At 33.5% G+C, this 40,867-nt stretch carries 38 protein-coding genes; 22 read left to right on the forward strand and 16 right to left on the reverse strand.

Annotated features, from left to right (window positions below):
• Positions 1-204 precede the first annotated feature (204 nt).
• Both ACVC43_RS02280 and ACVC43_RS02285 read right to left on the reverse strand, forming a co-directional pair.
• The gene (locus ACVC43_RS02280; protein ID WP_452222947.1) at positions 205-1,227 is read right to left on the reverse strand and encodes an SRPBCC family protein; all 1,023 of its coding nucleotides are present in this window, start codon (positions 1,225-1,227) and stop codon (positions 205-207) included.
• A 77-nt stretch (positions 1,228-1,304) separates the two neighbouring features.
• Positions 1,305-1,490, reverse strand: a complete 186-nt coding sequence (locus ACVC43_RS02285) for a hypothetical protein (RefSeq protein ID WP_452222948.1) — start codon at positions 1,488-1,490, stop codon at positions 1,305-1,307.
• 52 nt (positions 1,491-1,542) lie between these two features.
• Between ACVC43_RS02285 and ACVC43_RS02290 the strand changes: the two genes are divergently transcribed.
• Entirely contained in the window at positions 1,543-1,932 is a 390-nt protein-coding gene (locus tag ACVC43_RS02290) for a pyrophosphohydrolase domain-containing protein (RefSeq protein WP_452222949.1), read from the forward strand.
• Between the two features lie 70 nt (positions 1,933-2,002).
• On the opposite strand, the gene ACVC43_RS02295 is transcribed toward ACVC43_RS02290, so the two are convergent.
• Positions 2,003-3,061 (reverse strand): branched-chain amino acid aminotransferase, encoded by a 1,059-nt coding sequence (locus ACVC43_RS02295; RefSeq protein ID WP_452222950.1) that lies wholly within the window; start codon positions 3,059-3,061, stop codon positions 2,003-2,005.
• Positions 3,062-3,165: 104 nt separating this feature from the next.
• Between ACVC43_RS02295 and ACVC43_RS02300 the strand changes: the two genes are divergently transcribed.
• The 3 genes from ACVC43_RS02300 (at position 3,166) to ACVC43_RS02310 (ending at position 5,477) form a co-directional block, all read left to right on the forward strand.
• Entirely contained in the window at positions 3,166-3,687 is a 522-nt protein-coding gene (locus ACVC43_RS02300; protein ID WP_452222951.1) for a DUF4920 domain-containing protein, read from the forward strand.
• Positions 3,688-3,749: 62 nt separating this feature from the next.
• Positions 3,750-4,421 (forward strand): tRNA (5-methylaminomethyl-2-thiouridine)(34)-methyltransferase MnmD, encoded by a 672-nt coding sequence (mnmD, locus tag ACVC43_RS02305; RefSeq protein WP_452222952.1) that lies wholly within the window; start codon positions 3,750-3,752, stop codon positions 4,419-4,421.
• Between the two features lie 153 nt (positions 4,422-4,574).
• Entirely contained in the window at positions 4,575-5,477 is a 903-nt protein-coding gene (locus ACVC43_RS02310) for a TIGR01777 family oxidoreductase (RefSeq protein WP_452222953.1), read from the forward strand.
• A 4-nt stretch (positions 5,478-5,481) separates the two neighbouring features.
• On the opposite strand, the gene ACVC43_RS02315 is transcribed toward ACVC43_RS02310, so the two are convergent.
• Together ACVC43_RS02315 and ACVC43_RS02320 are read right to left on the reverse strand one after the other, a co-directional pair.
• Positions 5,482-6,192, reverse strand: coding sequence for a YqjF family protein (locus ACVC43_RS02315; RefSeq protein WP_452222954.1), 711 nt, complete (start codon positions 6,190-6,192; stop codon positions 5,482-5,484).
• A gap of 170 nt (positions 6,193-6,362) precedes the next feature.
• The gene (locus tag ACVC43_RS02320; RefSeq protein WP_452222955.1) at positions 6,363-6,998 is read right to left on the reverse strand and encodes a YceI family protein; all 636 of its coding nucleotides are present in this window, start codon (positions 6,996-6,998) and stop codon (positions 6,363-6,365) included.
• A gap of 221 nt (positions 6,999-7,219) precedes the next feature.
• On the opposite strand from ACVC43_RS02320, the gene ACVC43_RS02325 reads away from it, so the two are divergent.
• The 13 genes from ACVC43_RS02325 (at position 7,220) to ACVC43_RS02385 (ending at position 19,204) form a co-directional block, all read left to right on the forward strand.
• Positions 7,220-7,762, forward strand: coding sequence for a nucleotide exchange factor GrpE (locus ACVC43_RS02325; protein ID WP_452222956.1), 543 nt, complete (start codon positions 7,220-7,222; stop codon positions 7,760-7,762).
• A gap of 50 nt (positions 7,763-7,812) precedes the next feature.
• On the forward strand, positions 7,813-8,940 hold the full coding sequence (dnaJ, locus tag ACVC43_RS02330) for a molecular chaperone DnaJ (protein WP_452222957.1): 1,128 nt from the start codon (positions 7,813-7,815) through the stop codon (positions 8,938-8,940).
• 378 nt (positions 8,941-9,318) lie between these two features.
• On the forward strand, positions 9,319-10,245 hold the full coding sequence (locus tag ACVC43_RS02335) for an ABC transporter ATP-binding protein (RefSeq protein WP_452222958.1): 927 nt from the start codon (positions 9,319-9,321) through the stop codon (positions 10,243-10,245).
• A 7-nt stretch (positions 10,246-10,252) separates the two neighbouring features.
• Positions 10,253-11,584 carry an ABC transporter permease gene (locus ACVC43_RS02340; RefSeq protein WP_452222959.1) on the forward strand — a complete coding sequence of 444 codons (1,332 nt, stop codon included), beginning with the start codon at positions 10,253-10,255 and terminating at the stop codon, positions 11,582-11,584.
• A gap of 1 nt (position 11,585) precedes the next feature.
• Positions 11,586-12,578: a mechanosensitive ion channel family protein gene (locus tag ACVC43_RS02345; RefSeq protein ID WP_452222960.1), complete on the forward strand. Its 993-nt coding sequence runs from the start codon at positions 11,586-11,588 to the stop codon at positions 12,576-12,578.
• The gene (locus ACVC43_RS02350; RefSeq protein ID WP_452222961.1) at positions 12,575-13,459 is read left to right on the forward strand and encodes a DUF6268 family outer membrane beta-barrel protein; all 885 of its coding nucleotides are present in this window, start codon (positions 12,575-12,577) and stop codon (positions 13,457-13,459) included. Before ACVC43_RS02345 ends, ACVC43_RS02350 begins: the two co-directional genes overlap by 4 nt.
• The gene (locus ACVC43_RS02355) at positions 13,459-14,622 is read left to right on the forward strand and encodes a sigma-54-dependent transcriptional regulator (RefSeq protein ID WP_452222962.1); all 1,164 of its coding nucleotides are present in this window, start codon (positions 13,459-13,461) and stop codon (positions 14,620-14,622) included. The genes ACVC43_RS02350 and ACVC43_RS02355 overlap by 1 nt, the downstream gene beginning before the upstream one ends.
• A 21-nt stretch (positions 14,623-14,643) precedes the next feature.
• On the forward strand, positions 14,644-15,207 hold the full coding sequence (locus ACVC43_RS02360; RefSeq protein ID WP_452222963.1) for a hypothetical protein: 564 nt from the start codon (positions 14,644-14,646) through the stop codon (positions 15,205-15,207).
• Between the two features lie 7 nt (positions 15,208-15,214).
• Complete coding sequence (locus tag ACVC43_RS02365; protein ID WP_452222964.1) at positions 15,215-16,093, forward strand: PPK2 family polyphosphate kinase; 879 nt, start codon at positions 15,215-15,217, stop codon at positions 16,091-16,093.
• 30 nt (positions 16,094-16,123) lie between these two features.
• Positions 16,124-17,521, forward strand: coding sequence for a M20/M25/M40 family metallo-hydrolase (locus ACVC43_RS02370; RefSeq protein ID WP_452222965.1), 1,398 nt, complete (start codon positions 16,124-16,126; stop codon positions 17,519-17,521).
• A gap of 12 nt (positions 17,522-17,533) precedes the next feature.
• Positions 17,534-18,241 carry a T9SS type A sorting domain-containing protein gene (locus ACVC43_RS02375; protein ID WP_452222966.1) on the forward strand — a complete coding sequence of 236 codons (708 nt, stop codon included), beginning with the start codon at positions 17,534-17,536 and terminating at the stop codon, positions 18,239-18,241.
• Between the two features lie 28 nt (positions 18,242-18,269).
• Positions 18,270-18,827, forward strand: a complete 558-nt coding sequence (locus ACVC43_RS02380; RefSeq protein ID WP_452222967.1) for a hypothetical protein — start codon at positions 18,270-18,272, stop codon at positions 18,825-18,827.
• Positions 18,827-19,204, forward strand: coding sequence for a VOC family protein (locus tag ACVC43_RS02385; RefSeq protein WP_452222968.1), 378 nt, complete (start codon positions 18,827-18,829; stop codon positions 19,202-19,204). Before ACVC43_RS02380 ends, ACVC43_RS02385 begins: the two co-directional genes overlap by 1 nt.
• Here the strand turns inward: ACVC43_RS02385 and ACVC43_RS02390 are convergent.
• From ACVC43_RS02390 to lysA, 3 genes are all read right to left on the reverse strand, one after another.
• Positions 19,199-20,236 carry an AI-2E family transporter gene (locus tag ACVC43_RS02390; protein WP_452222969.1) on the reverse strand — a complete coding sequence of 346 codons (1,038 nt, stop codon included), beginning with the start codon at positions 20,234-20,236 and terminating at the stop codon, positions 19,199-19,201. The genes ACVC43_RS02385 and ACVC43_RS02390 overlap by 6 nt on opposite strands.
• 122 nt (positions 20,237-20,358) lie before the next feature.
• Positions 20,359-20,886 (reverse strand): nuclear transport factor 2 family protein, encoded by a 528-nt coding sequence (locus tag ACVC43_RS02395; protein ID WP_452222970.1) that lies wholly within the window; start codon positions 20,884-20,886, stop codon positions 20,359-20,361.
• A 248-nt stretch (positions 20,887-21,134) separates the two neighbouring features.
• Positions 21,135-22,361: a diaminopimelate decarboxylase gene (gene lysA, locus ACVC43_RS02400; protein WP_452222971.1), complete on the reverse strand. Its 1,227-nt coding sequence runs from the start codon at positions 22,359-22,361 to the stop codon at positions 21,135-21,137.
• A gap of 108 nt (positions 22,362-22,469) precedes the next feature.
• On the opposite strand from lysA, the gene ACVC43_RS02405 reads away from it, so the two are divergent.
• From ACVC43_RS02405 to ACVC43_RS02415, 3 genes are all read left to right on the forward strand, one after another.
• Positions 22,470-23,126 carry a hypothetical protein gene (locus ACVC43_RS02405; protein WP_452222972.1) on the forward strand — a complete coding sequence of 219 codons (657 nt, stop codon included), beginning with the start codon at positions 22,470-22,472 and terminating at the stop codon, positions 23,124-23,126.
• A 148-nt stretch (positions 23,127-23,274) separates the two neighbouring features.
• On the forward strand, positions 23,275-24,468 hold the full coding sequence (gene sucC, locus ACVC43_RS02410; protein WP_452222973.1) for an ADP-forming succinate--CoA ligase subunit beta: 1,194 nt from the start codon (positions 23,275-23,277) through the stop codon (positions 24,466-24,468).
• 112 nt (positions 24,469-24,580) lie between these two features.
• Positions 24,581-25,582: a T9SS type A sorting domain-containing protein gene (locus tag ACVC43_RS02415; protein ID WP_452222974.1), complete on the forward strand. Its 1,002-nt coding sequence runs from the start codon at positions 24,581-24,583 to the stop codon at positions 25,580-25,582.
• Positions 25,583-25,612: 30 nt separating this feature from the next.
• Here the strand turns inward: ACVC43_RS02415 and ACVC43_RS02420 are convergent, their stop codons facing one another.
• On the reverse strand, positions 25,613-25,933 hold the full coding sequence (locus ACVC43_RS02420) for a DUF1456 family protein (RefSeq protein WP_452222975.1): 321 nt from the start codon (positions 25,931-25,933) through the stop codon (positions 25,613-25,615).
• A gap of 186 nt (positions 25,934-26,119) precedes the next feature.
• Between ACVC43_RS02420 and ACVC43_RS02425 the strand changes: the two genes are divergently transcribed.
• Positions 26,120-26,521 (forward strand): TerB family tellurite resistance protein, encoded by a 402-nt coding sequence (locus ACVC43_RS02425; protein WP_452222976.1) that lies wholly within the window; start codon positions 26,120-26,122, stop codon positions 26,519-26,521.
• Positions 26,522-26,543: 22 nt separating this feature from the next.
• Here the strand turns inward: ACVC43_RS02425 and ACVC43_RS02430 are convergent, their stop codons facing one another.
• Positions 26,544-26,978 (reverse strand): SRPBCC family protein, encoded by a 435-nt coding sequence (locus tag ACVC43_RS02430; protein ID WP_452222977.1) that lies wholly within the window; start codon positions 26,976-26,978, stop codon positions 26,544-26,546.
• A gap of 3 nt (positions 26,979-26,981) precedes the next feature.
• Positions 26,982-28,985: an excinuclease ABC subunit UvrB gene (gene uvrB, locus ACVC43_RS02435; RefSeq protein ID WP_452222978.1), complete on the reverse strand. Its 2,004-nt coding sequence runs from the start codon at positions 28,983-28,985 to the stop codon at positions 26,982-26,984.
• Positions 28,986-29,152: 167 nt separating this feature from the next.
• On the opposite strand from uvrB, the gene ACVC43_RS02440 reads away from it, so the two are divergent.
• The gene (locus tag ACVC43_RS02440; protein ID WP_452222979.1) at positions 29,153-29,764 is read left to right on the forward strand and encodes an MjaI family restriction endonuclease; all 612 of its coding nucleotides are present in this window, start codon (positions 29,153-29,155) and stop codon (positions 29,762-29,764) included.
• A 1-nt stretch (position 29,765) separates the two neighbouring features.
• Here the strand turns inward: ACVC43_RS02440 and ACVC43_RS02445 are convergent, their stop codons facing one another.
• The 5 genes from ACVC43_RS02445 to ACVC43_RS02465 form a co-directional block, all read right to left on the reverse strand.
• The gene (locus tag ACVC43_RS02445) at positions 29,766-30,881 is read right to left on the reverse strand and encodes a DNA-methyltransferase (RefSeq protein ID WP_452222980.1); all 1,116 of its coding nucleotides are present in this window, start codon (positions 30,879-30,881) and stop codon (positions 29,766-29,768) included.
• Positions 30,882-30,947: 66 nt separating this feature from the next.
• Complete coding sequence (locus tag ACVC43_RS02450) at positions 30,948-31,460, reverse strand: DUF3124 domain-containing protein (RefSeq protein ID WP_452222981.1); 513 nt, start codon at positions 31,458-31,460, stop codon at positions 30,948-30,950.
• Between the two features lie 41 nt (positions 31,461-31,501).
• On the reverse strand, positions 31,502-33,838 hold the full coding sequence (locus ACVC43_RS02455; RefSeq protein WP_452222982.1) for a choice-of-anchor L domain-containing protein: 2,337 nt from the start codon (positions 33,836-33,838) through the stop codon (positions 31,502-31,504).
• Between the two features lie 82 nt (positions 33,839-33,920).
• Positions 33,921-38,738 (reverse strand): choice-of-anchor L domain-containing protein, encoded by a 4,818-nt coding sequence (locus ACVC43_RS02460; protein WP_452222983.1) that lies wholly within the window; start codon positions 38,736-38,738, stop codon positions 33,921-33,923.
• Positions 38,739-38,858: 120 nt separating this feature from the next.
• Positions 38,859-40,679, reverse strand: a complete 1,821-nt coding sequence (locus ACVC43_RS02465; protein WP_452222984.1) for a T9SS type B sorting domain-containing protein — start codon at positions 40,677-40,679, stop codon at positions 38,859-38,861.
• Positions 40,680-40,867: the final 188 nt, after the last annotated feature.

Here is a 40,867-nt window from a genome sequence, read left to right on the forward strand (position 1 = left end):
TGACCTGATTCTATTTCTCCAACAACTTGAAGCTTAAAAGAAATTGAATAATCTTTTTGGGTACGCTTTACATACCCAGTGTTTTCTGATGGTTTCATTACACTAATGTTTTAGTGTATCGCTATTTCAGGACGGGACATATAGTGAACTAAAAAAAACAGCCTTAAATAGTTAGGGCTGCTTTTTTATTTAGATGTATTGCTTTTATTTAACAGCAATAAAAATTTCAGTTTTTAAATCTGCCGGATTGGGCGTATTCATTGGTGAATTTAAATAAGCTTCTAATGTTGGACCGTTTTCGTCTTGTTCTAAGCCACTTTCAGCAATAGTTTTCATAGCTGTTTCCCAAGCTTCTTTTAAATTATCGTAATCACCAGTTAATGTTGTTTTTACGGCTTTAAAAGGTTCTAATTTACCAGTTAAGATTGTGCTTCCTGTGGTAATTACTCTTGCCGTTGTTGGCACACAACATGAAAACATAACTGCATTATTTTCTTCATCCCATTTATGATATAAAATAAAAGGAGCTCCAGCCATGGTGATGTTATTATTTTGAGCATAAGTTATAACCTCAGGTAACATACTAGCCATTTTTGTTTGAAAATCTTCGAACGTGGTTGCTGTAGTGTTGTAAATATAAAAACCACCACTGTGTTGTGTGGTTTCTTTATCGACTACAATACTGTATTTTTTCATATCAGAAATCACGATACTATCTAACTTTTCTAAACTGCGTTCGTATTCCGGACCAATTTGTTTTTCCATACCACCCATAAAAGCAGTATAGGCTTTAAAACCAAAAGGTAAATCCTTTCCTGCAATGTCCCAAGTAACATCTGTAGAACCGTCCGCATTAGGTTTAAATTTCCATGATACATTCGATGGAGGAAAATCGCCAAATTGCATCATCTGATCTATGGATTTATTGGTATTGGTTTCTACCGTTTTCATGGTTCCAACACCATCTTCATCTTCCCAGGTGTACATGGCACCTTCTCCAACAGTTTGCTCTGGTAAAGTAATTTTCATGTCAGGATTTTTCTCTGCCCATGAAGACCAGGATTCCCAGTTTTTAAAATCGTTAACCTCGTTGTAAATAACAGCTGCAGGAGCATTTATTGTACGTGTTCTGGTAACGTTAAATTCGCTAGGTTGCACAGCAATGTAAATTGCTAAGGCGATTATAGCAATTAGAATAAGAAAGAATATGTATTTTAAGGCTTTCATGTGTATAATGGTTTGTTATGGTAAATCAAATTTACAAAATAAATAGAACTACTATTGTTTTCGGTGTATTAAAGTGATTACTTAAAAATAAATTTAATAGCAGCTATTAAACCTATAAAAGAGATAAAGGCAATAAGTACCCAAATAGTACCTTTATAGTATTGCTTATGTAATTTTAAATCTTTTCTGTAAGTATAAATTATTGCCAAAATAAATACAATTGCAAAACTTATGGCAAAAATTAATTGTCCTGTACTAAACATATTGTTATTTTTATGCAAAAATAATGATTACCAGCAGTAAAAACCGATTTCAATGAAAAATAAAATAGAAGCCGTTAAGGCATTTCATAATGCATTTAAAATAGGGCATTTAGAAACTCCAAAAGCCGATTTAGGTAACCTTAAAAATACGTTGCGCTATAATTTAATGAAAGAGGAAAACGAAGAGTATTTAGAAGCAGCGAATGATAATGATTTAGTTGAGGTTGCAGATGCGCTTGGAGACATGCTCTACATTTTATGTGGAACCATTATTGAACATGGTATGCAGTATAAAATTGAAGAGGTTTTTAACGAAATTCAACGCAGTAATATGAGTAAATTAGGTGAAGACGGACAGCCAATTTACAGAGAGGATGGTAAGGTGCTAAAAGGACCAAACTATTTTAAACCCAATATTGCAGCCATTTTAGAAAAGGAATAGTGAAAAGAAATATTGAAGTCTATAAAATAAAAAAGCAGTCGAAAGACTGCTTTTTTATTTTATAAGTGTATTATACTTTATAACGCCATCCATGCGTGTCTTTATCTAAATTATATTGAATAGCTGTAAGTTTTTCTTTAAAAAATGAAGCATAAGAGTTTTCTAATTTTGCAATCTCATGCTTTAAATCGCCATGTTTAAATCCTAAAATAGGAGTAATAACAGCCGCAGTTCCAGCGCCAAATATTTCTTTTAGGCTTCCGTCTTTAGCGGCATCTTTAATCTCCTTTACGCTTATGGGTCTAACATCAACCTTTATATTATTATCCTCGGCAAGTTGTATAATACTTTTTCTTGTGATACCATCTAAAATTCTATCGTTAGTAGGCGTTGTAATTAGTGTATCGTCTATTCTAAAGAATATATTCATCGTACCAGCTTCTTCTAAAAATTCGTGAGTATTGGCATCTGTCCATATTATTTGCTGGTATCCTTCTTTGTGTGCTAAACTTGTTGGGTAAAACTGAGCAGCATAATTTCCGGCAGCTTTGGCAAACCCAACGCCACCATTTGCTGCACGACTAAATTTTTCGGCAAATACTACACGTACCTCACCTGCATAATAGGCTTGTGCTGGAGACATAATAATTATAAATTTATAGCTATTTGCAGGAGAAGCAGAAATTGCAGGTTCTGTAGCAATAACAAAAGGCCTAATATACATAGAGCTGCCTTTGGTGTTTTTAATCCAGTCGCTATCTAAATGCAATAATTGTGTTAAGCCTTCAAAAAATAATGTTTTTGGAAATTCTGGCATAGCCAAACGTGCTGCCGATTTATTAATACGAGACCAATTATCTTCTGGCCTAAAAAGCCATACTTGGTTATCTGCATCTTTAAAAGCTTTCATGCCTTCAAAAACGGCTTGACCATAATGAAAAACACGAGCACTTGGATCAAATTGCATTGGGCCATATGGCTCAATAGTGGCATTTTGCCATTCGCCATCAATAAAATCACATGAAAACATATGGTCTGTAAACGTTTTTCCAAATGTTAAATTATTGAAATCAACACTATCAATTTTAGAAGTTTTAGCTTTTTTTACGGTAACGTTAGATGCAATCATTTTGGTTTATTAGGTTTTTACAAAAATACAGAATAAAGCGCTTAAAAATGAAATTTTATCCTTAAAATACTATCTTTGCTAAAGGAAAATTAAATTTTAAAATTATGAAAAAAATTATAGTGGCATTCGCCTTCGGAGCAGTACTTTTTGCATGTAAAAACGAAACGAAAACGACTACTGAAACAGATACAGAAATGATATCTGAAGAAATAGTAGAAGTAAATTATAAGTCTTTTGGAGAGGAAATAATTCCAGACGATGCTATTGCTGCTTCATCAATGGCAGAACATTACAAAGGAATGAATGTTGGTGACAGTATTAATACTAAAATGATTGCAAAAGTAAACGAAGTTTGCCAGGCAAAAGGCTGTTGGATGAAGTTAGATCTTGAAAATGGAGAAGAGGTTATGGTTAAATTTAAGGACTACGGTTTTTTTATGCCTAAAGATATTGCTGGCAAAGAGGTTATATTAAATGGTAAGGCATATGTTAATGAAGTACCTGTAGACGAGCAACGTCATTATGCTGAAGATGCAGGGAAATCTGCCGAAGAAATTGCGAAAATTACAGAACCTAAAAAAACATTCTCTTTCGAGGCAGATGGTGTTTTATTAGTCGAGGAATAGAAAGTTTATATTCAGCTATTACTAAGTCAATTACCAGAAATTTTTAATTAATTAGTTTTTGTTTGAAGCGTAAAATAATAACGACTAACGATGGTTCTAAAACCATTCATATTCCAGAGTGGAACGAGCAATATCATTCTACTCATGGCGCGATACAAGAGGCTAAACATGTTTATTTAAAACAGGGTTTAGCCTTTTTTTGTGCTTCTGAAGGTTTTGAAAAAAACAAACCAATTTCAATTTTAGAACTCGGGTTTGGTACGGGATTAAATACGTTTTTAACAGCGATTGAAACTGAAAGATTAAAACTACAGTGTCATTATGTAGGCGTAGAGGCTTTTCCTGTTATAGCCGAAGAATTAAAGCAATTAAATTATACTGAAACATTAAACAACGAAATAATTTTCAAAACAATCCATGATTGTAAATGGGACAAAGACTGTGAAATTACCCCAACTTTTCAGTTAAAAAAACTACAAATAGATTTTTTTAGAATAACAGATATTAATAAATACAATATTATCTATTTCGATGCTTTTGGTCCAAGAGTACAACCAGAATTATGGACAGAAACTATTTTTAGTATACTTTACAAGGCATTAAAACCTAAAGGAGTTTTAGTTACTTATTGTGCGCAAGGCGATGCCAGAAGAGCAATGCTTTCGGTTGGATTTTCTGTATCTAAAATTGAAGGGCCTCCTGGAAAACGGCACATGCTACGTGCTATTAAATAGCCTTGTACTCATTTATCAACTTATTTATTTTCACTTCACTATTAAGTTGAAACCCGAAGTTATTTCGTTAAAATTATTAAGTAAAATAATTGTGTTAAATCCAACTTAAACCTAAGGCTAAGCTTGCGGTTATATTGTATTTTTATAAAAAAAATGCGAGTACTAATTACAGGAGCGACTGGATTAATAGGAAGTGAGATTGTAAAACAATGTCAAGCAAAACATATTAAAATTAACTATTTAACCACCAGCAAAGATAAAATTGCTAACAAACCCGATTATCAAGGGTTTTATTGGAATCCGCGAGAAGCCAAAATAGATGTAAATTGCCTAAACGATGTAGATGCGATTATTCACTTAGTTGGTGCGAGTATCTCCAAACGTTGGACAGAAAAACAAAAACAGGCTATTATTAATAGCAGATTGCAAACAACCGCATTGCTTCACGAAACCGTAAAAAACAATCCAAACAACATAAAACAAATAGTGTCAGCCAGTGCTGTTGGTTATTATCCAGACTCTGAAACCAAATACTATAGTGAAGATGAACCTGAAATTAGCACCTCGTTCTTAGGGAAAGTAGTACAGGAGTGGGAGCAAGCTGTAGATACGTTTTCTACTTTAGATATAACAGTTTCTAAGGTGCGTATTGGTGTTGTATTTTCTAATAAAGGAGGTGGCTTTCCACAACTTTCGAAACCTATAAAATATGGTATTGGAGCTGCAATGGGAAGCGGTAACCAGTGGATGTCCTGGATTCATCTTGAAGATTTAGCAGGCATTTTTATTCACGTTTTAGAAAACGAATTAGAAGGTGTTTACAATGGTGTGGCACCTAATCCAGCCACCAATAAAACCATCACAAAGGCCATTGCCAAAAAGGTACAAATGCCTTTAGTATTGCCAAATATTCCAGAAGCCGTAATGAAATTTCTTTTAGGCGAAATGCACATTATATTATTTGAGAGCCAGCGTGTTAGTTCTAAAAAAATCGAGCAATCTGGTTTTAATTTTCGATATGTAAACCTGGATGCGGCTTTAGAGGAGTTAGTATAGAAATTTACTTTATAGTTTTCTTATTTTCAACAGTTATTTCAGAGCCTTCGGCAAGCATGACTGTTTCTGGTGACATGTTATTTAAACATTCAAAACCTTTTCCATAGTTAATTCCAAAATCAACGTCTATAACAAAATCTTCTACTTTATACTGTCTCCATTTAGGATGTGTCACTTCATATTCATTAGTAATGCTATTGTTCACCTTAGCATATCCCCAATAATGCTCTGTAATAAATTCTGTCACGCTATGCTCAGCAATTTTAGAAGATTCTAAATCGGCAACGACCTTAATAGAGTGCCATTTTTTATTCTTTTTCCAACTATACTCGACAACTCTATTCTTTTCATTTTCTTTCCATTGATGCCGCATTGGTAACGTTACGTAATGTTCTTTATAGATTGAATTTGCAACAAAAGTTAAAGCGGGTTTAGGCACTATTTCTTTAATAAAAACAACACCACGCTTCCAAGTGTTGTTTTCAAACCGTTTGACATAAAATCTTAAGTTAACTTCTTCGAAGTTAGTATGAAATGGAATTTTTACGCTAAGTAATTTGGTGTTTTTAAACATAAAACCAACTAAGCTAACGTAGCATTTACCTTTCCACAGATCCAGTTCTGTGCCTTTGGGAACATATTTAGAAAGCCTGTTTGGATCGATGGGATAGTTTGCAATTGCTAATTTTCTCCACTCCGCATTTAAAAAACTCATTATCTTTTTGTTTTGAAGTATTAATTTTTTCTAAAATAAAAACAGTTTAGTTAATAATAAGCCTAAACTGAAGAAAAGATTATTTATCATCTTGTCATTAGTAAACAATACAAATAAAAAAAGCCACATCTCTCGATGTGGCTTTTAAATAGAATATTTTAAACTCTAATTTAAGCTTTTTTAGCTTTAACAGATATTTTTAATTTTACATCATCTAAAATCATTTTATCTCCTAAATTTTCAGCAAATTTTCCAGAGTTGTACTTGATGTCAAATTCTGTTCTGTCAATGGTGAATTCATCACTGGTAAGAGTTATCATATCGCCATTCATTCCAACCATTACAGGTATAGTAATGTTTCTTTTAATATCTTTAATAGTTAAATTTCCACTTACATTATTACCTTCAACACTTGTAATTTCGAATGCAGCATTCGGAAATTTTTCGGCATTAAAAAAGTCAGCAGACTTAAGATGACCTTCAAGATCTGCTTTCTTTTTAGCATCTTCAAGATCTGTGTTATCTAATGTCGAAATATCGAAAATAAAATTACCACCAACTAATTGGTCTCCTTTCATTTTTACAACACCGTTAGATAAGTTTATAGTTCCAGTGTGTCCTCCAACAACTTTATTAGCTTCCCACATGACCATAGATTGTTCCGGCATTGCTTTATATGTTGCTTCTGCTTCTACAACTTCTACTTCTTTAACATCTGTAGTTTCTGTTTTTTTATCATTCTTACATCCAACTACAGCAAGACCTAAAGCTAACACTGTAAAGATATTTAAAACTTGTTTTTTCATTTTTAAATTTATTAATGGTTAAGCTACAAAGATAAATAACATTCCATGGAAAATACTTAAATATATCTTAAAACTAATTCATGTTATTTCATAGTATATGCCTTAATTACATGGATTGTATATCTTAAATATAGATAAAAAATAATTTGTGACATTTTGGCATTTTTACAATAATGGCAGTACTTTTGCCAACTTTAAGTAGTATTAAAAAAAATACAGAAATGAGCAAAGCAAAAGATAAAAAAGAAGATATAATTGAAGAGCAGGTTGAAAACACTGCAACCGAAGAGCAAATAGAAGTTGAAGAACTTTCTACCGAGGACAAACTTAAAGAAGAATTAGGCCAGGAAAAAGATAAGTTTCTAAGATTATTTGCTGAATTTGAAAATTATAAGAAAAGAACGTCTAAAGAACGTATCGAACTTTTTAAAACAGCAAGCAAAGATGTCATGGTGTCAATGTTACCCGTTTTAGATGATTTTGAGCGCGCTTTATTACACATAGAGGAAGATAAGGAAGCCGAAGAGTTAAGAAAAGGCGTCATGTTAATATACCAGAAGTTGTTAACAACTTTGGCACAAAAAGGGTTGGCAGTTATGACAGTGGTACAAGGCGATGTTTTCGATTCTGAAAAACACCAAGCCATTACACAAGTGCCAGCACCGAGCGACGATTTAAAAGGGAAGATTATAGAGGTTGTGGAAAAGGGCTATACACTTGGCGAAACTGTAATACGTTTTCCAAAAGTTGTAATCGGACAATAATTATAGTACTAACAAATATCTTCCTATTTTTAAAAGGATAACAATTGAGAATGGCAAAAAGAGACTACTACGAAATATTAGGCATAAGCAAAAATGCTACAGCTGCCGAAATTAAAAAAGCCTACCGAAAGAAAGCAATAGAACATCATCCAGATAAAAACCCGGATGATACGGCTGCCGAAACGAAGTTTAAAGAAGCTGCCGAAGCATACGAGGTGTTAAGCGATGAGAATAAAAAAGCCCGTTACGACCAGTTTGGTCACCAAGCCTTTGAAGGTGGTGGTGGTTTTGGTGGAGGTGGCATGAATATGGACGACATATTCAGCCAATTTGGCGACATTTTTGGAGGTGGCTTTGGAGGCGGTGGTTTCTCTGGATTTGGCGGTGGTTTTGGTGGCGGCCAACAACGTCGGGTGAAAGGAAGTAATCTGCGTATTCGAGTGAAATTAACGCTTGAGGAAATTGCGAATGGTGTCGAGAAAAAAATAAAGGTAAAACGTAAAGTTCAAGCCAATGGCGTTACCTATAAAACATGTAGCACCTGTAATGGTTCTGGGCAAGTAACACGTGTTACCAATACTATTTTGGGTCGCATGCAAACGGCAAGTCCGTGTACAACATGTAGTGGAGCCGGACAAATTATAGATAAAAAACCCGCTGGAGCAGATGCTCAAGGTTTAAAAGTAAAAGAAGAAACGATTTCTGTAAAAATACCAGCAGGAGTTGTAGACGGCATGCAACTTAAGGTTTCTGGCAAAGGTAACGATGCTCCAGGTAATGGTATTGCTGGAGATTTATTGGTAGCTATAGAGGAGCAAGATCACGCCACATTACAACGAGAAGGCGATAACCTGCATTACGATTTATATGTTAGTTTACCAGATGCTATTTTAGGAACTTCTAAAGAAATTGATACTGTTACTGGTAAAGTGCGTATTAAGATAGAAGCAGGTATGCAATCCGGGAAAATTTTACGCTTACGCGGAAAAGGAATTCCAAGTATTAACGGCTACGGTAAAGGCGATTTATTAGTACACGTTAATGTCTGGACGCCAAAAACTCTAAATAAAGAACAAAAGGAATTTTTTGAAAGTATGAGAGAAGATGAGCATTTCTCGCCTAAACCAGAACAAAGTGATAAATCGTTTTTTGAGAAGGTAAAAGACATGTTTTCATAGTAATTACATAAAATTAAAAAGAAAAATCTGCATTTAAAATGCAGATTTTTTTTGTTAAAAAAAGAACTTATTTAGCTAATAAAGCATAAGTTAAACAAAAAGTCTTATATTTGGTATATCATTGGTTTGCGCCAATGGTAATTTTTCTTTTTCATAGCAATTTTTTCCCATCCTTTATTTGCGTAAAGGGTGGGTTTTGTTTTTTGTGCGACTTTGTTTTTTAAGTGCGTAGTGCACGGTAAAGTTAATTAGTCGAACAAATCGTATCGCACCTTGGGATATCTTACTTTAATACGCCTTACAGCGTTAAAATAAATGTAAACAGCAAAGTTTCCCAATTAACATTTTCTATATTTACGCAACCAACAATATTATTATATGCATAACATATTAGAAGCACAATTGGTTTCTAAAACTTTTGGTGATTATACAGCACTCAACAAAGTCTCAATTGCTGTAGAAAAAGGCAGTATTTTCGGTTTGCTTGGTCCAAACGGAGCAGGAAAAACCACATTAATTCGTATTATCAATCAAATTACTATGCCAGATCAAGGTAAAGTAATTTTAGATGGCGAACCTTTGCAACGACATCACATTAAAAACATTGGTTATTTGCCAGAAGAGCGTGGGTTGTACAAATCTATGAAAGTTGGCGAGCAAGCCTTATACTTAGCACAATTAAAAGGTTTGGATAAAACCGAAGCAAAAAAACGTTTGCTTATGTGGTTCGACAGGTTGGAGATTGGAGATTGGTGGAATAAAAAAATACAGGAACTCTCGAAAGGGATGGCTCAAAAAATCCAATTTGTGGTTACTGTTTTGCATGAACCAAAGTTATTAATTTTCGATGAGCCTTTTTCCGGCTTCGACCCTATTAATGCAGATATTATTAAAAATGAAATTTTAAGACTTCGCAATGAAGGAGCAACAGTAATTTTTTCCACACATCGTATGGAATCTGTAGAGGAATTGTGCGACCATATTGCACTGCTTCATAAATCGAATAAAATTTTAGATGGTAATTTAAATACCATTAAAAAACAATACAAAACGAATACTTTTCAAGTAGGAATTAATACGCCAAATGTTATAGAATTACAACGTTTGCTTTCGGATAAGTTTACAGTTTCACCAGCAGAATTTAAATCGTTGAATAAGGATTTAAAACTTAATATAAAACTATCAGAAAACGAATCTGCAAACCATTTACTTAACTATCTAACCACTAAAGGCGAAGTGTCTCATTTTGTTGAAGTCATTCCAACTGCAAGTGATATTTTTATTCAAACTGTAAGGAATAATTAGAATTTTTATGAACCATTTACCACTAATTATAAAACGCGAGTACTTTACAAAAGTGAGAAATAAAGCTTTTATTATTATGACGTTTTTAAGTCCCATAATATTAATAGCATTATTCTCTGTAGTTGCGTATTTATCACAATTAAATAATAATAAAGAAAAGCAAATTTCAATTTTAGACGAGTCTAATACTATGGCTTCTGTATTTAAAGATTCTAAAACTATAAAATACGAAAACCTAAAAGGTTTAACACTTGAAAATGCTAAAAAAGTTGTAGAAGAAAAAGGGAGTTATGGATTACTTCATATCTCTAACTTTAAAGATGATAACGCAAACCAAAGTTATACCAACAAAACAGTAGAAGTAGAGTTTTACTCAACAGAAACGCCATCCTTATCTATAATTACAAACTTAGAGTCTGAAATTGAAAAACAATTAAGAGCTATAAATTTAGAGCAAAAAGGAGTTGACGTAAACCTGTTAAAATCGGCAACTATAGATTTAGTAATTAACCAAGAAAATTTTACCGGAGAAAAAACATCCAAGCAAGACAGTGTGGTTAAGCTAATTTTTGGAGGTGCTGCAGGTTATTTGCTTTTCATGTTTATTATTATTTATGGTAACATGATAATGCGTTCTGTTATAGAAGAAAAAACAAGTAGAATTATTGAAGTCATTATTTCTTCGGTTAAACCATTGCAACTTATGCTTGGTAAAATTATAGGAACCACTTTGGCAGGAATTACCCAATTTGCTATTTGGCTTATTTTAGGAGGAGTTTTATTAATAGTCGTATCATTAATTTTTGGAATAGATTTTACGCAGGTAAATATGCCACAACAGGAATTAATGCAACAAGCTATTGAAAATCCTGAAGCTAATAATAACATGCAGTTGTTTTTAAACTCGTTTTTTAATATGCCATTAGCGAATTTAATTATAGCATTTGTGTTGTTTTTTATTAGTGGTTATTTGTTATACAGCTCGCTATATGCTGCCATTGGTGCTGCTGTTGATAACGAAACCGATACGCAACAATTTATGATGCCTATTATAATGCCATTAATTTTGGCTGTTTATGTTGGCGGATTTACAGTGATAGAAGATCCTCATGGTACAGTTGCAACCATATTTTCATTTATACCATTTACATCGCCAGTAGTCATGCTTATGCGTATTCCTTTTGGAGTACCAATTTGGCAACAGGTACTCTCTTTGTTAATTTTAATTGGTACATTTATGTTTACTATTTGGTTGGCATCAAAAATATATAGAGTTGGTATTTTAATGTATGGTAAAAAACCAAGTTATAAGGAACTTTTAAAATGGATTAAATATTAATATGCAGGATAACGTAACAGATAAAATAGGAGAAACTGTTGAAGAAGTTGGAGAGGCAATAACAGATAGTAGTCTTTGGGAAAAATTTTTAGAATTTTTAAATTATTCTTTCTATACCTTTAAAAATGCTGACGATTCTGTCACGGGAGAATTAAAGGTAAAGTACATTTTACTTGTTATTTTAATTTTAATATTTACAACTTATCTTCTACGCTGGATTAGAAACCTGTTAACACGTAAAATGCCAGACGAAGACAAGGCTAAATTTACAACCGTGTTTTCGTTTGCGCGATGGCTTATTTACATTATAGTGTTTTTAGTTGCCATTAGTTCTTTTGGTATTGATGTTACTGCCGTTTTTGCTGCCTCTGCTGCTTTATTAATTGGTATTGGTTTAGCATTACAAACATTATTTCAAGACATCATTTCTGGTGTTTTTATTTTAGTAGACCAATCTGTTCATGTTGGCGATATTATTGAAATTGAAGGAAAAATCGGTCGCGTAGAAGAAATAAAACTACGTACCACAAGAGCTGTAACGATAGATAATAAAGTCTTAATCATTCCAAATCATTTGTATTTAACTAATAGTTTGTATAATTGGACACAAAATGGCTCTACAACAAGAGAATCGGTAGATGTAGGCGTAGCTTATGGTAGTGATGTGCAATTGGTAAAAAAGTTGCTTCTTGAGGCTGCAAAATCTTCAAAGTTAATTTTTAAAAATCCGCCGCCAAATGTCATTTTTACAGATTTTGGAGAAAGTTCTTTAAACTTTAGAGTAGCCTTTACTATTGAGGATAGTTTTAATGCCAGATTTCCTAAAAGTGAAGTGCGCTTTGCAATCGATAAGCTTTTTAGAGAACATAATGTAAGTATTCCGTTTCCGCAACGCGATATTCATATTATTCAAAAAGAAGATCAAAACATTCAATTAAGTATGCATGATAAATCTAAAAATGATAATAATCCTAACACTAACCTAAGTATATGAAAAACAAAACATTGAAACTATTTGTGTTTGTTTTATTGTTTATGACAATCCATAACACGTTCGCACAACTTACAGATTTGGCGCGCTTAGAGTACTCTTATATACCTAAAAGTAAATCTGAAGATAGTTTTAGTAGATTTAGAACACTTTTAAATTATCCAATAAAAACAGATGAAGACTGTTATCTTGTGGTTGGTGGTGAATATAGCAGGATTGCCTTCGATATAGAAGATAATTATCCGTTTGATACTTCAAAATTAAGACGGTTACATATTATAGATTTTAACCTGGGTTACACCTTTAAGTTAAAAAGTGGCTGGCGTGTAGGCGCTAAAATTTCACCCAGAATAGCCTCTACGTTAACTAAGAAAATAACAAACGAAGATTTCTTTTTAAATGGAGGTGTTTACGCTATTAGTGATAGATCCAAGGACGAATCTTTAAAAAGACCTTATCGATTAATTTTAGGCTTAACTTATAATAGTACGACGGGAATACCACTACCATTGCCTTTTGTTAGTTATTACAGACGTGTAAACGAAAAATGGTCATTTAATTTAGGTGTCCCTAAAACAAACGTTAAATATTTCTTTAGCGAAAAAAGTATTATCCAAACCTTCGTAGGTATCGATGGGTATTTTGCCAATATTCAAGATAAAATTCTTATAGACGGTAAGGAGGCAGATCATATTTCACTTTCGGTTATAGTTGGTGGATTAGGTTATGAATACTGCTTTACCGACCATTTGGTTTGGTATGCGTATACAGGCTATACTTTTAGTATGAATAACAGATTAAGAGATGACAATAGAGATGAAGTTTTTAAATTAGACAATGAAAACGCTTTTTATTTAAGAACAGGAATTAAATTTAAGATATAATGTCAAAAATATTAGTAATAGAAGACGAAGCAGCGATTAGAAGAGTTTTAGTAAAAATCCTTTCAGAAGAAAACGATAAATACGAAGTTTTTGAAGCCGAAGATGGTTTAGTAGGTATCGATAAAATTAGAAAAGAAGATTTCGATTTGGTATTATGCGATATAAAAATGCCAAAAATGGATGGTGTAGAGGTGCTTGAAGCGGTCAAAAAAATAAAACCCGAAATTCCAATGGTTATGATTTCTGGTCATGGCGATTTAGATACTGCAGTAAATACCATGCGTTTGGGTGCCTTCGATTATATTTCTAAACCGCCAGATTTAAATAGACTGTTAAATACTGTGCGTAATGCATTAGATAGAAAAGAACTGGTTGTAGAGAACAAAATCCTTAAAAAGAAAGTTAGTAAAAAATACGAAATGGTTGGCGAAAGCGACGCTATCTCTCAAATTAAAGACATTATAGACAAAGTAGCGCCAACAGATGCGCGTGTTTTAATAACTGGACCAAACGGAACCGGAAAAGAATTAGTAGCACACTGGTTACACCAGAAAAGTGAGCGTGCAAAAGGCCCAATGATAGAAGTAAATTGCGCTGCTATACCAAGCGAATTAATAGAGAGCGAATTGTTTGGTCACGTAAAAGGGGCTTTTACAAGTGCGGCAAAAGACAGGGCTGGGAAATTTGAAGCAGCAAATGGAGGCACTATTTTTTTAGATGAAATAGGTGATATGAGTCTTTCTGCACAAGCAAAAGTTTTACGCGCATTGCAAGAGAGTCGTATACAACGTGTTGGTAGCGATAAAGATATTAAAGTAGATGTAAGAATAATAGCCGCAACAAATAAAAACTTGAAAAAAGAAATATCAGAAGGCAAATTTAGAGAAGATTTATACCATAGGTTAGCTGTCATTCTGGTAAAAGTACCAGCATTAAATGAAAGAAGAGCAGATATTCCATTATTGATAAAGCATTTTGCCAAGAAAATTTCTGGAGAACAAGGTACAGCAGAAAAAAGTTTTTCGGCTAAAGCCATAAAATTATTGCAGGAATACGATTGGACTGGAAACATTAGAGAGTTAAGAAACGTAATAGAACGCTTAATAATCCTTGGTGGAACAGAGGTAAGCGAAAATGACGTTAAGTTATTTGCAAGCAAGTAATATTTAAACGAATAAGCAGTTATGAAACTCATTAAATTATCTTTATACAACAAAAGAGCCCTATTTGGAGGGATTTTAGCAGCTATAATTATAGGATTAGGAGCTTATGGATTAGGAAATATAAGTGGTTACGAGGCAAAATCTCTAATTACCACTTCCTTACCAGGAATAAATGCTTTATGTAACACCATTGTATTAGCATCTGCAACCATTCTTGCATTATTACTCACTTTATTAAGTATTAGTTCCAGTACTAAATCAAAATTAACCGAAGAGCATTACAAACACGTCCTGCTCATTGCAAAAATAGATACCATCGTATTTGTGTCTGCAATGATTGTATTTCAACTCATGAATATCCCAGTTACAGAAGCCGAAAACGTACCAAGCTCATGGTATTCTGTTATTTACTATATAAGTTTAGGATTGTCTGCAGTATTAAGTGGAGGTCTAATTTCTGTAGTATTAATGCTTTACAATACCGTAGTTAGTATTATTAAAATTGTAGGATTAGAGATAAAAGACCACCCTTTATTACATCAAGACGAAGAAGACGAAGAAGAGGAAAAAGAAAATAAAAAGTAGATTTAAAATGAAAGAAATAGAGATTAGTAATCATAAAATAACTTCAAAAATTGACCTGTCTAAATTATCCTCAACTTTAGATTTAGAAGCAACCGAAGATGAAATAAAGAGCGAGTTAAAAAAGGTAAGAAAGAAGTTAGGCAAATTACAAGACAAGTTGTACGCACATGGAAAACACTCTGTTTTAGTATGTTTACAAGGCATGGATACTTCTGGGAAAGACAGCTTAATTCGCGAAGTTTTTAAAGACTTTAATGCCAGAGGTGTAGAGGTGATGAGCTTTAAAGTACCAACAGAATTAGAGCTAAAGCACGATTATTTATGGAGACATTATTTGGCTTTACCAGCACGAGGAAAATTTGGTGTACATAATCGTACGCACTACGAAAATGTATTGGTAACACGTGTGCATCCTTATTATATTTTAAACGAGAAACTTCCAAATGTAAATAGTTTAGAAGATATAAACGATGCTTTCTGGGACAAACGTTTTGAGCAAATAAAAAATTTCGAAAAACATCTGGCAGATAACGGTACATTAATCTTTAAGTTTTTTCTAAACCTTTCTAAAGAAGAACAAAAAAACAGACTACTACGTAGACTGGATTTAAAACATAAAAACTGGAAATTTTCAGCAGGCGATTTAAAAGAACGTAAACTTTGGGACGATTATATGGCATGTTATCAAGATGCCATTAATAGAACCTCTAAAACGCATGCACCTTGGTTTAATATTCCGGCAGATAGTAAACCAGCAGCAAGACTGGCTGTTGCAAAAATTCTTTACAATACACTTAAGGAATACAAAGACATAAAAGAACCAGAATTAGACGACAAAACCAAAGCAAATATAGATTTATATCGTCAGGAATTAAAAAACGAGTAGTCGCTAACTCATGCACACAACACAAATCACATGAAAAATAATTTTTTAATAATAGTATTATTATTTTCAATATCAATATACGCCCAAAACGATAAAGAAACTGTAAAAACCATTTACAAGCAGTCCTTAACAAATGGTAAAGCATACCAGTGGTTGGACCATTTGTCTAACCAAATTGGAGGACGCTTGTCAGGATCGGTAAATGCAGAAAAAGCCGTGCAATACACCAAAAACGAATTAGAAAAATTAGGCTTAGATAAAGTTTGGTTACAAGAGGTCATGGTACCAAAGTGGGAGCGAGGCGAAAAAGAAGTGGGCTATTTTGAAGCCTCAGGAACTAAAACAGACGTTAATATTTGTGCTTTAGGAGGCTCAGTTGCAACGTCAGATTCAGGTCTAAAAGCCAAAGTAGTTGAGGTTAAAAGTTTTGATGAGTTAGAAGTGCTCGGTACACAAGTGAAAGGTAAAATTGTATTTTTTAATGGCGCTATGAATCCTGAACTTATTAATACGTTTGAAGCCTATGGAGGTTGCTCTAAACAACGTTACGCTGGCGCTTACGAAGCAGGAAAGTTAGGTGCTGTGGGTGTAATTGTACGCTCATTAAATTTGCGCGAAGACAATTTTCCGCATACGGGAAGTATGGGCTATTTAGATTTGCCTAACGAGCAACGCATTCCATCTGCAGCCATAAGCACTAACGATGCCAATGCACTTTCCAAAGCCTTAAAAAAAGATGCAAATTTAGATTTTTACTTTAAACAAAGTTGTAAACAGTTTGATGATGTGCTTTCATACAATGTTATAGGAGAAATAACAGGTAGTGAATTTCCAAACGAATATATGGTCGTTGGTGGGCATTTAGATTCTTGGGATTTAGGCGATGGCTCGCATGATGATGGAGCAGGAGTTGTACAATCTATGGATGTGGTACGTTTACTAAAAGAGAGTGGTATTACCCCAAAACGGAGCATTAGAGTGGTGTTGTTTATGAATGAGGAAAACGGCTTACGAGGCGGTAAAAAATATGCAGAAGAAGCAAAACGTAAAAATGAAAATCATGTATTTGCCTTAGAAAGTGATTCTGGAGGTTTTACACCAAGAGGATTTAGTTTCGATTGTAGCGATGCTAACCTAGATAAAGTATTGGGTTGGGAGCCCTTATTTAAACCTTATTTAATTCATTATTTTGAAAAAGGATATAGTGGTGCAGATATAGGACCATTAAAAAATGATAATATTGTTTTAGCAGGATTACGACCAGATTCTCAACGTTATTTCGACCACCATCATGCAGCAAACGACACCTTCGATGCTGTTAATAAAAGAGAATTAGAACTCGGTGCAGCAACCATGACGAGCTTAATTTATTTATTCGATAAATATGGAACAACAACAATAAGTGATGTGGAAGAGATTAAGGATTAGTAAATTTAGAATATGAAGAACCTTTTAATAGTATTATTAGCTTTATACACAGTAAAAAGTTTAGCGCAAGATGCTCAACTTTATGATAATTATTGGTATATCCACGATGTTGTTATATCTGGTAATAGTAATATTCCACCTTCTTCTCCTACCGAAAGCATAACAACTTCTACAGAATTTTTTGGTGTTAATTTTTTATCTCACATCTGCGATTCTATAGGCGGAACTTTAAGTTTTGATGATGCATTATCTAATTTTTCATTTTTAGAATTATATCAAACTTTATCAGGAGGTTGTAGTGAAACAATAAATCATAATTTTGAAGCCATTTATTTTGCATTTTATTTTAATAACATGAATAATCCTTTTACTTATGCTATTACTCAAAATACCAATAGTAAAACATTAATAGTTACTTCTGTTAACGGTGATTACGTTGAATATGGAAGTGCTACTTTAGGTGTTGATAAAAATAAAATGTTAGACATTGAAATTTCACCAAATCCTGTGATAGATGTATTAACAATTACTAATAAATCCAGAAATGATGAGTTAAAAGTAAATGTTTTTAATATAGAGGGTCAGTTAGAACTAGCATTAAAAATACAAACTACTGAAAATCCAGAATTAAACATCGAGAAATTAAAAACAGGAGTATACTTTTTTGTTTTTGAGACTAACGATGGTAGGAAAGAAACTAAAAAGATTGTGAAAAAATAAGTTATTTATTATGAAAAATTCAATCCTAATGTCTACACTGTTAATCTCAATGCTGCTTTCAGCTCAAAACCAAGACAAAACAACAAATGCTCCATATTACGAACTTCCAGAAGCTTCAAAAACATATACAGCAGGAACGGTAGCAGCCAGACAAGTCGATGCCTTAGGGTTTAGATTTTACTGGGCGAGCGAAGGCTTAACCGAAAAAGATTTAGCATATAAACCTCACGACTCGGTTAGGACTTCTTTAGAAACTGTTGAGCATATTCACGATTTGTCTTTAATTGTCCTTAATTCTACTTTAAAAAAGGCAAATACAAAAGAAAAGCGAAGTATGGATTTTTCAGAATTAAGAAAACAGACCCTTGTAAACCTAAAACAAGCTGCTGCTATTTTAAGAGAAAGTGGAGACATCTCTCAGTACAAAATAATTTTTGGAACCAGCGAAATTCCGTATTGGAACAATATTAACGGACCAATAAGCGATGCGATTTGGCATTGCGGACAATTAGCAACTTTTAGACGTATTACAGGAAACCCAATTAATCCAAAAGTAAATCACTTTTCTGGAACAATAAAAAAATAATGCCAAAACCTATTCTTCATCAAATTCATCCAATTCTACCAGTTAAAAATGTGGTAGAAGCTTTAACTTTTTATGTGAAAAAGTTAGGTTTTAAAATTGCTTTTGCAGACGATTCTAAAAATCCTACCTATGCGGGAATAATACGCGATGGAATAGAAATACACCTGCAATGGCATGATGCCAAAGAATGGGAAACAGGTTTTAATACACCAATGCTAAGAATAGTAACAGAGCATTTAGAAAATTTATATGAAGAATATAAGTTTAGAAACGTGTTTCATCCCAAAACTAAAATTAGGGAAACCGAATGGCAAACCCGAGAATTCGCTTTTTATGATTTAGATAATAACGGCTTAACATTTTATCAAAATTTATAGTTGCTTGGCATCAATTTTTGCAGTGTCTTTGCCATATTCTTTTCTATAGATCTTAACAAAAACCATAAAAAGGCTCACTAGTAAAGGTCCAAAAATTAATCCTATAAATCCAAATAGAGGAACACCAATTATAACACCAATTAAGGTAACGAGTGGGTGTACTTCATCTAATTTTTGTAATACAAAAAGCCTAATAATGTTATCTGTAGAACCAACAACAACAACACCATAAATTAATATTCCCCAAGCCTGAAAATCGTTTCCAGTGGCAAGGCTTATTAAAAAAACAGGTACAATACCTATTAAAGTTCCTATAAACGGAATCATAGAACCAATGGTTACTATAACAAACCAAAACAAAGCGTCATCTATACCGAAAATTAAGAAACCAATAAGAGAAATAATACCTTGTGCTATTGCCACTAAAGGAATGCCAATAGCATTGGCTTTTACCATAGAGCGTATTTCTTTACCAATTTCGCTAAGGTTATCATCTGCTAATGGTACATACTTAATTAAGGCCTTTTTTAAGAGTTTCCTATTTGTTAGCATATAGTATAAAACAAAAACCATTATACCTACAGAAATAAACATGGTAAACGTACCTCCAGCCACATTTTGCAGGTTATTGGTTACCCACGTTGTTATGCTGGTCGTGTCTATTTTCGAATTTAAATCGAAACCAACATAGCCTTCAGCTACTTCCAATTGCTCTTTGGCAGCGTTTAAAAATTGTTCACTATTTTTAGTAAAATCACCTATTTTATTACTTAACATTAATACTATTCCAGCTATGGGAAGTATAATAACCACCAGCGAAAAAATTACTAATAAGATAGCTGAAAAACTGGTGTTCCACTTTTTTTTATCGACCATGATTTTCATCCACTTATGTAATAAAACATACAGTGTTATGGCGCCAAGAAAACCACCAAAATAGGGGAACATTTCAGAAAAAATGAGGTACCCAAAAAGTAGAATTAAACTAATTATAAAAAGTTGACGAATTACTTTAGTTGGTATTCTATTCATTACACAATTTTAGTTAAATAAATATAGTAATATAGTTACACAACTGTGGTTGTTATAACATAAAAAAAGATAAAAACTAATTTAAATAAAAATACAGTAAGAAATATTAATTAAAAGGCAGTTTATAAATCGTCTGCGGCTTCAATGTCTTCCAAAGATAATTTAGCATTCTCTATTGCCTGTATCTCTTTTACTAATTCTGCTGCATTCCAATAGCCAAATTCTTCAACAATTTTATCATTGTCAAACTGATAAGTAATATGAACTGGTATTACAATACCTTTGTTGTTTTCTTTTAAATTGCCTTTCCACAATCCCCAAAAATTAACCCAAACCTTTCCGTTATTATCTTCTATCATTTCGTATTCTCTGCTTTCATCTTCAAAAGCACGTGTAGAAATATAATTATCATTTCGGGTTAGGAAGGTTTTTAAATCTTTTGGACCTAAAATGGCTGTTCTGGTATTATAATACACTTTAGCTGTATCTGCATAATTCATGACCAAACTATCCCATTGGTGTAAATCGTAATGCGCGATGGTTTTTTTTACAATTTCAATTTCTTTAGAATCTTGAGTGTAACGTTGTGCATTGTCTTGGCAATTAAATAAAAACCAGCATAAACTAACTAATAATATCAATTTTTTCATAATTATGGGTTTAGTTATTAAATATGTTACCAATTAAGGCTTATTGTTAAATGCAAGAGTAGATTAGGAAAGATAAATCTTTTAAAGATAGTGGTTACTATCAAAATAGCTCCTTTTAAAGATAATTAAAAAATATGAGACTCACGAATTTGTCTTTTAAATTTATTTAAAAATGTTTAGCGTTTTATAAGGATAAAAGGGTACATATAAAAAAAAGCACTAATTTATAAGTGCTTTTAAGTCCGTATTTAAACTTTTACCTTTTTTGGTTTTAAGTCTATCTCAATTTGATTTTTTAATATGTCGTCGAACGTTTCTCGCTTTCTAATTAAGTGAGCTTCACCGTTATGCCATAGTACTTCGGCAGGGCGATATCGCGAATTATAATTACTTGCCATAGAATAACAATAAGCTCCTGCATTTTTAAATGCTAAAATATCGCCCTCGTTAATTTCGGCGATACGTCTGTTATTTGCAAAAGTATCGGTTTCGCAAATATAACCAACAACACTATAAAAGCGCTCACGACCGTTAGGGTTAGAGATGTTTTCAATTTCATGTTGCGAGCCATATAACATAGGGCGAATTAAGTGGTTAAAACCAGAGTCTATTTGCGCAAAAACGGTTGAGGTGGTTTGTTTTACAACATTAACCTTTGCCAAAAATTGTCCAGCTTCACTAACTAAAAACTTACCAGGCTCGAATGCTAAGGTTAATTGCTTTCCGTATTCTTTACAAAACGCATTAAACCTTGCAGTTAGTTTATTGCCAAATTCTTCAATATTGGTTTCTATATCTCCAGGTTTGTAAGGCACTTTAAAACCAGAACCAAAATCTATAAAATCAAGATTTTTAAAGTTCTTGGCTGTCTCAAAAAGAATTTCGCTGGCATAAAGAAAAACATCAATATCTAAAATATCGCTTCCAGTATGCATGTGTATGCCATTAATATTCATTTTGGTATTTTCAACAATTCTAATAATATGTGGAATTTGATGTATTGAAATACCAAATTTACTATCTATATGTCCAACAGAAATGTTAGTATTACCACCAGCCATAACATGTGGATTGATTCGGATGCAAACTGGAATTGTTGGGTGTTTTGTGCCAAACTGTTCTAAAATAGAAAGGTTGTCTATATTAATTTGGCAACCTAATTTGGCAGCCGTTTCAATTTCCTCTAAAGATACGCCATTAGGTGTGTAAATGATGTCTTGGGCTTTATAACCAGCAGTCAAGCCTAACTTCACCTCTTGTATAGAAACAGTATCTAATCCAGCACCAAGTGAATGCATTAGTTTTAAAATAGAAAGGTTAGATAATGCTTTAACTGCATAATTTATCTTTACCTTTTTAACCTCATTAAAGGCATTTGTTAGCCGTTTATATTGGTTGGTAATTGTTTCGGCGTTGTATACATAAACAGGACTTCCATAATCCTTTGCGATTTGTAATAAAGTGCTTTGCTCCATTTGTAATATCTATCAATTAAGAGTGCGAAATTATAAGTAATAATCTTTTAAAACTCAAAAATGAAAAATTTTATCTAATTTTACACATAATGTTAAATAATTAACAATTTGAAAACTATAGCTTCCTGTGTAGAAGAGATTATTGTGTCTAGCCCTTTTTTAGAAGAGGCGCTTGTGCGTGACATAATTAACTATTCTGCCTTGGCCAAAGACTTAAATAGCTCCATTTCTAAAATTCTGCGTAAGCCAGTAAAAGATGGAGCCATAATGATGGCCTTAAGGAGATACAACCAGCCTACTAACGTCGAGAATTCAACGAAACTAAAAAAGGTTTTTAAAAGTCTTGGCGATATTACCGTACGTTCTAATTTAAGCGACTTTACTTTTCAAAATTCTAAAACTTTAATACATAGCCATTCAAAAGTATTAGAAAAAATAAACACAAATCACAATATCTTTTATGGTTTCACACGTGGCGTTTTAGAAAGTAATATTATCATTTCGAGCATAGAGAAAGGAAGTGTTTTAAATATTTTCAAAGACGAAACACTAATTGGTTTACAAGATAATTTATCGGCAATAAGTTTAAATTTACCTAGAGGAAATTCTAAAATAGCAGGCTTATATTATCAAATTTTTAAACGATTAGCATGGGAAAATGTTACTTTATACGAAGTTATTTCCACGACAAATGAGTTTACAATTCTTGTAGAAGATCATTTAGTAGACAAAGCGTTTTCTGTTATTAAAAGCTTAAAAGATTAATAATTTACTATAGACAAACACAATTACATACCGTTTTCTATATGCAGTTGCTTTTAAATCTGCTTCAACTAAAATCATTATTAAAAAATATTGGTAAAACGCTTAAGGTTATTTACTTTTGTGGCACTAAAATTTTATTCTAAAACAGATGAATTTACACGAATATCAAGGAAAAGAACTATTAAGCACATTTGGTGTGCGTATTCAACGTGGTCATGTAGCAAGAAATGCTGCTGAAGCTGTAACGGCTGCAAAGCAATTAACTGCAGACACAGGAACAGGATGGCACGTTATAAAAGCTCAAGTTCACGCTGGTGGACGTGGAAAAGGTGGAGGCGTAAAATTAGCTAAAAGCTTACAGGAAGTAGAAGAAATTGCAGGACAGATTATTGGTATGGATTTGGTAACACCTCAAACTTCGGCAGAAGGGAAGCGTGTACACCAGGTATTAGTAGCAGAGGATGTTTACTATCCTGGAGATTCTGAACCAGAAGAATATTATATGTCTGTACTTTTAAACAGAGGTACTGGCAGAAACATGATTATGTATTCTACAGAAGGAGGTATGGATATTGAAACTGTTGCAGAAGAAACGCCACATTTAATTTTTACAGAAGAAGTAGATCCAGCAACAGGTTTATTGCCTTTTCAAGCAAGACGTGTAGCTTTTAACTTAGGTTTAAGTGGTACTGCGTTTAAAGAAATGACAAAATTTGTAAGTGCTTTATATACTGCTTATGTAAAATCTGATGCCTCTTTATTCGAAATTAATCCGGTTTTAAAAACCAGCGATAGCAAAATTATGGCAGTAGATGCTAAAGTAACTATCGACGATAATGCCTTATACAGACACAAAGATTTAGCAGAATTACGCGATTTACGTGAAGAAAGCCCAATTGAAGTTGAAGCTGGTGCCTTAGGTTTAAACTATGTAGACCTTGACGGAAACGTTGGGTGTATGGTTAATGGTGCAGGTTTAGCAATGGCAACTATGGATTTAATTAAACAAGCAGGTGGAGAGCCAGCTAACTTTTTAGATGTAGGTGGTACAGCAGATGCAAAACGTGTGGAAGCTGCTTTTAGAATTATTTTAAAAGATCCTGCTGTTAAAGCCATTTTAATAAATATCTTTGGTGGTATTGTACGTTGTGATCGTGTTGCACAAGGTGTGGTAGATGCTTATAAAAATATGGGAGACGCTATTAATGTTCCTATTATTGTACGTTTACAAGGAACCAATGCAGATATTGCAAAAGAACTAATAGACAATTCTGGACTTGATGTTATGAGTGCCACAGAATTTCAAGAAGCTGCAGATAAAGTACAAGCTGTTTTAGCGTAAGCGCTACTATAGTCTAATTATAAATGCTTAACCTACATTATTCATTGTGAATACTGTAGGTTTTTTTATTGTCATTTTTAACCAAAAGCTATTAATTAAAAAATTATCCATTATGAAAACAAAATTACTTTTATTACTTGTATTATCAAGCATTTTAAGCTTTTCACAAGCACCTGTAAACAACTATTTCAGCACGCAAAACTCAATGTTTGCTATAGTTACTGGTACAGTAAACCAAAATCCTTCTGGAGCAAATGCAGCTTGGGATTTTGGCACATTAACCCAAACAGGTACAAATACAGATACGTTTACTACACCAACAGCGTCACAGTTAACAAGTTATCCAGGTACTACCCAAGTGCTAACAATAACCGATAACGTAATGAATACTAATGAGTTATTCTATAAGGTGGTAGGTTCAACGCTGTCGTTAACAGGAGCAAGTAATGCCGAGTTTACTATAGATTACAATTCCGATAATGCTTTAATTGGTACCTACCCAATAACCTTTGGAACACCAGCAACAGTAGATGATATTGCGGGAACTCTAAATGCACAAGGCCAAACACCATCGTACACAGGAACTATTACCACAGAGGTTGATGGCTACGGTTCACTAACTTTTACTGTTACTGGGCAAGGTGCATATAGTGGTAGTGTAACACGAATTAAAACCGAGCAAATGATTTCTTTTGCAATAGGTGGTTTTTTTCCTGGCACTGCTACTATTACTAATTACAACTATTATAAAGATGGAGATGGCGCCTTAGTTTTTAGAACAACAGATGGTGTAATAAGTGTTCCTGGACTTGGTATAAATGAAACATTCTCATCAATAGAAGCTTTAATCACTAACACCTTATCTGTTGAAGGCTTTTATAGCGCAGAAAACCTAATAAAGTTATATCCCAATCCAGTTGGAGAAATCTTAAATCTCCAAGTAAAACAGGGTGTAGCTATAATCACCATAAAAATTACAGATCTTAATGGCAGAGTTGTTTTATCTTCCAAAGAAAGTAGCCTGTTAAATGTAAGCCAATTACAGAGTGGGTTTTACACTATAAAGCTTACTACCAATCAAGGAGTACAAACCTCAAAGTTTATCAAAAAATAATAAAAAATAGGAAACGACAAAAAGAGCAACTTAATTGTTGCTCTTTTTTTTCACTGTAGGTTTGCTTAAGTTTTTTTTATTATCAGCCTTTTTAGGCTTTGAAGGATTTGTTTTGGGTTTTTCCTCTTTTTTAGGCATTGGCCCACGTAAATGAATAATTAAGCCATTTAGAAAATTTCGCAATATCTGGTCGCCACATTCTACATAATTGGGATGGTCTTCACGTCTAAAAAATGCGCTTAATTCGCTTTTAGAAACCCTAAAATCTACAAGCATTAGAATTTTAATAATATCGTCATCACGAAGTTTATGTGCGACTCTTAGTTTTTTAAAAATATCATTATTGGTCATTTGGTAATCGTTTAAAAATTAGATGTTTATATACGATTTAGCACTAAAAAAACGTTATCTGATTGATAAACAGCACTTAAAATCGATGTAAAACTACTCATTTTTCGACAAGCTACGTGCTTTCTACGATTATAAATTGGTAATTATCCTTAATTTTATAGTGTACATTTTAATTCCCTCATTGATATGCCTAATAGAGTAGAAAAATTAAGCTTGTTATCTGAAATGATAGCCTTTGCCAAAGCTGATAAAACTTTAAAGAAGATAGAATATAATTTTCTTTTAGGTGTAGCTAAACAACTTGAAATTTCCAGAGAAGATTTCGATTACCTTATAGAACATCCTATTAACTATATACATTTAAAATCGCACAGCGAGCGTATTGTGCAATTTCATCGTCTGGTATTGCTAATGCATATTGATAGAGAACGAACAAAAGAGGAAATTGCAAAACTTTATAACTATGGACTTAGAATGGGATTAAACCATGAGTCTATTACCAAAGTATTATACTTAATGGAAGGATTTCCAGACATGATGGTACCTGCCGAAGTATTAATAGATATTTTTAAAGTACAGTATAATTAGAAATCTGCTTAAAAAAATTATATTAGTCGTTTAAATAGGTGTCAAGTTGTTGGGTGATAAGGTATTGCCAACCTGCAACGCCACTTTCTCGTTTAAATTCAGGAATAGTATCTGGGAAATCTTTAAGTACAATAGCTTTTAAATATAATATTGAATTGCCTTTGTCTTGTTTAATAGTAAAACAAGTAGAAGATTTACCCTCATAGCCTTCAAATGTCCACGAATACGTAATTTGCTCTTGCGGAATAACTTGCGTAACCTGCCACACATGTGGAAATACCCTATCATCAGATTTTACGCTAAAGGCTGTTTTAAAACCAACTTCTGGTTTAAACTCCGGAATATTGTCAAAATACCATACGCGCATTTGTACAGGATTTGTAATTGCTTCCCAAAGTCTTTCTTTTCCAACTTTAAAGTTGTGTTCAATTTCAATTGGTGCATCAGTTGTTTTCATAGTTTATGCTTTTAATGCTTCTAATTTTCCTTGATAATTTTTAATTTCATCACGTAATTGTGCTGCAATTATAAAATCTAAAGCTTTAGCAGCTTGTTCCATCATTTTACGTTTTTCACGAATTTTCTTTTCCAACTCACCTTTAGTAAGGTACTCACTTTCTGGTTCAGCAGCACGAGCAGCCTCTAATTCATAACTGTAAGTGCTTACAGAGTTTTTAGCTAATACACTGTCTAAACTTTTATTAAGAGCCGTTGGTGTAATGTTGTTTTCGGTATTATAAGCAATTTGCTTCTCGCGCCTGTACTCGGTTTCATCTATAGTTTTTTGCATACTATTGGTAATCTTATCGGCATACATAATGGCTTTACCATTTAAATGTCTTGCAGCACGACCTACCGTTTGTGTTAACGAACGGTTAGAACGTAAGAATCCTTCTTTGTCCGCATCTAAAATAGCGACTAAAGAAACTTCTGGTAAATCTAATCCTTCACGAAGTAAATTGACACCTACTAACACATCAAAAATTCCTTTACGTAAATCTTGCATGATTTCCACACGCTCTAAAGTATCTACATCACTGTGGATATAGCGTACACGAATATTAATACGACTCAGATATTTTGTTAACTCCTCAGCCATACGTTTTGTTAATGTGGTAACCAAAGTCCGTTCATCTTTTTCCACACGTTGTTGTATTTCTTCAATTAAATCATCAATTTGATTTAAACTTGGTCGCACTTCAATAATAGGGTCTAATAATCCTGTAGGTCTAATTACCTGTTCCACATACACACCATCTGTTTTTTGTAGTTCGTAATCTGCTGGTGTGGCACTCACATATAATACTTGATTCTGTAATGCTTCAAATTCTTCAAACTTTAAAGGTCTGTTATCCATTGCTGCAGGCAATCTAAATCCAAATTCTACCAAATTCTCTTTTCGGCTTCTGTCACCTCCATACATGGCGTGTACTTGCGAAATGGTAACATGACTTTCGTCGACAACCATCAAATAATCATCTGGAAAATAATCTAATAAACAGAAGGGTCTTGTGCCTGGTAATCTGCCATCAAGATAACGCGAGTAGTTTTCAATACCAGAGCAATAACCAAGTTCTCTTATCATTTCCAAGTCGAATTCAGTACGCTCTTTTAAGCGTTTTGCCTCTAAATGTTTACCAATCTCTTTAAAGTAATCGTGTTGTTTTACAAGATCGTCTTGAATTTCTTTAATGGCACCTTGCAAAACATCTGGGGAGGTTACAAACATGTTTGCTGGATAAATATTTAATCTATCGTATTCCTCAATAACTTCGTTGGTTTGAATATTAAATTGCTCTATCATTTCTATTTCATCACCAAAAAAGTGAATTCTAAAAGCATCATCTGCATAACTCGGGAACACATCAACAGTATCACCTTTTATGCGAAAATTTCCGTGTTTAAAATCGGCTTCGGTACGAGAATAGAGACTTTGAACGAGCTGGTGCAGTAATTTGGTGCGCGAAATTTGCTGGTCTCGTTTTACCGTAATCACATTTTTTTGAAACTCGACAGGATTTCCAATACCGTACAAACAGGATACTGAAGCCACCACCAATACATCACGTCTTCCAGAAAGTAGCGAAGAGGTTGTGCTTAAACGCATTTTCTCGATTTCTTCGTTTATCGATAAATCTTTTTCTATATAAACTCCAGAGGTTGGTATGTAAGCTTCTGGCTGGTAATAATCGTAGTAAGACACAAAATATTCCACAGCGTTCTCAGGAAAAAACTGCTTAAATTCACTGTATAATTGAGCCGCTAATGTTTTGTTATGTGCTAATACCAACGTTGGTTTTTGTACCTCTTCAATAACATTGGCCACCGTAAAGGTCTTTCCAGAACCAGTAACACCAAGCAAAGTTTGGTATTTTTCGTTGGTATTTAAACCTTCAACTAATTGTTTTATAGCTGTAGGCTGATCTCCTGTTGGTTTAAATTCCGATACTATTTTAAATTGCATATTGTTTCTATTCCTGCTTTATCAGGAATCTGTTTCAATTTGTTGTTTCGCCTCTCATTGCAGACGCGGAAAAGGTAAAGGCTAATTTAAGAAATAAAAAAATAGTTTTGTTTTAATGAAGCGTTAAGGTTTTTGAGTTATTTTTAGAATTTAAAATCAATCTCTAAATGGCATATACAGGAGGACCACTTAATGAGTTGAATGGAAAAATGGGAATTTCAGCACCATACAAAAGCGTGGCGGTTATGAAATTGATAAAGGCCCATAACCCATTAAGTAAAGATGCCTTGGTACAACTAATAGCCTATCATTTTAATAATGATTGTAAATGTGGGATAAAAAGTCAAGGCACTGTAGAAATGTTTGGGCACAATCTCTACAATTCGCAACTCACATATTGGAAGGAATATAGATACACCTTAAAAGAATGCATACAATGGGAATACGATTTGTTTGTTATACAATCCTTAAAAGGTGGTATTATTGAAAAAAAGGCGATTACTGTATTAAATAATAAATTACCAGCTTATCAATTTGAAGAAGCTGAAGGCTTTTTAGATGAAGAATTAAGAATAGATATTGTAATAAAACAGAATACAAAGGAAATTGCAGGAATACAAGTAAAACCACTTACTTATAAATTTATGCGAAAAGAAGTGCAGCTATTTAATACTATGGCGAATAAAAAGTGGGGAAAACCAGTATTTTACCTTTTCTACGATAAAACAGAGGCGTTTACCAATTTGGAGGCAATAACAGTTGAAATAAAAAAACTATAAATTAAATAAAAGCATTTGGTTTTTTTGAAGCTTTAGTTTTGGGTTGTTTTATTTCGGTAGGTTTAAACTCATTATATGTAGCTATAAAATCATCTTCTTTTTTTATAACTTCATTGACATAATTAAACTGTATGTTTTTTTCCTGACCAGTCATTACTGGAATTTTAAGGTTTTCATTATAATGTTTGATCGCTTTCTTTTTAGGGTCTTTTTGTCTGTTATCTATAAACTCAATATGATTATTAATTCTATTATCAATATTAGCATTTAAAAAAGCTAAAGGTGTTGCCTGAATATTTTCATCTATAATGTCTATAAATTTCTTGTCAATTTCATAGCCAATACTATTACGTTGCGATGCAATAGCGGCTAACGTCGTTGTTCCTGTACCTAAAAAAGGATCTAAAACGACATCATTTTTTAAAGAATACATGTTAATTAAACGGTAAGGTAACTCGAAAGGATAGGCAGCACTTCTAAGTCTTGTCTTAGAGTTGTTAATTTTTTGTTTGGTGCCTTTTAAATCCCATAAATCTGAAAACCATACGTTTCGTTCTTCCCAAAAAAACGAACTTTCTTGTCTTCTTAATTTCTCTTCGGCGGTTTTAAACGCTCTCTTTCCACCTTTTCTAAATATTAAAACCCACTCGTGTTCTAAAGTAACGTAAGCTCCAGAAGGTAACATTCCCGAACCCATAAATTTATTAGGTGCATTGGTTTGTTTGCGCCATATAATATTTGGAAGATTAGAAATGTTTAGCTTTTGAAACGCACTAATTATCCTTGAATGATTTGGGTATAAAGCGAAATTCTTGTTTATTGTTCGTGTTGCATCGCCAATATTTATACAGGCAAAGCCGCCATTTTTTAAAACTCTTGCCGTTTCTGCCCATATTTTATCGAGCTCTAAATGCATGAGCTCGAATGCTAAATGTCCATTGTTATTTTTTAAAGCAGTGGCAATTTTTGGGTTTTGTAATCCCATGATGTCATCCCACATTTCAATCATTGGGTAGGGTGGAGACGTTACTACTAAATCTATAGAATGGTCTTCAAGTTGCAGCATGTTTTGTGCTGCGCCAATATATTTTTTATGAAATGTCTGGTCGTTATTCATATTACAAATGTATTGAAACCATTAAGTATAGTACGCATCGAAGCCCGAGAAATTTAGCTGATTTTTTTACTCAATTCTTTTAGATTGTGTAGAGAACGACAGACCTTGTTGGCCCAATGTAGAACTCATTATGCCTTCGAATAGAGGTTCTGGGCAGTTTTTTGGAGTTTTCCACTCGAAAATAAAATTGGAACCTGTGCCACCTTCGGTATCTATTTCAGCAATAATTATTTCTGTTGTTTCCATGGGAGCCAAGAAAATTGGCGTATTAAAATAGGTGCGAATAGGAGTGCCATGTGTATTATAATATTCTGCTTTAAGTAAGTAGATAGTATCACGATCACTCGTATTATGCAAGCTTACCATTGCGGTTAAATTCTGCATTCTATGTGCTGAGGTACTGTAAATTTGTGAGTAAATAGACAGGTAGGATTTTCCGTATTCAAGGGAATCTTTTGTGCTAATATTTGCTTTCCTTTTAGACCAATTTTCAGGTTGGGTGTAATCCACTTTCTTTTTTTCTTCACAGGCAAAAGTTAAAAGAACAAGAAGTATTATTAGCGTCGTGTATTTTATCATTTTTTATGAATTTTTAATATCTCTAAAATACGAAAACGAACTTACCTCACCAAAGCAAAATGACCACGATATTGCTTTCCGTTGGGATGATTAATTATATACCAGTAATCGTCACTTGGTAAGTTGTAACCTTTTAAGGTGCCATCCCAGCCTTTTAAAGAAGTGGTTTGACTTAATAACTTTCCATAGCGGTTAAAAATAAGAAGTTCTAAATTGGCATTAAAATCTTTAGAGGTTCCCATAGGTTTCCACACCTCATTAAAAGTGTCACCATTTGGCGTAAAATATTGCGGGAATCCTAAAATGGAAAATTCAATAGAAGCACTTCCACAGCCATTTTTATCTCTTACGTAAATGGTGTGAAAACCAGGTTCGAGATTAGAAAAGCTGTTTTCATTTTGATAAAACCCAACTTCATTATCTATGGCAAATTCATAATCGCCTTCGCCAGAAACGGTTATTGTAGCAGTGTTGTTAGCTGTTAACTCGGTAAAGTCTAAATTTTCTATGCTTGGCTCGTTAGATGGTATTAAGGATAATTCTCGCAAGTTAAAACAGCCGTTAGGGTCTGTTACAATTACTGTATAAGTGCCAATCTCATTAGCATTAAAAAAAGGAGTGGTAATACCTGTATCTGTACCATTAAATAACCATTGGTAATAAAAATTATTAGGAATAGCGTTGGTTACACCTCCAACCAAAGTAATGGTTTCTGGAAAACTGTTTAAGCAATATAAAAACGATTCGTCTGGTAAGAGTTGAGGAGAAAATAAAACATTTAATGTAATATCACTAATAGCATAACATTGGTTTGAAGCCGTATCTACCTTAACATAAATGGTTTGCGAATCTTGAATAGTATTAGTAAAATTATCACTAATGCTATTGGTTTCAGAATAGGCATCATTTAAAGTTTCATAAAAGGTTATAGACGCATTCATTGGAACCTGTGGTTCTATTTGAGTGCGAATGTCATTCAGGTTAAATGTTGTAAACCCATCCACGATGGCGTCGTCACACGCATCAAAATCATTTAATATTAAAGTGTTTGTAGAAACATTTAAGGCAATTTCTGAAATAGCTGTACACAAGGTTAATTCATTTCTAAGCACCACATAAACGGTTTGCATTGGTGTGGTATTTACAAAGTTTTCTGGTGTTGCTATTTCGTTAATTTGTTGTGCTGCATCTTGCTGCGATAGATAGAAATCTACAACTTCTAAATTGGTGTTTTGCGCTGTTATTGCCTGGTTAGAGGAATATAAATCGAAAACCGATAAACCATCTTGGTCAATATCGCAATTTGTTATAGTGGAATTTGCTGTTACTGGTAGTGGAGCGTATTCTATAACTACTTCTCCGTAGGAAATACAGCCATTACTATAAGTAACTTCCACATTATACGTTCCTGGAGTCGTAACCTCATATATTGAAGTAGTCTCTGCAGTTTGTTCAATACCATCTTGAAACCAAGTATATGTTGGTGATCCTGCCTGAGTAGCTACTAATTCTATGGTTTCGTTGTCGCAAACGGGATTATTAGTTGCTAAAAGTCTGTCTGGACCCAAATCTGTAGCTAAGTTAAAGCTGCCTGCCTCAAGAAAAACAGCCGAGTCGTAGCGGTAATTCTGTTCATCTGCAATTACCAATTTTACCTGATATGTTTGATTCGGAATAGTATTGGCAGTGGCAGTTAAAACCGTCGTTTGTCCATTAAAATTTATTGGCGCATTGGTATTGTTAAACGTATCGAAATAGGTTTCGTTTTCGGCTTGACAGGCTCCAGGAATTTCTGGATGCACTGTGGTAACTTTTACAGGTGTTTGCGTGCCTGGCACCAATGCTATGTTTTGATATTGTTGAGCGGTAGAGGGTTTTATTAAAAACCCAAATAAATCTGAATATTGACAAGTACTCGAATCACCATCCTGATATTCTTCGGAAGCAAAAATATAACGAAAGCTTATTTGGTTGGCTATTGTGGTAAACTCAAATTCTATTATTGTAGCATTGGTTGTGTTATTTTCTTGTAAAGCTATTTCTAAATCTGGGTCGCCATTCCAATTTGGTGCATCATCGTCGCTTAAAGAATTATTTGGACCAGGTACGTTAGAAAGTCTTCCGGTACTTAATACAATACCATTTTGAAATGGGAATGTAGTTCCAGTGGCATCAAAATAGCCATAACTTTGGTCTGTTCCTCCAAAATCTCCACCACCAGCATTAGTAACCTGTACGCTTGTTATACAATCACTATCAATTAAAATATCTTCTATGAGCTGTTGTGGCGTATAGGTCTGGCTATCTACTGAAATATTCTGCGCATTAGCAGTTATTACAGTAAGTAACATCAACAATATTGAAATTTTCTTTATCATACAAATAGCATGCAAAGATAAAGAACAATCAATAATTATAATTATAAAATGTGTTAAAGGAAAATTCTAAATTAAATTGTAATTACAGTTTGAGCGCAAAATGTCCCTTAACCTGAAATTTCTCTGTACCATGCACAACATCTGCAACAAACCAATAATCATTTGCAGGCATTAAAAGCCCATTGTATCTGCCGTCCCAACCGTAATCATTATGTTTTAAAACTTTTAAAAGTTTACCATAGCGATCGAAAATAGTTACTACCGTTCCTTCCAGTTGGCTAACTCCTGTAATATGCCAGGTGTCAAAATAACCATCGTTATTTGGTGTTACAAATTGTGGTGCATCGATAACAAAAATTTGTTTTGGAGGTGTTGGCTCACAACCGTTAAGGTCTATAACAGTGATATAGTGTACTCCAATTGGTACATTGTAAAAGGTATTAGAGTCTTGTGGTTCATTATCATTTAATTGATATACATAATCGCCAACGCCATCCGTTTCTACAATTATAGTGTGCGGATCCTGAAAGGCTGGAGAGACTTCGAAATCAACTAACGCTTGTTGCGATTCTATAACCTCAAAAGTTTCTGTTACAGAACAGCTTAATGGCGAATTTGTGGTTACAGTTACAGAATAATTGCCAATTTGTGGTATAGTAATTTCTGATGTCGTTTCTCCTGTAGACCATAAATAGGTATCTGTAGCAACTCCTGTTTCTGCTGAAACTATTGGTAAAGGAGCATTTATACAAATAGGAGGTACGTCGATGTTTAATTCTGGAATTCTGTAAATAGTAGTTTCAAAAGAACCAGTAGTATAACATTGTGTGGTATTATTTTCTAAATGAACATAAAATGTTTGGCCGTTTTCGGCATTATATTCTAAATTAGAAATGGCATTGGTGTTATTTAATGCATCGTTTTGTGTTTCAAAATAGTTTACAGTAAAATTATTTGGATTTTGATTCCCTAATATAACTGAAGTATGCAGAGATAAATCGACCATTAAAAAACCATCAAAATCATCGTCACATGCTTCCAGATTTTGAGCGTTAATAGTTGGGGAGGTATTGACATTTAAAGTAAAAGAACTTGTGCTGTAGCAACCTGTAGTATCAAATGTGGCTCTAACAAAAATAGTATCGCTGTTAGACGTATAATTATAGTTTGTATCTAATGGATTTTGAGAAGTTTCAGCATCTGTTAAAGTGGAGTGGAAAGTAAGCACCACATCCTGTTGAGAGCCAATCAAGGCTTCGGTAGTTTCGGTTAAATTAAAAAAATTATCTTCAGTATCACAAATATTGTACTCTTGAATAGGCTCTATTGCTGGAGGTAAATTCACAATTAAATTAAAAGGTACAGAAGCACCACAATTAGACACGGTATTATAAACTTCTATATACACAGTTTGTGGGTTTAACACATTGGTGTAAGCAGCAGGATTAGAGATTTGATTTGTACCAGCTAATAAATCTGTTTCGTTGGCATAATAATTTACAACCGTGTTGTCTTGCCTAATGGCAACAACATCTACTTCAACTTGTGTCAAATCGAATACAACACTACCATCTAAATCGGTGTCGCATTGTGTTAAATTTGGTGCATTTCCAATAATTGGAACTTGAATGACATTATATTCAAAAGTCGCAATACCTTTACAGTAGGTGCCATTATCGATACTTGCAAATATTTGTTGCGGATTTACAGTATTTGTAAACGCATCGCCTTGAATGGCATTTACTTCGTTTTGTGCATCTTCTAAAGTTAAATAGTAAGTAACACTTAAAGTATCTGTACTATTTGCAATTATTTCCTGAGTGGTGTCGTCTAAACTAAAGGTTTCAAAACCATCGTTAGAGTTATCATCACAAACGCTAACATCTTGTGGAGCAGTGTAAATGGGTTCTGATCCAACTTCTAATGAAAAAGAGGAAGTGCCAAAACAACTTACGTCAGTTATGTTTTCTACACGCACATATATAGTTTGTATTGGTGACGTATTATTATAAATTACGTTTTTATCGATGCTGTTCGTATTGCTTAAAGCATCGTTTTGAGTTTCAAAATAAAAAACTTCCTTACCGGTTTGTCCGTTTAAAATTTCTACATCTTTTTCAACCAAAAGAAAATCTGCAATTTGGTTTCCATCTGTTTCACATTGTCTGTAATCTGTAATTGCTGGAAAATCTGGTAGGGTATTTACTATAATATTTACTGGAACCAAAGCGTAGCAGCCATTCGAATTATTTTCAACCTTAGCATACACAGTTGATGTTGTCGCATTATAATTCGAACTGTTCGAAATTTCATTAACCGAATTATCTGCATCTGCCTGCGTTGGGTAATATGAAATGACTGTAGTAGTATCTGTGTTTATCTGGGCATTTCTTGAAGTTAAATCTATTACAGAAAAGCCATCTTGATCGTCATCACAAATCACAAAATCTGAAGCCGGATTAACAGTTGGAGCGGGAAGTATTTCAATCTCTAATGGCTTAACGTCATGGCATCCTGTATCGCCATCAACAACTCTTACATAAAGTGTAAATGGATTGGTTGTATTATCGTAAAAAGGAGGTAATACATTTGTATCTGTATCTGCCTCTGTTTCTGTTTCAAAATAAGATACCATTGGGTTTGTAATGCCAACATTAACTACACTATTAAAAGTAGCGAGGTCTACGGAAGTTAGCATATCGTCATCTGTATCGCAATACGTTACTGGAGTATCATTTAAAATTGTAACAGAATCGTTTACGTTTAGTTGAATTTCTGCAGGGTTAGAACAGTCTGGATTTTCTATTAGAATATACAGTTGCTGGAAGTTATTATCTACTTCGTAATCAACTGTTGTATCAATTGGGTTGGTATTATTGTTAAAATCCTCTTCTGTTTCGTAGAAAGTTATTATAATATCTGGCAAACCATTAGCGATTACGTCTGTTATGGCATTTAAATCAAAAGTCGCCATACCATCATCTGGAGCCTCATCACAAGCTCCAAAATTTCTAATATTTGTACCAGTTTCTAAAAGATTTGCATGTAATTCTATTGGTACTGTTTCGTAACATGAATTGTTATTGTTTTCAATACGAATAAAAACAATTTGAAGATCTGGTGTTGTATTTTGAAACTGTGTAGGGTCTGCAATTGGATTAACATCATTATTCGCATCATCCTGCGAAGTATGGTAAGTAACAGTTACATTGGTGGCTCCTTGTAAGACGTCTGCAATTACAGAAGTCAGGTCGAAAACTTCTATACCATCATCATCCTGCTCGCAGGCATTTATTTGTTGAGGTGTATTATCGACATTTGGACTTTGCAAAGATTCTACAGTTACGTTTGTAAATGCCACACAACCTGTAGTTACATCGACCACTCTAATAAATAGTTGTTCGGTAGTGTTTGTTGGTGTGTAAGGCGAAGCGATTGGGTTTGCACCACTATCTGCATCTGTTTGAGAAAAGTGATACGTAACACTGTAATTCGCATTATTGTTCGTTATTTCATTATCGCTGTCTGAAAGTACAGCGTTTCCATCTCCATTACTGCATATTTCTATATTTGAAGGTGCAGTTATGGTTGGAAAAGGATTGACTACTAAATTTACTGTAGCAATATAAACACAACCCGAGTTTGTGTCTAAAGCACGAATAAATATAGGCTGCGGATTTTGAGTATTATCGATTGCTGTTACGGCATTATTGGCATTTATAGCATCTTGGTTTGAAATATGATAAGTTATTGAATAATTTGAAGCAGGTAAATTGGCTTCAGTTTCTGCATTTAATGAGGTTAAATTAAAATTTTCAATCCCATCATTACTGATATCGTCGCAAATTTCAAAATCATTAAGTTGAGGTGCTGTTTGAATAGAATTTAAAACAATATCTATTTCATCTTCAAAAGTACAGGTTGTTCCATTTAAAGGTACAGTAATTATAACTTTATGGGTTCCAGAAGCTGTAGCTATTAACGAACTATTTGTTTCTCCATTAATAATGGTATCGTTTAAAAACCACTCGTAAGTTGCTTGCGGATTATTTGTGTCTGCATTTAATGTGGCCGAAGCATCACAGGTAGAAAAATCGGTGCCCAAATCCACACTATCTGTAAAACTATTGGCTTCTATAAAAACAGCAGAATCAAAATTTCTATCGGTTTGATCAGCAATAATCAATTTAATATTATATTCAACATTTGGCGTGATGGAAGCAGAGGCAGACATTACTGTTGTTCTGCCATTAAAATTTGTGTCTCCAATATTGTAGCCTTCAAAAAAGTTTTCGTTTTCTGCGGGACAAAAACCAACGATTTCTTCGTGTATAGTACTTGTATTTACAGGTGTCGCTGTTCCAGGCATCACAGCAATATTTTGAAATGGTTGTGCAGTGCCTGCTTCTCTAATTAAGAAGGCAAAACCATCAGAATAATTACATGGATAATCTGCAAAATATTCTTCAGATGCTAAGATGTAGTTGAAATTTATATTGCTGGTTGCAGAAATAAAATTGAATTCAATTGCAGTGGCATTTAGTGTATTATTAATCCCTAAGGCTGCTTCTAAATCTGTATCTGTTAGCCAGTTTGTATCACCTTCGTTAAGCGCATTTGTGTTTTGAGCATTTCCGGCAGACATGACATTTCCAGACGATAATATAATCCCATTTTCAAACGGAAAGTTAGAATTTCCTCTCTCGAAAAAGCCATAACTTGAAAAACCGTTAACACTACCGTTTATTGAGCTGGAAATATTTGAAACTTCAACACAACCTTCAACTAAAGTATTAATAAGCTGCTCTGGAGTTTGAGAGTCGTCTACGGTAATTTGTTGAGCATAGGTAAGGGAAAACGTAGCAAAAACAGCAATTAAGCTTAAAAATTTAAAGTTCATATTGTAGGAATAATAGCACTCGAAAATCGCTCTCGATTAACTTTATTTGGGTTTAAAGGTGTAAATTTAACGATAAATAGTTAAAACGCAAATTTATTCGATGAAATACATGTTTAATTTTCAACGATTTAAGTACACCCATCCAGTATAATTACGGTAATTCTCGTCATTTAGACGCAGAACATAAAAATAAGTGCCTGTAGGTACCAGTTTTCCTTTGTTAATACCTTGATTAGAAAAGCCATACCATTTTAAATCATCATTGCCTTTAAAGATAAGGTTACCATATCTGCTATATATTAACAGTTCATGGTTTTCGAAAATAGTATAAAGTCCCTGAATATTGAAGAAATCGTTAAAGCCATCATTATTTGGCGAAAAACCCTGTGGGATAAATGGTGGACAATTCTCTGTATGAAGCAAAAACGTAAAGATATCGTAGCACGTATTATTGTCAGCCCTAACAAAAATGGTTTGAGGTGTATTTTGAGACTGGTAATTGTTAGGATTAATAATAGGGTTGGCATTTTGTTCTAAATCTTCTAACGTTTCATAATAAATAAAAGTTGAATAATTTGAAATGTCAAAGTCTAAAAAAGCATCGTTTAAGTTAAAAATAGCGGTATTAAAACCAATATCGCATAATTGTAAATCTGGCAGGATAATTATTTCTGGTTCAGGCAATAAAGTAATAACAGTTTCAGCTATATTATTGGTTTCTAATATTTCAATTATGGTACTATTTCCAGAGCCATCATCATCAACTATTATTGTTAGAAGAAAAGTATCTGGAATGCTCGTGGGAATGTTTAGAGATAGTGTTCCATTTTCAAAACCATTTATAGGAATAATATTTTGAGTTTGAGTCTGGCCTATTAGCTGTCCTTCGGCATAAATAGCAATAGGTGTATTGGCTGGTAAAGGATCTGTGGCATTAGTGTTATATATTGTGTAGTCTATGGTAATTGCTCTGGTGGCACAGCTAATAATTGTATTATCAATAGTTATTGTTGCATCTGGTAGCTGACTATTTAAAACCGTAATTATATTATTAATTAGAATTAAATCTGCGCTAAACGTTCCTGTATTTGGGTTAATTGCTCCTGTGGTTAATTTTATTTCAACTTGCGTGTCTCCAATATCTATATTGTTTTCTATGCTGTAAACATCTAAGTCTCCATTATAAAATGTATTAGAATTAGTAAAAGTATTGGTGCCATTAAAAGCATTGTCGGCAAGGTTTAAAGGAGGGTTAGAAATAACATTTCCGTTAATAGAAAGGCTTTCTCCAAAATTTAATTCATCATCACCTTCCCAGGCTAAAAATCCAATTTTAGCATCATCGTTATCTAAAACGTTAACATTTTCAAGTAAAATTATTTTTTCGGTTACATTTCTATTAATAATTTCAAGACCTTGAAATAAATTCACCTGATTTAACTGGAGTGCATCATTTTCAAATATTACATATAAACTCCATCCAGCAAAATTTGTACGTCGCGCACAATGACCAGGATTGTCGGCGAGTGTATTAGATATATCTAAATCTGAAAGTATATAGTTAGTATTACCTTCATTTAAAATTTGATTCGTAACATCAGCATAGCAAGCGAAATAATTTAAATCACCATAAAACGGATCTGTAAATATTGTATTATAGGTGTCTTCGGCAGTAATTTGCGTGCCATTAAATGATACCTCGGTATCTCCTAATCCAGACCCAGCCCAATACAAATATGCTGCTACTATTGTAGAACTATTATCCACGTTTAATGTGGCTTGAGATGAAGGTAGAATTTCACAAAACGTTTCTACGATATTGTTTTCGGCTTGATTGAGTGTGTTACCAATAGCCAGATAATCATAACGCCCATTAAATTGTTGAAAAATTGAAATGTCTTGACCTTGAACTTCCAAATGAAGAAATAGTGATAAAAACAATAAAAAAAAATTAACAAGTCGCATTTTCTATTTTCAGTTACATAAACATACAAATATTTTAGCATTCACGACCACAAAAAAATGCCTGAACTCTCGTTCAGGCATTTTATTATTTACAAACAGTTGTTTTTTATTTTAGCGTTTAAGCGTAAAATGCGCACGAACCGATTTCTTTTGGTCTGTGCCTG

The sequence above is a fragment of the Lacinutrix chionoecetis genome (assembly GCF_053604665.1).

What these genes read in the sequence shown, in the direction of transcription:
- ACVC43_RS02375 (WP_452222966.1), top strand. Translation starts at nt 17,534, where the DNA reads ATGAAGAACCTTTTAATAGTATTATTAGCTTTATACACAGTAAAAAGT.
- ACVC43_RS02370 (WP_452222965.1), top strand. Translation starts at nt 16,124, where the DNA reads ATGAAAAATAATTTTTTAATAATAGTATTATTATTTTCAATATCAATA.
- ACVC43_RS02335 (WP_452222958.1), top strand. Translation starts at nt 9,319, where the DNA reads ATGCATAACATATTAGAAGCACAATTGGTTTCTAAAACTTTTGGTGAT.
- ACVC43_RS02430 (WP_452222977.1), bottom strand. Translation starts at nt 26,978, where the DNA reads ATGAAAACAACTGATGCACCAATTGAAATTGAACACAACTTTAAAGTT.
- ACVC43_RS02380 (WP_452222967.1), top strand. Translation starts at nt 18,270, where the DNA reads ATGTCTACACTGTTAATCTCAATGCTGCTTTCAGCTCAAAACCAAGAC.
- ACVC43_RS02415 (WP_452222974.1), top strand. Translation starts at nt 24,581, where the DNA reads ATGAAAACAAAATTACTTTTATTACTTGTATTATCAAGCATTTTAAGC.
- ACVC43_RS02445 (WP_452222980.1), bottom strand. Translation starts at nt 30,881, where the DNA reads ATGAATAACGACCAGACATTTCATAAAAAATATATTGGCGCAGCACAA.
- ACVC43_RS02325 (WP_452222956.1), top strand. Translation starts at nt 7,220, where the DNA reads ATGAGCAAAGCAAAAGATAAAAAAGAAGATATAATTGAAGAGCAGGTT.
- ACVC43_RS02390 (WP_452222969.1), bottom strand. Translation starts at nt 20,236, where the DNA reads ATGAATAGAATACCAACTAAAGTAATTCGTCAACTTTTTATAATTAGT.
- ACVC43_RS02310 (WP_452222953.1), top strand. Translation starts at nt 4,575, where the DNA reads ATGCGAGTACTAATTACAGGAGCGACTGGATTAATAGGAAGTGAGATT.
- ACVC43_RS02295 (WP_452222950.1), bottom strand. Translation starts at nt 3,061, where the DNA reads ATGATTGCATCTAACGTTACCGTAAAAAAAGCTAAAACTTCTAAAATT.
- ACVC43_RS02280 (WP_452222947.1), bottom strand. Translation starts at nt 1,227, where the DNA reads ATGAAAGCCTTAAAATACATATTCTTTCTTATTCTAATTGCTATAATC.
- ACVC43_RS02285 (WP_452222948.1), bottom strand. Translation starts at nt 1,490, where the DNA reads ATGTTTAGTACAGGACAATTAATTTTTGCCATAAGTTTTGCAATTGTA.
- ACVC43_RS02355 (WP_452222962.1), top strand. Translation starts at nt 13,459, where the DNA reads ATGTCAAAAATATTAGTAATAGAAGACGAAGCAGCGATTAGAAGAGTT.
- uvrB (WP_452222978.1), bottom strand. Translation starts at nt 28,985, where the DNA reads ATGCAATTTAAAATAGTATCGGAATTTAAACCAACAGGAGATCAGCCT.
- ACVC43_RS02340 (WP_452222959.1), top strand. Translation starts at nt 10,253, where the DNA reads ATGAACCATTTACCACTAATTATAAAACGCGAGTACTTTACAAAAGTG.
- ACVC43_RS02455 (WP_452222982.1), bottom strand. Translation starts at nt 33,838, where the DNA reads ATGATAAAGAAAATTTCAATATTGTTGATGTTACTTACTGTAATAACT.
- ACVC43_RS02420 (WP_452222975.1), bottom strand. Translation starts at nt 25,933, where the DNA reads ATGACCAATAATGATATTTTTAAAAAACTAAGAGTCGCACATAAACTT.
- ACVC43_RS02395 (WP_452222970.1), bottom strand. Translation starts at nt 20,886, where the DNA reads ATGAAAAAATTGATATTATTAGTTAGTTTATGCTGGTTTTTATTTAAT.
- ACVC43_RS02300 (WP_452222951.1), top strand. Translation starts at nt 3,166, where the DNA reads ATGAAAAAAATTATAGTGGCATTCGCCTTCGGAGCAGTACTTTTTGCA.
- ACVC43_RS02315 (WP_452222954.1), bottom strand. Translation starts at nt 6,192, where the DNA reads ATGAGTTTTTTAAATGCGGAGTGGAGAAAATTAGCAATTGCAAACTAT.
- ACVC43_RS02460 (WP_452222983.1), bottom strand. Translation starts at nt 38,738, where the DNA reads ATGAACTTTAAATTTTTAAGCTTAATTGCTGTTTTTGCTACGTTTTCC.
- ACVC43_RS02450 (WP_452222981.1), bottom strand. Translation starts at nt 31,460, where the DNA reads ATGATAAAATACACGACGCTAATAATACTTCTTGTTCTTTTAACTTTT.
- ACVC43_RS02385 (WP_452222968.1), top strand. Translation starts at nt 18,827, where the DNA reads ATGCCAAAACCTATTCTTCATCAAATTCATCCAATTCTACCAGTTAAA.
- sucC (WP_452222973.1), top strand. Translation starts at nt 23,275, where the DNA reads ATGAATTTACACGAATATCAAGGAAAAGAACTATTAAGCACATTTGGT.
- ACVC43_RS02290 (WP_452222949.1), top strand. Translation starts at nt 1,543, where the DNA reads ATGAAAAATAAAATAGAAGCCGTTAAGGCATTTCATAATGCATTTAAA.
- ACVC43_RS02345 (WP_452222960.1), top strand. Translation starts at nt 11,586, where the DNA reads ATGCAGGATAACGTAACAGATAAAATAGGAGAAACTGTTGAAGAAGTT.
- ACVC43_RS02350 (WP_452222961.1), top strand. Translation starts at nt 12,575, where the DNA reads ATGAAAAACAAAACATTGAAACTATTTGTGTTTGTTTTATTGTTTATG.
- dnaJ (WP_452222957.1), top strand. Translation starts at nt 7,813, where the DNA reads ATGGCAAAAAGAGACTACTACGAAATATTAGGCATAAGCAAAAATGCT.
- ACVC43_RS02365 (WP_452222964.1), top strand. Translation starts at nt 15,215, where the DNA reads ATGAAAGAAATAGAGATTAGTAATCATAAAATAACTTCAAAAATTGAC.
- lysA (WP_452222971.1), bottom strand. Translation starts at nt 22,361, where the DNA reads ATGGAGCAAAGCACTTTATTACAAATCGCAAAGGATTATGGAAGTCCT.
- ACVC43_RS02440 (WP_452222979.1), top strand. Translation starts at nt 29,153, where the DNA reads ATGGCATATACAGGAGGACCACTTAATGAGTTGAATGGAAAAATGGGA.
- ACVC43_RS02425 (WP_452222976.1), top strand. Translation starts at nt 26,120, where the DNA reads ATGCCTAATAGAGTAGAAAAATTAAGCTTGTTATCTGAAATGATAGCC.
- ACVC43_RS02360 (WP_452222963.1), top strand. Translation starts at nt 14,644, where the DNA reads ATGAAACTCATTAAATTATCTTTATACAACAAAAGAGCCCTATTTGGA.
- ACVC43_RS02320 (WP_452222955.1), bottom strand. Translation starts at nt 6,998, where the DNA reads ATGAAAAAACAAGTTTTAAATATCTTTACAGTGTTAGCTTTAGGTCTT.